General features: G+C 62.2%; 44 protein-coding genes (2 of these 44 cut by a window edge). 9 read left to right on the top strand and 35 right to left on the bottom strand.

From position 1 onward, the window contains the following. Nucleotides 1-1563: the 3' portion of a mechanosensitive ion channel domain-containing protein gene (locus tag ACJO3T_RS19095; RefSeq protein ID WP_406979507.1), read on the top strand. The gene continues 1266 nt to the left of window position 1, outside the view; 1563 of the gene's 2829 nt are visible here — the last part of the coding sequence; the start codon falls outside the window, past its left edge; it ends in the stop codon at nt 1561-1563. A 15-nt stretch (nt 1564-1578) separates the two neighbouring features. Here ACJO3T_RS19095 and ACJO3T_RS19090 read toward each other — a convergent pair whose 3' ends face one another. The 4 genes from ACJO3T_RS19090 to ACJO3T_RS19075 are packed head-to-tail and all read right to left on the bottom strand — an operon-like array spanning nt 1579 to nt 4269. Next, the gene (locus ACJO3T_RS19090) at nt 1579-2226 is read right to left on the bottom strand and encodes a lysophospholipid acyltransferase family protein (RefSeq protein WP_406965417.1); all 648 of its coding nucleotides are present in this window, start codon (nt 2224-2226) and stop codon (nt 1579-1581) included. Nucleotides 2227-2236: 10 nt separating this feature from the next. Then, on the bottom strand, nt 2237-3193 hold the full coding sequence (locus ACJO3T_RS19085; protein WP_406965415.1) for a phosphatidate cytidylyltransferase: 957 nt from the start codon (nt 3191-3193) through the stop codon (nt 2237-2239). A gap of 3 nt (nt 3194-3196) precedes the next feature. Beyond that, complete coding sequence (locus ACJO3T_RS19080) at nt 3197-3859, bottom strand: CDP-alcohol phosphatidyltransferase family protein (RefSeq protein WP_406965414.1); 663 nt, start codon at nt 3857-3859, stop codon at nt 3197-3199. Between the two features lie 29 nt (nt 3860-3888). Continuing rightward, nucleotides 3889-4269 carry a hypothetical protein gene (locus tag ACJO3T_RS19075; RefSeq protein ID WP_406965412.1) on the bottom strand — a complete coding sequence of 127 codons (381 nt, stop codon included), beginning with the start codon at nt 4267-4269 and terminating at the stop codon, nt 3889-3891. Between the two features lie 270 nt (nt 4270-4539). On the opposite strand from ACJO3T_RS19075, the gene ACJO3T_RS19070 reads away from it, so the two are divergent. From ACJO3T_RS19070 to ACJO3T_RS19060, 3 genes are all read left to right on the top strand, one after another. Then, on the top strand, nt 4540-5028 hold the full coding sequence (locus ACJO3T_RS19070) for a DUF4124 domain-containing protein (RefSeq protein ID WP_406979506.1): 489 nt from the start codon (nt 4540-4542) through the stop codon (nt 5026-5028). A 148-nt stretch (nt 5029-5176) separates the two neighbouring features. Beyond that, nucleotides 5177-7912 (top strand): site-2 protease family protein, encoded by a 2736-nt coding sequence (locus tag ACJO3T_RS19065; protein ID WP_406979505.1) that lies wholly within the window; start codon nt 5177-5179, stop codon nt 7910-7912. A gap of 213 nt (nt 7913-8125) precedes the next feature. Next, nucleotides 8126-9415, top strand: coding sequence for a M48 family metallopeptidase (locus ACJO3T_RS19060; RefSeq protein WP_406979503.1), 1290 nt, complete (start codon nt 8126-8128; stop codon nt 9413-9415). Between the two features lie 171 nt (nt 9416-9586). Here ACJO3T_RS19060 and ACJO3T_RS19055 read toward each other — a convergent pair whose 3' ends face one another. From ACJO3T_RS19055 to tagH, 23 genes are all read right to left on the bottom strand, one after another. Beyond that, nucleotides 9587-10978, bottom strand: coding sequence for a C13 family peptidase (locus ACJO3T_RS19055; protein ID WP_406979502.1), 1392 nt, complete (start codon nt 10976-10978; stop codon nt 9587-9589). Nucleotides 10979-11147: 169 nt separating this feature from the next. Next, nucleotides 11148-11423 (bottom strand): hypothetical protein, encoded by a 276-nt coding sequence (locus ACJO3T_RS19050; protein WP_328189685.1) that lies wholly within the window; start codon nt 11421-11423, stop codon nt 11148-11150. Nucleotides 11424-11916: 493 nt separating this feature from the next. Then, nucleotides 11917-15903 carry an RHS repeat-associated core domain-containing protein gene (locus ACJO3T_RS19045; RefSeq protein WP_406979500.1) on the bottom strand — a complete coding sequence of 1329 codons (3987 nt, stop codon included), beginning with the start codon at nt 15901-15903 and terminating at the stop codon, nt 11917-11919. 15 nt (nt 15904-15918) lie between these two features. Next, entirely contained in the window at nt 15919-16698 is a 780-nt protein-coding gene (locus ACJO3T_RS19040; RefSeq protein WP_406979499.1) for a hypothetical protein, read from the bottom strand. Further along, complete coding sequence (locus ACJO3T_RS19035; RefSeq protein ID WP_406979498.1) at nt 16683-17663, bottom strand: hypothetical protein; 981 nt, start codon at nt 17661-17663, stop codon at nt 16683-16685. Before ACJO3T_RS19035 ends, ACJO3T_RS19040 begins: the two co-directional genes overlap by 16 nt. A gap of 10 nt (nt 17664-17673) precedes the next feature. After that, a complete protein-coding gene (locus ACJO3T_RS19030; protein WP_406979497.1) occupies nt 17674-19476 on the bottom strand; it encodes a type VI secretion system Vgr family protein in 1803 nt (600 codons plus the stop codon). A gap of 77 nt (nt 19477-19553) precedes the next feature. Then, nucleotides 19554-20033 carry an Hcp family type VI secretion system effector gene (locus ACJO3T_RS19025; RefSeq protein WP_328189679.1) on the bottom strand — a complete coding sequence of 160 codons (480 nt, stop codon included), beginning with the start codon at nt 20031-20033 and terminating at the stop codon, nt 19554-19556. A gap of 61 nt (nt 20034-20094) precedes the next feature. Beyond that, entirely contained in the window at nt 20095-22719 is a 2625-nt protein-coding gene (gene tssH, locus ACJO3T_RS19020) for a type VI secretion system ATPase TssH (RefSeq protein WP_406979542.1), read from the bottom strand. A gap of 14 nt (nt 22720-22733) precedes the next feature. After that, nucleotides 22734-23702, bottom strand: a complete 969-nt coding sequence (gene tssG, locus ACJO3T_RS19015) for a type VI secretion system baseplate subunit TssG (RefSeq protein ID WP_406979496.1) — start codon at nt 23700-23702, stop codon at nt 22734-22736. Continuing rightward, a complete protein-coding gene (gene tssF / locus ACJO3T_RS19010; protein ID WP_406979495.1) occupies nt 23699-25513 on the bottom strand; it encodes a type VI secretion system baseplate subunit TssF in 1815 nt (604 codons plus the stop codon). Before tssF ends, tssG begins: the two co-directional genes overlap by 4 nt. Next, a complete protein-coding gene (tssE, locus tag ACJO3T_RS19005; RefSeq protein WP_406965394.1) occupies nt 25513-25962 on the bottom strand; it encodes a type VI secretion system baseplate subunit TssE in 450 nt (149 codons plus the stop codon). The genes tssF and tssE overlap by 1 nt, the downstream gene beginning before the upstream one ends. After that, entirely contained in the window at nt 25959-26783 is an 825-nt protein-coding gene (locus tag ACJO3T_RS19000) for a type VI secretion system accessory protein TagJ (protein ID WP_406979494.1), read from the bottom strand. The genes tssE and ACJO3T_RS19000 overlap by 4 nt, the downstream gene beginning before the upstream one ends. A 95-nt stretch (nt 26784-26878) precedes the next feature. Beyond that, entirely contained in the window at nt 26879-28417 is a 1539-nt protein-coding gene (gene tssC, locus ACJO3T_RS18995; RefSeq protein ID WP_406979492.1) for a type VI secretion system contractile sheath large subunit, read from the bottom strand. 34 nt (nt 28418-28451) lie between these two features. Further along, entirely contained in the window at nt 28452-29951 is a 1500-nt protein-coding gene (gene tssC / locus ACJO3T_RS18990) for a type VI secretion system contractile sheath large subunit (RefSeq protein WP_406965389.1), read from the bottom strand. Next, nucleotides 29948-30457: a type VI secretion system contractile sheath small subunit gene (tssB, locus tag ACJO3T_RS18985; protein WP_406965387.1), complete on the bottom strand. Its 510-nt coding sequence runs from the start codon at nt 30455-30457 to the stop codon at nt 29948-29950. The genes tssC (ACJO3T_RS18990) and tssB overlap by 4 nt, the downstream gene beginning before the upstream one ends. A 65-nt stretch (nt 30458-30522) precedes the next feature. Further along, nucleotides 30523-31668 carry a type VI secretion system protein TssA gene (gene tssA, locus ACJO3T_RS18980; RefSeq protein WP_406965385.1) on the bottom strand — a complete coding sequence of 382 codons (1146 nt, stop codon included), beginning with the start codon at nt 31666-31668 and terminating at the stop codon, nt 30523-30525. 51 nt (nt 31669-31719) lie between these two features. Next, a complete protein-coding gene (locus ACJO3T_RS18975) occupies nt 31720-32505 on the bottom strand; it encodes a PP2C family protein-serine/threonine phosphatase (protein WP_406979491.1) in 786 nt (261 codons plus the stop codon). A 4-nt stretch (nt 32506-32509) separates the two neighbouring features. Continuing rightward, nucleotides 32510-33184: a type VI secretion system-associated protein TagF gene (gene tagF / locus ACJO3T_RS18970; RefSeq protein WP_328189669.1), complete on the bottom strand. Its 675-nt coding sequence runs from the start codon at nt 33182-33184 to the stop codon at nt 32510-32512. A gap of 21 nt (nt 33185-33205) precedes the next feature. After that, nucleotides 33206-36733, bottom strand: coding sequence for a type VI secretion system membrane subunit TssM (gene tssM / locus ACJO3T_RS18965; RefSeq protein WP_406979490.1), 3528 nt, complete (start codon nt 36731-36733; stop codon nt 33206-33208). Nucleotides 36734-36749: 16 nt separating this feature from the next. Continuing rightward, nucleotides 36750-38060 (bottom strand): type VI secretion system protein TssL, long form, encoded by a 1311-nt coding sequence (tssL, locus tag ACJO3T_RS18960; RefSeq protein ID WP_406979488.1) that lies wholly within the window; start codon nt 38058-38060, stop codon nt 36750-36752. A gap of 40 nt (nt 38061-38100) precedes the next feature. After that, nucleotides 38101-39423, bottom strand: coding sequence for a type VI secretion system baseplate subunit TssK (tssK, locus tag ACJO3T_RS18955; protein ID WP_406979486.1), 1323 nt, complete (start codon nt 39421-39423; stop codon nt 38101-38103). 49 nt (nt 39424-39472) lie between these two features. Then, on the bottom strand, nt 39473-39934 hold the full coding sequence (gene tssJ / locus ACJO3T_RS18950) for a type VI secretion system lipoprotein TssJ (protein WP_406965375.1): 462 nt from the start codon (nt 39932-39934) through the stop codon (nt 39473-39475). Between the two features lie 7 nt (nt 39935-39941). Then, a complete protein-coding gene (gene tagH / locus ACJO3T_RS18945) occupies nt 39942-41096 on the bottom strand; it encodes a type VI secretion system-associated FHA domain protein TagH (protein ID WP_406979485.1) in 1155 nt (384 codons plus the stop codon). A gap of 561 nt (nt 41097-41657) precedes the next feature. Here tagH and ACJO3T_RS18940 point away from each other — a divergent pair. Further along, nucleotides 41658-43640: a serine/threonine-protein kinase gene (locus ACJO3T_RS18940; protein WP_406979484.1), complete on the top strand. Its 1983-nt coding sequence runs from the start codon at nt 41658-41660 to the stop codon at nt 43638-43640. A gap of 47 nt (nt 43641-43687) precedes the next feature. Here the strand turns inward: ACJO3T_RS18940 and ACJO3T_RS18935 are convergent, their stop codons facing one another. Together ACJO3T_RS18935 and ACJO3T_RS18930 are read right to left on the bottom strand one after the other, a co-directional pair. Beyond that, entirely contained in the window at nt 43688-45823 is a 2136-nt protein-coding gene (locus ACJO3T_RS18935; RefSeq protein WP_406979482.1) for a tRNA(Met) cytidine acetyltransferase TmcA, read from the bottom strand. Continuing rightward, nucleotides 45823-46206, bottom strand: coding sequence for a DUF2237 family protein (locus ACJO3T_RS18930; protein ID WP_406965370.1), 384 nt, complete (start codon nt 46204-46206; stop codon nt 45823-45825). Before ACJO3T_RS18930 ends, ACJO3T_RS18935 begins: the two co-directional genes overlap by 1 nt. Nucleotides 46207-46328: 122 nt before the next feature. Between ACJO3T_RS18930 and ACJO3T_RS18925 the strand changes: the two genes are divergently transcribed. The 3 genes from ACJO3T_RS18925 (at nt 46329) to ACJO3T_RS18915 (ending at nt 50456) form a co-directional block, all read left to right on the top strand. Then, the gene (locus tag ACJO3T_RS18925) at nt 46329-48623 is read left to right on the top strand and encodes an ATP-dependent helicase (protein ID WP_406979540.1); all 2295 of its coding nucleotides are present in this window, start codon (nt 46329-46331) and stop codon (nt 48621-48623) included. Continuing rightward, nucleotides 48620-49141: an outer membrane protein assembly factor BamE domain-containing protein gene (gene bamE / locus ACJO3T_RS18920; RefSeq protein ID WP_406979481.1), complete on the top strand. Its 522-nt coding sequence runs from the start codon at nt 48620-48622 to the stop codon at nt 49139-49141. Before ACJO3T_RS18925 ends, bamE begins: the two co-directional genes overlap by 4 nt. Before the next feature lie 193 nt (nt 49142-49334). Continuing rightward, on the top strand, nt 49335-50456 hold the full coding sequence (locus tag ACJO3T_RS18915) for an OmpA family protein (protein ID WP_406965367.1): 1122 nt from the start codon (nt 49335-49337) through the stop codon (nt 50454-50456). A 49-nt stretch (nt 50457-50505) separates the two neighbouring features. On the opposite strand, the gene ACJO3T_RS18910 is transcribed toward ACJO3T_RS18915, so the two are convergent. From ACJO3T_RS18910 to ACJO3T_RS18895, 4 genes are read right to left on the bottom strand one after another with little or no spacing between them, the layout of a single operon-like run. Next, nucleotides 50506-51753 (bottom strand): methyltransferase, encoded by a 1248-nt coding sequence (locus ACJO3T_RS18910; protein WP_406979480.1) that lies wholly within the window; start codon nt 51751-51753, stop codon nt 50506-50508. Nucleotides 51754-51797: 44 nt separating this feature from the next. Next, on the bottom strand, nt 51798-53693 hold the full coding sequence (locus tag ACJO3T_RS18905; RefSeq protein WP_406965364.1) for a putative bifunctional diguanylate cyclase/phosphodiesterase: 1896 nt from the start codon (nt 53691-53693) through the stop codon (nt 51798-51800). After that, nucleotides 53686-54249, bottom strand: a complete 564-nt coding sequence (locus ACJO3T_RS18900) for a heme NO-binding domain-containing protein (RefSeq protein WP_406965363.1) — start codon at nt 54247-54249, stop codon at nt 53686-53688. Before ACJO3T_RS18900 ends, ACJO3T_RS18905 begins: the two co-directional genes overlap by 8 nt. Before the next feature lie 53 nt (nt 54250-54302). Continuing rightward, nucleotides 54303-55121 carry a polyphosphate kinase 2 family protein gene (locus tag ACJO3T_RS18895; protein WP_406965362.1) on the bottom strand — a complete coding sequence of 273 codons (819 nt, stop codon included), beginning with the start codon at nt 55119-55121 and terminating at the stop codon, nt 54303-54305. Nucleotides 55122-55235: 114 nt separating this feature from the next. On the opposite strand from ACJO3T_RS18895, the gene ACJO3T_RS18890 reads away from it, so the two are divergent. Further along, entirely contained in the window at nt 55236-56045 is an 810-nt protein-coding gene (locus tag ACJO3T_RS18890) for a TatD family hydrolase (protein ID WP_406965360.1), read from the top strand. A gap of 45 nt (nt 56046-56090) precedes the next feature. Here ACJO3T_RS18890 and ACJO3T_RS18885 read toward each other — a convergent pair whose 3' ends face one another. Together ACJO3T_RS18885 and ACJO3T_RS18880 are read right to left on the bottom strand one after the other, a co-directional pair. Next, a complete protein-coding gene (locus ACJO3T_RS18885) occupies nt 56091-57299 on the bottom strand; it encodes an EAL and HDOD domain-containing protein (protein ID WP_406965359.1) in 1209 nt (402 codons plus the stop codon). Nucleotides 57300-57433: 134 nt separating this feature from the next. Continuing rightward, nucleotides 57434-57671 carry the final stretch of a LysO family transporter gene (locus ACJO3T_RS18880; protein WP_406965357.1) on the bottom strand. The gene runs 671 nt beyond the window's last position, so 238 of the gene's 909 nt are visible here — the last part of the coding sequence; the start codon falls outside the window, past its right edge; the stop codon is at nt 57434-57436.

Genomic DNA, 57671 nt, shown 5'->3' with positions numbered 1-57671 from the left:
GCCCGCCGGGACGGCCTGGCTGAGCGACATTTCCGCTGGAATGCCGACACCCAGCGGGCCATCCGCCGCAACATTCCGGTACTGTTGGCGGTCCTTGCTCCCGTCATCATCATCATGGCAACACTGGATACGCCCCAGGGGACCAGTTTCAACGACAGCCTTGGCCGCCTGTTGTTCGCCATTGCCTCGGTCACGCTTTCCCTGTTCGCCCACCGTGTGATGTCGTCGGTGCGCCTCCACCATCCCGAACGCCGCCTGCTGAAAGGGGCACATATCCTTGCCGTCAGCCTGCCGATACTGCTGGCACTGGCGTCATTCTGGGGCTATCACTACACCGCGCTGGAACTGGAAGGCCTGATGTTTATCAGCATCTCCTGGCTGGCCTTCGTCATGCTGTTTTACTATATGGCCCTGCGGGGGCTGGCGGTCAGGGAACGCCGGCTGACCCTGGATCGCCTGCGGGAACAGCGGGCTACCGAACGCCGGCTGGCGGAAACCCGGGAGGCGGCGGGATCCTCCGGCGAGGGGATACCGGTGACCCTGGACATGCCAGAGATGGACCTCAAGGACATCAGCCAGCAAAGCAAGGCGCTGCTCAAGATTCTTGCCGTTGTCCTGGCGGTAGCCGTGCTGTGGGTATTCTGGGCCGATGTCATACCAGCCCTTGCGGTATTCGACAACATTACCCTGTGGACCATCACGACCGGTGTTGAAGGGGCCGACCCGCTGCCCATCACCCTCGGTGACCTGATGATGGGCTTTCTGTTTGGTGCCGGCACAGTGCTCGCCGCCCGCAACCTTCCCGGCACCCTGGAGGTCATGCTTCTCAGCCGGCTCAAGCTGGAGCCCGGGGCGGGCTACGCCATCACCACCATGGCTACCTACGTCATCGTGTTCATCGGCATTGCCGCGTCGCTGGCGGTGATCGGTCTGCAGTGGTCCAAGCTGCAATGGCTGGTGGCGGCCCTCGGCGTTGGCCTGGGCTTTGGCCTGCAGGAAATCGTGGCCAACTTCGTTTCCGGCATCATCCTGCTGTTCGAGCGCCCCATCCGGGTGGGGGATACCGTGTCCATTGGCGGCACCACCGGCACCGTCTCCCGCATACGAATCCGCGCCACCACCCTGGTGGACTGGGACCGCAAGGAGCAGATCATCCCCAACAAGACGTTCGTGACCCAGGACCTGACCAACTGGACACTCACCGACCCCATTACCCGGGTCATTATTCGCGTGGGAGTGGCCTACGGTTCGGATGTGGACACGGTACGGGACCTGCTCTACGACGCAGCCATGAAGAACGACCGGGTGGTGGACAATCCGGCGCCGGCGGTTTTCTGCGTGGGCTTTGGCGACAGCAGTGTGAACTTCGAGGTGCGGGCGTTCGTCCGGGACCTGCTGGACATCATGCCATTGTCCCACGAACTGCATTCCGCCATTACCCGGTCACTACGGGAGGCGGGCATCGAGATTCCCTTCCCGCAGCGGGATATTCACATCCGCACCGCGTCGGGGCCCTGGAATCCCGGCCAGCCCGATGGCGGTCAACAGAAAGAGGATGACTGAATCGCCAGCAACGGGCTACTCCTCCACCCGCCGGGTAAGGCACTGGGCCAACTGTTCATCAAACGCCCGGGAGAGCTGGTCCATGAACGCATCAGCGCTGTCACCGGGCACATGGGCCTCGCCCACGACGACATCGCAGTTGAACGGCACGATCATGGAGCCCCCCTTGGGCATGGCACGGCCAAGTCCGTGCATCACTACCGTGGTCACATTGACGCCGGTCACACTGCGGGCCAGGTGATAGATCCCCTTGCGCAATGGCTGCATCTGCTCCGGATCACCACGACTGCCCTCCGGAAACAGCAGCAGGATCTCCCCGTTGTCCAGCGCGGCCTGGCACTCGGCAAACAGCTCCTCCTTTGACGCACCACCCTGCCGATCCAGGGGAATAATGCCGATAACCCGGAGGGCAAACCAGGCCAGCAGCCGGTTACGCAGGAAATAGTCGGCCGCCGCCACCGGTCGCACCTTTGGCAACTGGCGGATGGGAAACAGCGCCATCAGCACCATGGTATCCAGGTGGCTGTTGTGATTGGCCGCGATGATGGCCGGGCCGGAGCGGGGAAGCCGCTCACGGTTATACAGGTTGAGCCCCAGCCCGATGAACACCACCGGCTTGACGATCAGCAGGAAGAACAGCTTTTTCAGGCTATTGCCAAACATGACGCCCCCTTCAGTACTTGAGGTAGTAGATGAAGTGGAAGAACAGCGGCGCCGTGTACATCAGGCTGTCGATGCGATCGAGGATGCCGCCATGGCCCGGAATCAACTGGCCGGTATCCTTGATGCCCAGGTCCCGCTTGGTGGCCGACACCGTCAGGTCGCCCACGAACCCCGCCACGCCAATCAGCAGGCCGGCCCCCAGTCCCTCGAACCAGGACAGCGGCGTCAGCCAGGTGGACAGCAGCATCGCCAGTACCATGGTGGTGCCCACGCCCCCCAGGAATCCGGCCCAGGTCTTGTTGGGGCTGATCTTCGGCACGATCTTGCGCTTGCCCAGGGTCTTGCCCCAAAGGTACTGGGCCACGTCGTTGAACTGGGTCAGGAACAGCAGGTAGAGCACCAGCCCGATGGGCCCGCCCGCCGGGTTGCGCTCCCCGGGCAGGATCAGCAGGTAGGCAATGTGGCTGATGGCGAACACCGTGGTCATCACCGCCCACTGGTAGGAGGTGGCGGACCGGATAAAGCCCCGGGTTTCCCCCAGCATCAGCAGGGCAAAGGGAATGAACAGGAACAGGTAAACCGGGATAAAAATGATAAACACCCCGTACCAATCCAGGGCGACCCAGTAGTACTGAACCGGGATCATCAGGTACAGGGCCAGGATCACACGGCGGTCCGTATGCCGTACCGGCAGGATGGAGAAGAACTCCCGCAACGCCAGGAAGCTCAGTACGGCGAAGAACGCCAGCGACGCCCCGCGGCCGATGATCAGCACCACGAACACCACGCCGACCATGATCCACCAGGAGTTGATACGCTGGCGCAACTCCCGGTGAGCTTCCTCCGCCATACGGCTCGCCAGCAGGCGTTCCGCCACCGAGCCAATGACCAGCAGCAGGAATACCGCCAGCATGGCGTACTGGATGCTGGCGGGTAGCGAGAGAATCAACAGGAAAGACAGATCCATGGTTTATGCCTCCCCCCGGCTGAGCGCGTGATGGATACCCATCAGACGTCTACCACAGGTCACAGCGCTCCCCACCGCGACCACCCATAACGTCAGCCAGAGCGCCATACCGGGCGCTGCCCAGGTGCTGTCAAAAACGGATACCACACAGGCAATGGTCATCAGAGCCATTCGATGCTGCTTGGCCATGGGCCCCCGGAAATCCGCCGGCACCCCGAGGGAGCTGCCCAGCACCCGGACGTAGGCAGTGAGCACCGCCAGCAATGCCCCCAGCCAGCCCAGCCAGGGCGCGGAATCGAACCCCGGCAGTGAGTACCCCAGGGCCACCAGTAACAGGGCGTCACTGACCCGGTCCGGTACATCGTTGAACAGTTCGCCGGCGGGCGTACTCTTGCCCCCTTCGACCGCCACCATGCCATCGAACAGGTTGCACAGCAGGCGGCCCTGGATCATCGCCGCCGCCAGCAGCAGGCACAGCCAGCGCCATCCGCCATCCAGCACGCCACTGGCCAGGAAGGCGCCGGCCCCCAGCAGCGCAAACAGGATACTCCCCAGGGAAATCTGGTTGGGGGAGATCTCACGCTGCGCCAGCCAATGGGCGAACTGGCCAGACCACTGTTTCTGTCGAACCTTGAGCGGCCTTCTCTGGCCTTGTACATCATCCATTACTTACAACTCCGGGATATGAGTGACTTTCAGGGTAAGGACGCCTGGCGCTGAAGCTGGAGACTCAGAAACAGGCAATAGCAGAACGCCACCGTCGACGGTGGGACGATGGTCCGCCAGACATCGGGGGTCTGGCCAAGGGTATGCGCAAGGTAGAGAAAGGCCCCGGTCACCGACACGGTCAGGAAAGGAGGCACCAGCACCCGGCCAACCGGGGTCCGAAACCGCCGGACCTGCCAGGTCACCGCAGCTGCCATGATCAGGGTGACGACAAAACTGATGGCGCCCTGCACCAGGCAGGCAATCAGTGCCGGCTGCCAGCCGGCTTCCCGGTTGACCACCAGTGCCCAGCCTCCCCAGAGGGCAAAGGCCAGGCTGGCGGCCAGCAATTTTCCGGATGTCCTTTCCATGGTCTCCCGTCCCTGGAACAACGGCCTTTGGATTACCTGAATGTAACAGCGAATGCTACACCATGCATCCGACCGGTACTATCAGGGCCCGGCTCCCGCCCCGGCGAGCCGCAACGAAAAAGGTGAACCCGGTTCACAACCCGACCGCTTTTACATCAATTGACAATTCAGGGCTCCGCCCCCGGCACCGCCTCCGATAAACTTTATTCCACCCTAACCATCACCTTCGTCGCCCCGGTGGTTTGACCCGACCCTGTAAGGATACTGTTCATGATACAACGGATTCTGATCCTGCTGGCCCTCCCGGTCCTGCTGATGGCGTCGTCCATCACCCACGCCGGGGTGTACAAGTGCGAGATGAGTGACGGTCGCATCGCCTATTCCGACAAGCCCTGTACCAATGGCAGGTCCAGCGAGGTGCGGGTACGCAGCCACTCCGGTTCCAGCACCACCAGCCGGGCCAGCAGCGCCTCGCCCGTATCCGCTTCCGGTGACGGCCTGGACTGTTCAACCTCGGTGGCCAATGGGCAGGAATGGATCGAAAGCATGCGCAGCGTCGGCCAGCGCAACCTGGATACCGGCCACATGTCGCGGGAGCAATATAACAACGGCATGAAACAGATTGACGACATGGCAGGCAACATCACGGTCGGTAACTGTCAGAGCTCAACCGGCAATACCCGCAAGTTCTTCGAGTGCCTGGGCGACATCTCCAACCACCTGGCCCGTTGCGGGCAGCGTCATAACCCGGTGTTCTGACGGAATAAACACCTTCACTCAACCGGGCTGATACAATCGGGCCGGATCCGGAATCCATTCCCGCTGATGTGTCATGGCTGGCAGAATTGATCATGAATATCCGTTAATGTCAGTCTGATTCCAAGCAGAGCAGGGAAAGCCTGGGCCCATGACGCAGATTGTTGTTATCGCCGTACTCCTGGTGGCCATCGCCTTCGCAGCGATGTTCGTGGCCGCCTATCGCCAGATCCGAAGCATGCGCTGGAAGCAGGCCCCTGTTTTCACGCCCATCGATGCACATCGTGTCCCCGGGAACGAAAAATCCCTTGTGGAGGAGAAAGCGCGCGAACTGGAAGCACTGGGGTTCGAGCCCCGCTTCTGGCTGGTGATCAACCCGCCGATGAGTCATCCGGATAGCACCCTTCACGGTCTCGTGCTTTTCCATCCCGACACCGGTAGCTACGGCGAAGTCACCATCCACCCGCAGCCCGAACCCGGCCATGAGTTCAACGTGGAATTCCTCCACTTCCCCGTCAACGGTGACATCCTCTACACCACCAACCGCATTCGCCATGTCCTGGGCGTAACCCCCCAGGGCTACCAGTGGGAAGATCCTTACCTGGATACCCTGGACGAACTCTGGGACTACCACCGGAACCGTGTTTCCGGTCAGGCAGCCAACGCAAGGGAAGTGTCTGCCAGCGAATTCTGCCGGCATGGCCATGCGTTCTTCGACGGCCTGGCGACCGAACTCTGCCACCGTGGAGACCTCACCATGGGCAATCGGGAAGCCGGCTACCGATTCAGCCACCTGGGAGCCTGGCGTCTCATCCGACGCATGCAGAAGGCGGGAAGCAAACTCGCAAAGGCCACGACACACAACGACCCTCAGACGCCCATGTTTCCCGATCCCCGGGTTTCCGTCATCGCCCACGCGAACAACGAGGCGGATATGGCCCGCAAACCCGCACCCGCTTCCCACAAGCTGGGCCTGCTGCTGGTTTCCCTGGTGCTGTTCATGATCAGCTTCGGTATGCGGCTGGACCTGACCGCCCTGATCGTCCTTGTGGCGGTCCTGTTCTTCCACGAAATGGGCCATATAGCGGCCATGCGGCTGTGTGGATTCCAGCGTTTGCAGGTGCTGTTCATCCCCTTCCTTGGCGCCATTGCCCGGGGCGAGAAAGAGGGCGCCTCCCCCCTGCAGGGCACCTTCATTGCCCTGGCGGGACCGGTGCCCGGCATCCTGCTTGGGGCTGCACTCTGGCTCACCTACCCCGAGTGGAGCCCGGAGTGGATGAGCACACTGATTTTCATGTTGTTGTTCATCAACTTCTTCAACCTGCTGCCCATCTACCCCCTTGACGGCGGCCAGGTGGCCAACCTCCTGATATTCCAGCGCTGGCCCGGACTCCAGGCCGCCTTTGGCGGGACCAGTATGCTGGCCTTCTTCGGGCTGGCCTGGTGGCTGTCCGAGCCATTACTGGCCGGTATCGGCATACTGCTGGCGTTCGGCCTGGTTCACCAGTACCGGGAAGCACAGGTACTCGCCCATATCCGGCGTGGTGCCCGGGATGGGCAGAAGACCGGAGAGGCACCTTCCCTGCATGACATCTACCAGGGCTTCGAGGCCACGCGGACCATCCTGCCCTTCCATGGCCGCTTCCAGCTTGCCAGAGGGTTGAGCAAGCGACTCAAGGAGCCCACACCAACACTGCGGGACAGCGTTATCGGGCTTGCCCTGTACCTGCTCTTCCTGCTGGGAACACCGGTAGCCGCCGCCTATCACGGCATTGTGGACTGGCCGTTCAATGACTACGAGACCGTAGACTGGGAAGCTCGCCTCGCCGAGACAGAGGACGATGCAACGCGGGCCCAGGTACTGTACTCCGCTGCCCGGGACGCCTATTACATGGATCGCTTCCAGAAAGCGCGGGAGTATCTGGACGAGTCCCGGGAATTGCTGGCCAGACTGGGTCTGTCGGAGTCGCTGTCAATGGCCCGGAACCTGCACCTGTCGGCGGAGATCGCCCACTACTACGACGAGGAACTGGCAGGCGACGATACGGAAGCCCTTGAGCAGCTACGGAAAGACGCCATCAACGATCTGCAGCAGGCCGTGGAGCTCTATCAGCTCAACGAGTCAACGGTTGAGGCCATTGACGGCCACGCCGAAGCGCTGGACCAGCTGGCCAGCATCGCAGAAACAGACGATGCGCCAGAACAGGCGTTGGCATATCTCAAGGAAGCCGAAGCACTCTGGAGGCAACTGGCCGCGGAGGACAACGGCTACAGCCTGGTTTACAACCTGAATCATCAGGCCAGGGTGTACTCCGAACTGGAGAATCACACTGCGGCCATCGGTCGCCTTCGGGAGAGCATGTCAGTAGCCAGGAGCATGGACGAATTCTCCCGCCCTTACCTCCTGCGGACTTCCGCCAACCAGCTCATCGACCTGCACCTTGACCTTGGTGAGTACAACAGGGCCCTGGCACTGGCGGACGAACTCCGCGACCAACCGGACATGGAACCCGACCTGTCGGAACGACGCGCCTGGGCACACTTCAAGCTCAGCGACCATACCAGTGCCAGGGCCGACCTGGAGGCTGCCATTACCACCCTGGAGTCCAATGAAGGCGAAGACTACCGCTATTATTACGACAAGGAGAAAGCAGATTACCTGGCCCAGTTACTGATGGTGCACCGTGAGGAAAGCCATGGAGGCCTGACCCGCGAACCACCTACCCGGGATACCGAACGTTTGCTGGCGGAGCTTGACGCCATCGACCTGAGTCCCGAAGACTACAAGGCCCACCTGCAACGCCAGTGCGAATGTGGCGACAAGTCCGGCTACCGCTACCAGCGTAGCCTGCTGATGCGAGATGCGGTTCACGAATATTTGCCCTAGTTCGGTATCCGCCTCTCTGAAAAGCGATAGGTTAGCGGGCCAGCCCGCACCCGGAAAGCCACTCTGGAAACGACTGCCAATTTGAGAACTGCTGCACGTTTGCCCATACCTCTCTGGACAGATTAATTAATTTTGGGCAATCTTTTTGCCCAACCTGCAATGGCCATAGGTCATTTCGCTCTTTTTAATGCATTCTCAAGGAATCATTACCATATGGATCTGGTCTACAAGAACGAAAAACCGTTATTCGTGATTGCTGCCCTTATCTCCGGGCTCTTCTGGCTGGCTCTGGTGCTGGGCACCCTGGGCATCTTCCTTATCTATGTCCTGCTTGCCTACGTCATCTTCCTGTTCGCCCACTCTGCCTTTATTTCTCACCTGAAGGGGTCGGGGGTGAAAATAACCCCCGAACAATATCCGGACCTGCACGCCAAACTGGTCAAGAGCTGTGAGCGGGTAGGACTGAAAGAGGTGCCCGATGCCTACCTGCTCCGGACTGACTTCTTCAATGCGCTGGCCACGCGGTTCCTTGGGCGCAGCTTTGTGGTCCTGTTCACGGATGTGGTGGACGCCCTGGAAGATCATCCAGACGCTATCGACTTCTACATCGGTCACGAGCTGGGACACATCCACCGCAATCATCTGTTGTGGAAGCCTTTACTCATGCCCGCCTCCATCCTGCCACTGCTGGGGCCGGCACTGCGACGGGCGGAAGAGTATACCTGTGACCGTTACGGCACCGCCTGCTGCGAGTCTGAAGATGACGTGAAAGCGGCTCTTGCTGCCATTGCTGCGGGTGACTCACGCTGGAAAACCATCAATGTGAGTGCTTATCTCGAGCAGACCAGGATCACCAGCGGGTTCTGGATGTCGTTCCATGAACTGACTGGCGACTACCCCTGGCTCACCAAACGCATGGCCACGGCACTCGCCCTGCACCGTGGCGAGAAAGTATCCCATCCGTCCCGTCACGGGCTGGCGTGGCTACTGGCCCTGTTTATTCCCAGAACTGGAGTCGGTGGCGGTATCGCCTCGATCTTCGTCGTTATTGCCATCATCGGTATCCTGGCGGCGATCGCCATTCCGGCATACAAGGATTACCAGCAGCGCGCCGCCATGACATCGGGTTATGGGGCATATTCCGACATGGATATGGCCGGGGCGGAGGCGGATACCACCGACTCATCGATCCGGCTTCGCGCAGCCTATTTTGAAGCTTACCCGCTTCAGCAGGAGGTGACGGATTACGCCATTGAAAACCAGGAATGGCCGGCGTCCCTGGAAAACCTGGGCTACCCGGACGTCACCATCGCCAACCACGAGCTCAGTTACGACATTGATCTTTACGATGGCGGCATGATTGGCGTCTGGATGGGCAACGATGTGTACGGCGAAGGAGAGTACCTGGTGATGGAGCCACAGGTGGACGAACAGGGGCAGATTAGCTGGCTTTGCTATGGGCAGAATGTGGACACAGGAGCGTTGCCCGCGGAGTGTCGCTGAGGGGGAAGGCCCCCTCTTTCGCGACCTGGACTGTCGAATGAAACGGACCGGTAACGGGGCACCCCGGTTTCTGTAGACCACCACCGACCGATCTAACGCCTTTCCGAAACCGGGGCCAGCCCCATGCGTCGTGACTGCCCCGGCAGAGATAGTCCGGGCTACCGTGGGCCGTCACTCACCAGCCACGGGGGCAACACTACCCAACCATTGCCGCAGGTCGTCACCCAGATGGTACTGGGGATAGGACCAGTCATCCTCCTCCATACCGATCTCTTTCTCCCACACCCGGATCTGCTTGCTGATCTGGTCGAACATGGCGTCCGGGTCGGTGAGTGACAGTCCCACGCTTCGGTACACCGCCTTGGTGAACCAGGTCATCTTCGAGTCATCGCCGCACCCGAACGATGTGCGGTCTTTCCGGGCGGAGGTCATGATCAACGTGTTGCTGTCCTTGAGCTGATCCACCCAGTGGCCGGAATAGCAGGCCGACACCACCAGCAGCTTTCGGCGGGCTTCCAGGGGTTCCAGCATCGCCGCAAAATCCTCGGGGGTCAGGTCAGGAAGATCGATACCGGGTTGCCGCAGCACCAGTTGCCCGTCGCTTCCGCCATGGCTGACCAGGTGGATGACCAGCAGGTCTTCCTCCGGGTTCATGTGCTGATCCAGGGCTTCCAATGCCGTTGCAATGGAGGGCCTGGTTGCCAGGGGAAGGGACTCGTAATCCCGGTGGTTGAGCAGCATGATGGCGCGATTCTCAGTATCGAACAGCGTCTGCACGCCTTTCCTGGCCACCTTGATGTCGCGCATGAAAACGGACTCGGTGCCGTCACCGCCCACGGCAAGGAAGTAGGCGTCCGTCACCCCCGGACGCTCCGGTGCCAGGTTGTCGATCTGTTGGTCCAGGCGCTGGCGGTCCTCGGCAAGAATGGTTTCGGTGAGCGCTTCTGCGGGTTCCTCCGGAACCGGCGCTTCGGGGATGTATTCATCCCCTCCGACAAACTCACCCTCTTCCCAGATACCCGAGAGGCTGCCCAGTTCCGCCGATTCCCCGGAATAGTAGTAAGTTCCCTCGCCGTGGTAATACCAGTCGCGGAATTCCCCCTGGTAGGTCCCGTACTCGTCGATATGCATGCCCTTTACGGGGCTGCCATTGGCAAACTCCGCCACGTAAACGCTGTTGCCGACTTCATAACGACCATGACCGTGGAAGTCATCCTTCCGGAAGCCGCCCTCATAGCGGCTGTGCGCATCCTCAAGCACACCCTGGCCCGACATCAGGCCTTCCCTGAAGCGACCCTCGTAACGCCAACCCGCCGGGGATTCCAGCACACCCTGACCATGCCAGTACCCGTTCCTGAACTCCCCGCGGTACACCATGCCGCTGTTGAATTCCTGGACGCCCTCACCGTGGAAACGGCCCTCTTCAATATCGCCAGTGTAGGTGCTGCCGTCGGGGAGCTGGGCATCGGGGGGGAGCAGTTGTGCCGTGTCGCAGGCTGCTAGTAGAAGAATTGCGATCAGTGGTAGGGGCAGTCGCAGGGAGCGTGATAATACAGTCTTCATCTTGTCTTCTTTGCTTGTAGGATATGCGCCAGTTTGCCAGTGTATCGGTTGACCGTCATCCGAACAGAGCACCTCAACGCCTGTTCGTTCACATCAGGCCATGTCTGTATTTAAAACCATGCGCTAATCCAGAGCCAACTCCCTGACCCCAGCTCCATAGAATCAAGGATTACCACATAATGAAAAAGTTACGCACAAAGTAAGCTGACAAGAAGATGAAAATCAGAGCAGATAAACCATCCAATACCGCCTTACCCGAGAAAAGCCTCAGAAGCTCAAATCCTAAATAGGCGATCGAACCCCATCTCACCAGAGATGAAGCCAACTCCAGATCGAAAATGGCCTCAAGCCTTCCATTTTCTGGGATTAGCATCATACCCGGCCGAATCACTTCAGAGCCCAACAATAAAAATATCGTCAATGAGAAGATCTTCAATATGTGCATGACAACCACAAAATTCCTGTTCGTAAAAAATAGGCTCAAATAGATATCCTTATCAAACCACAATCATTAGTCATGATTTCTCTTGGAGTCCCAAGGATGTTCGATCAGATGCTCATTAATCCGGGCGCTTCACTTGAAGCTGGAGACCGCCGCGCATCAATACTCCCATTTTCGTTATCAAGAGGACCAGACTAAGAGACCGGCCATTACCCGACCTAGAAATAGCCATTACAAACCAATCAACCCCACCCGCCCAAAACAATAGTCGTCACAGAAAATACAAAGACCAAGAAAATAGATAGCAATATAGAAACAATAAACAAAAAAAGGCCCACCTTAGAACCAGAAACTTTGACCTTACCCCGCCAATATAGGAAGCCAAAAACGTATAGAGGAAGTAGCGCTATCAAAAGCACTGACAACCAATACCCCATAAACTTAATGGCATACCCTGAAAAAGTGAAGATTGCCTCCATAATATTACCAGACACCCTTAAAACCCATTTATGACTTCCTCATCAACTGGCCCCCAGACCATATCATCCAACCAAACGTTAGGGCCTCCCATATACCCATAACCACCACCCTCAGTACGAATTTTATATGAACCATCCTCCATAATTATGGTCCTCTCAACAATGCCAGGATGTAAAGCATGATCTTCCATGGTCTCATTCCGAATTCCGGTTTGCGTTCCTTCATCATTGTATAATGCGGTAGTTCTTACATGATCCTCTCCAAAAGGACCCGGAATATCAACATCAGCAATATATTCCTCACCGGGCACAAACGCTTCAGCCTGATTAGGATGAACCCCTCTGGCATTCAAGGCCTGAACAGCAGATTGATAACTACATTCATCTACCACAACGTCACAGATAGCCGGCGAGGTCCTACTATAAATGTGATTTCCCTTACTAAACCAGTTCTCAGTCCAGTCTCCTTCATGTACAGCCAACTCCTTAGACCGTCTTCCCGAATCAACTTCAGTCATCGCCGGAGTTTCATCAGTAATCGCAGCCAACTCTCCCCGTTCTGCGTTGGCTTCAGATACAGCAACCTCCTGCGTTAACCCAAGAGGGTCAACGTAATCAATGGGGTTCAAAGTGTACCTATATCCGTTCAGCCCCCCCATGATTCCGATAGGGTCAACTGTGATGTATCTCAGTAATAATGGATCGTACTCCCGAAACCTATTCTGAACGATCCCGGTCAATTCATCTTCAAACTGCCCCGGCAATCGAATCGGCTGATGAGCATAGCCTTTCGGCATCTCCGGCTGACAATACCCCCATGCATCAGAATTCGCCTGCCAGACGAGTTCACCATCCTTGTCCCACAAGCGAACCGGCATCATCCGCCAGTCCAGTTCATAGTAGTGGGGCTGGCCGTCGATCAGGGTGAGCAGGGGCTCGTCAGTTTTCGGATCCCGAATGTACCACTGCCACTGCCCTTCCGGGTTCTGCTCCCCCATCAAAACATCGTTGTGCCACAGGTAGGTAGTGGTGCCCGCTTCGCTCTTGCGCCAGGCCCGTCTGCCCAGGGCGTCGTAGCCGTAGGTGACGTGAATGCCCGGCTTTCTGACTTCAATGAGCTGGCCTTCGGCGTCGAACTTCCTGCTTTCGGTGGTTTTGCCGATGACACGGATTTCCGCGCCCAGGGTGTCGTATTCGCGCTTGTCATCGGCGGTTTCAATCAGCCGGTCATTCTCGATCTTGCCGCCGTCGGGGATTCGGTTGCCGCCCAGGTCGTAGTGGTAGGTGGTGTCATTCTCCCGGATGAGCTGGCCCTGTGGATCGCGCTCGTAATAGGTGTCGCCGGTGAGGCTGTCGATGGCCGCTTCCAGTCGGGATTCGGCGTCCCAGCGGTAACGTCGGGTCGCCGGGGTCTTGCCCTGCCAGCGCCGCTTGATCAGGCAGCCGTAGCGGTCGTGGATCTGGGTTTGTTTGTTGTTACCGGCCTGGCGTTCGGTTTCCCGGCCCTGGTTATCGAGGGTACGGCGGATGGCGGGCTGGCCGTTGAGGTCCAGGTGGGTCCAATGGCCGTGCTTATCGTAGCGATAGCGGACTTCGGTGCCGTCCGGCAGGGTCATGGTTTCCAGCAGACCGTTGTTGGTGTAGGAATAGCCGACGGTGTGCCGGTCCTGGTGGTGTTCGGTGACCTGGCCACGGTTGTTCCAGGTCCAGCGGACCTTGCGGTCGGCGCAACTGGCGTGGCTGCGGCGACCGAATTTGTCGTACTGGTAGTGGCGGGTGACCGGGGCCCGGTCCCTGCCCTGGCTGGTCTGGGTGATGACGCGGCCGCCTTCATCCCGTCCCACGGTCTGTACCCAGACGCCCGGATGCTCCCGGCGGATGATTTCGCCGGCGGCGTTGTAGTGGAAGTGGATATCTCGCCCGTCCGGTGCCTGGCAGCGGTCCACCTTGCCCCGGGCGTTCCAGCCCAGTTGCCACTGGTTGCCATCGGCCCGGGTGACGCGGGTCAGGCGTTCTTCCAGGTCATAGTCGTAATGGACGCTATGGCCGTCCGGGCGGCGATAGGCGATGGGCCGGGCCAGTTGGCCGTAGTCGTAGTGGTGGGTGTCGCCCACCGCGTTGGTGTAGGTGGTCAGCAGGCCGGAGTCGTTATAGCCAAACTGTCGGCTGCGTCTCTGGTCCGGGGCCTGTTCCGGATACTGGTGGACGGCAAGGAGCTTGGCTCCCTCGTAGTCGTATTCGGTGACCAGATCCTGTTGCAGATAACCCGCTACGCGGCCCTGGGGATCGAACGCGAAACGATGGAGGTTGCCCTGTCGCTCGTCGGCCAGCACGTCACCGTTGGGGCTGTACCCGATTCGGCGGACTTCGCCGGTGTCGCTGGTGGCCTGCGTCATCCAGCCATTGGCATCGTACTGGTAGCGCCACTGGCTGCCATCCGCACGTTCCTCGCTGAGCAGGCGTCCGACACTGTCGAACTGGCGGCGGGTGGTCAGGCCATCCGGAGTCTGCTCGGCGGTACAGAAGCCCATGGCGTTGTAGTGCCAGCGGTGCTGGCGACCATCCGGCTGTTGTTCGATGACCTTGCGGCCCCAGGCATCATAGCCGTACTGTGTCGTGCGACCATCCGGCAAACGGTAGACCACCAACAGGCCACTTTCGTCGTCATAGGCCCATTGGTAGGTGGCGCCATCCGGCTCCTGGCGAGCGGTGATACGACCCTGGTCGTCGTAGTGGAAGACCTGGGTGTTGCCAAAGGCGTCGGTGACCTTCGTCTGGTAGTGGTCCGGCTGGTAGTCGAAGTGGAATTCGTGGTGGCCATCGTCACCCCAGCTGTGGAGACATCTGGCGGCAGGCCCATGGCCCTGCCATTGAAAGTTGATGCCATAGCCCGTTGGCAACTCACGGCGCGTGAGCAAATGGCCCTGATACTGATAGGTCTCCCGGCCATGATGACTGGCGCTGGCGACCAGGTCGCCCTCTTCGCTGTAGTCATATCGGGCAAGTTCAGAGCGCTGATCATCCTGACAGAGCAACACCTGAACCAGCCGCTCCCGGGACTGGGGCGTCGTCCGTTTCCAGACCAGTTGAAGGTATCGTTCCGGTGCCACTTCAATGCGGAACAGGCGGTGCTCCCGATCGTACTGGAAGCGCCACTGCTGGCCGCTCAGGTCCTGGACGGAGACGGGGTGCCAGAGATGGTTGTCGGTGGTGGCGAATCGCCAGGCGGTACCATCCTTCTCGGTGAGCACCATGCGGCTATCCCGCTTGCACTCCAGGCGCATGCCGGCGCTGACCTGGACGCTGATTTCCCCTGGTGATAGTGCATCGAACAAGACAACGCGGCCCTGATGGTCAAGGACGCGAATGCCGTCTTCCTCCATCCAGATATAACGCAGGCAGTCGACACTCCAGCCTGCGCCGAAGCCCAGATCACGATCGCAGTTGCCGGAGCGGTAGCGGCGTTGCCAGGAGAGGGGCATCGGGGCGGGGACTGTGAAGTCTTCCAGGATCAGCACCTCCTCGCCTGTGGCGGGTGCTACCGGATCACCGACTCGCTCATCATACTCATCGTCATTTCCAACGGCGGTATCGCTGATGCCAGCAGATTCAGACGCGCCGCCACTGTCGGGGGCGGAAGCCACCTTGGGCTCCTGAGTTCGGGTTTCGGACGGGCCCTGTGCACCCTCGCTGGACGGCATGGTTACCGGGGCTTCCGATGGCAATTGGTAGGCAAGCAGTTCGCCCGACTCAAGTCGCTGCCCCAGGCGAATGTAATAATGGCTGGCCGAGGCGTTGCGCGCCATCTGCCCGGTAGGTCTGCCACCCAATCTGGCCCAACGCTGCCGATAGTCGTCGAAGTACCGATTGAATGCACGGTTCAGCCACGCGGCATAGTCCTGGGCGGAAGTCTTTTCGATACGGGTACCGGTACCTGCACCAGTATCGGCGTCGGCGGCACCAATGGCGTACATCGTTCCATCGATCGCGGTGAACTTCTCCATGCTTTCCCTGTTTCCCTATGCGTTGTAAACAACCACCGATAACCCCACCAGCGGGCTCGTATCCATATCCAGAATCACGGTGGGTGCCTGCCAGTCCCCCAGCCGGTACCCCTCGTGCATCCAGTACCAGTTAAACAGGCTGCCAACCGTGCCCAGCGGCCCGATACGGGCCTCGGCGAACTCCCAGCGCACGTCCCGGCCCACCCAGTTGCCCATGGCGGACAGGCTGGGCAACAGCCGGTCGAGGCTGCCGTCGCTGCCGGTGCCCGGCAGGAAGATCACTTCCGGGTCCGATACCACCGCCCGGGCCTGGTCCAGCAGGGAGGTGAGGTCAGTGTCGCCATCCAGCCGGCCGTCCACCAGGTTGAGCATCAGGCCCAGGCCCGCCTGCGACGGTTCCAGGTCCACCTGCAACCGGCTCTCCACCACGGTCTGCGGTTGCGGGCCGGGCATCCGGTCCAGCGCCACCAGGGTGGCCGGTGCCTGCAGGCGGTTGATCTGGCTCAGGGCCAGGGTGACACCGGAACGCCCGAAACCCACTTCCACCTGGCCAGCGGCCAGGTCCTGCCAGAGATGCCGCTCGCTTCTTTCCCGGTCCGGAAGGACAACCCAGGTGGGGCGATCGCCGCCCAGGTAATCGCGGAACGACTGTTCCAGGCAGGCCTGCTCCCCGGCCTGGTCATCCTTTTGCGGTACGGCCTCCGGAACGCCTGCCAGTACACCGCCGTTGTCCAGGATATCATCCAGGGAGGCCCCCGCGAGGACGCCTTCAGCCCGGGTCAGTCGCCAACGCACCACTGGCCTCCGAACAACGACCAGGGGGACCCGTTAATCTGCTGGCCACTCCAGTACCAGCAGCGCTCTCGAAAGCCCATGGGCAGGGCCGTGAACCGTTTCTGCCAACTGGCGGGTTTCAGGCCGTGGCCATCCCTGAGGATCTCGCCCCAGCACTGGTAGCCGAAGGGGGATGGCTCCTGCTGACGACCGCGACGGTCTCCCATAAGCCAGCGCAGTTCCCGTTCGGCGGCATCGGCCACGTCCTCGTTACCATCCAGGCCGGTACCGGCACCAATGGCCTCCAGCCAGGACAGGAAGCGCCGGGCACAACTGACACCCATGGCCTCGACAGTGGTTGTGGTGTCCACCTCCGCCAGCAGCCAGTTCACCATCCACAGCTGCCAGTCGTTGTGGGCGCCGACCATCAGCGGGTAGAACCAGTCCTTCCAACTGGCGAAACCTTCGCCCCGGGCATCGGCGGGCAATATGTCCCACAGGGTTGCCACCAGTGACCTGGACAGCTCCTTGTGGCCATCCACCACCGCTGCCCATTCCCTCCAGGGCTGGGGCAGCTTGTCGTTCTGCCCCCTGCGCCAGTAGGCCCGCGCCGCCAGCACCTGTAACTCGGGTGCCTCCGGGAATTCACGGGTGACTGACAGGCCCGGATAGTTGGCCGCCAGCCACCAACTCAATGATTCACCGCCGGGTTCTTTCGCCAGGGCGTCCAGTGCCGGCCGAACCCGGACGCCGCCGATCGACACCGCCACCTCCAGCCAGAGCGTGGCTTCGTCCACCGGCAGGGAGGCCAGGGGCAGCAGGCTTCCCTCCGTCAGGTTTTCCGGCAACGGCGATGCGGCGTCACCCCGCTCGGCCCGGGTCAACAGGCGACGGTCCACCTGGCGGAGCTGTTCCAGGGAGGCATCGTCGCTGGCCAGCAGGGCGCGACGGGTGGCGATCAGTTCGTCGAGTGTCTGTTGCATCATGCGACAGCCATCAGTTCAGGTTGATTTTCGGCGCTTTGAGGTTGATGGCCGAGGAGCCTTTAACATTAATGGCGCTGCCTTCGATGTTGATCAAACCGGAGCTGTACATGGTGATGGACGCTGCACCGGTCTTTATCGTGATGCTGTCGCCCGCTTCCAGTACGTGGTTCTTGCCGACGTTGACAGTCTGGTTGTTGCCGACGGTCTCGGTATCATCGTTGCCAATGGTCGTGGTCCGGTCCACGCCCACATCGTCGGTCTGGTTGTTCTCTACCGTCAGTTCGTGATCCTTCTCGGCATGGACCCGCAGCCACTCGCTGCCCAGGGTGTCGTCAAAGCTGATCTCGTTGTAGTTGGCCCCGCTGCCCTTGGTGGTGGAACGGGACTTGATGCCGGAGATGTTCTTCTGCGACTCCGGGTCATAGGGCATCTGGTTCTTGCCGTTGTAGACGGAGCCGGTAATCAGGGGCTGGTCCGGGTCGCCGTTGACGAACTCCACCAGCACTTCCTGGCCCACCCGGGGGATAAACTGGGCACCCCAGCGCTCGCCCGCCCAGCTCTGGGCCACGCGGATCCAGCAGGAGCTCTTCTGGTCGAGTTGGCCTTCCCGGTCCCAGTGGAACTGCACCTTGACCCGGCCGTACTGGTCCACGTGGATTTCCTCACCGGCCGCACAGGTGACGGTGGCGGTCTGCAGGCCCGGCATGACGGGTTTGGGGATGCGGGCCGGCACGTAGGGCTGGTTCGCGGGCCGGCACAGGAATTCGTTGTGGTAGGCGATGGTGCCCATGGACGGCTGGTTGTCCGCGTTCAGGGGCACTTCCGCCTGGATGAGGATATCGGTGATCAGGAACTCGTTGGGGTCCTGGGGGCCGTCCTCGTGGGACTGGAAGCTAAAGGTCAGGCCAGCGCCAAAAGACCGATAGGTGGAGATGGCCTCCAGGGTTTCCGCTTCCATGGCCAGGGCCTGAAGGTGCTTCTTGGTCAGGTTGGCCTTGTCTTTCAGGGGGCGGTCTTCGCCATGGTAGGCAAACAGTTCCCGCTGGCCGAACAGGTCACCCGGCACCTTTTCGCCGGATTCCACATGGACGGGGTCCGTGGGGCGGGTAAAGTCGAAACCGCGTTCGATCATGTGGTCGGACATGGCACGGTAGCCCTTCTCCCAGTGGGAAATACGGGCCGACCCGATGTTGCGGGAGGTAAACACCACCTGGTTTTCCAGCGCCGGCTGGAAAGCCGTGTCGCTGTCGGTAATCACCATGGTGTGGGCGCTGTCGGTGTGCTCGAAGAAAAAGGTCAGGCCCTCGTTGGCCAACACCCGGCAGATAAACTCCCAGTCGCTCTCGTTGTACTGCACATAGTAACGGTGCGTATAGAGCGCGCCGTTGAGCACCTTGCGGTGGTCCACACCGTGCTCACCCAGCAGGGTTTCCACGATGTCCAGGGCGGTCTTGTCCTGGAAAATACGGCAATTGGTGCGGCTGGAGGCGGACCAGGCACGGGGGACGATGACCGCGGAATAACGCTGCCCGTCCTTGTTGTGCATGGGCTTGCCCAGCTCGCTGATATGGAGGAAGTGGCCGTGGAAATAACGTTCCCTGGATCCCAGTTTGTCGGTCATGGCGAGACTGATGACAACTTCCTCACCAATATGCTGTTTCATATCCCTGATCCGCTGATTGGCGGTGAAGCCAACCTCGATCTGGAACAGCCGTGACATACCCTCGCTGACCGTGAGTCTTTCGAGGATCAGCTCATCCTCGCCCAGCGAGCTGTGAATCTTGAGAAAATGATGCTGAGTTTCCTTGCTCATGAACGTCCACGCCATCCTGAATGAATCGGGGGAAGAGGGCACCCGCAGGTGCCCTCCCGGAGACAGAGAACCCTGTTTTAGAGCTTCTGACCCTTGACACCGCTGTAGCCGTAAACCTTCGGCTGAGTGATGTCGTTCTTGTCGTTGCTCGGGCTGGCCGTCATGGTCAGCTCGGTGTAGGAAATGGTGATGCACTCGGTCGGGCGATCACCCTGTACAGACAGGCTGTAGTTGGAAATCATGGCGTCGGTCAGTTCGATCTTCATGATTTCTTCGATTTCATCGCCCTGCTTGGTGATGAAGAAAGTGGCCTTACGGCCCTTGCCGATGGTGGCTTCACGGAACAGGTCAGGAGACGCGTTGTCCTGCAGCTTGGTGATAGTGATATCGCCCAGGCGGGTTGCAGAGGCTTCGCGGTCCATCGCGGTACCGGTGTAGGCAGTGATTTCCCGATGAACGTTAAAGTCCATGGAAAGCACGGTGATCATGTCTTTGTACTGGTTAGCAGTCGCTTCACCAGAAATGCCTTCATAGTCCAGATAGGTATTAGCTTGCATGTGTATCTCCTTAGGTTTTTTGTACGTCCTGTAACAAGGACATGGTCATCCTGGCCGCCGCTCAAGCGCCGTCCATGGATTCGGTCTGGCGTTCGGGCACCGCCTGTGTACTGACGACCACATCCAGATCGCCGTCGTTCACAGTGATGTCCACCGCCGAAATCGGGGTTTCATCCGCCAGGCATTCCAGGATTTTCCTGGAGGCCGCAGGCAGCACATCCCGGTGCAGGATCTGCTGGATATTACGGGCGCCGGAACTGGCCTCGGTGCAACGTTCCACCACAGCGTCCACCACGCCATCGTCGTAGCCAAGCGCAACGTCGTGATGACGCAGCAGGCGCTGGTTGATGCGTTCCAGTTGCAGACGGGTGATCTCCGCCAGCTGTTCGCGTCCCAGGGGCCGGTAGGGCAGCACGCTGGTGCGCCCCAGGAAGGCCGGCTTGAAGATCTCCAGCAACTGGTCCCAGATGGCCACTTTCAGGGTCTTCGGGTCTTCCGGCGCGGTCATTTCATCCGCGTACAGGTCGGCGATCTGCTCGGACCCGGCGTTGGAGGTCATCAGGATCACGGTGTTGCGGAAGTCCACGTCCTGGCCCTCACCGTCCCGCAGGGAGCCCTTATCGAACACCTGGTAGAAGATGTCCTGCACGCCCGGATGGGCCTTTTCCATCTCGTCCAGCAGGATCACGCTGTAGGGCTTGCGGCGCACGGCTTCGGTGAGCACACCGCCCTCACCGTAGCCGACATAACCGGGAGGGGAGCCCACCAGTTGCGAGACCTTGTGCTCCTCCTTGAACTCGGACATGTTGATCACGGTGAGGTTGGACTCGCTGCCATAGACCTGCTCGGCCAGGGCCAGCGCGGTTTCGGTCTTGCCCACGCCGCTGGGGCCCACCAGCAGAAATACGCCCAGGGGCTTCTTCTCATCCGCCAGGTCGGCACGGGCCACGCGAATGGTCTCGGCAATGTCGTCCAGGGCATGGTCCTGGCCTTTCACCCGGGTTTTCAGGTTCTGGTCCAGAGTCAGGATGCCGGCCACTTCGTCGGCCTGCATGCGGCCCATGGGGATACCCGTCCAGTCGGACAGCACTTCCGACACCAGTTGGCTGTCCACCTGCCAGTGCACCATGGGCTGCTCCCGCTCGGCGAGTTGGTCCCGCAGTTCGTTCAGCTCGGAACGCAGTTCTTCGTCGGCTTCCTCGCTGAGCTTCTCGCCCAGTTCAGAGGCCGACGCCACCAGGGTCTGTTCGGTCTGCCAGATCTTCTCCAGGCGTTCGACCTGTTCCTCCGCCTGCTGACGGCTTGAGGCCAGTTCTTCCAGGCGGCGACTGTGGTCGGCACCAGTGCGGCTTTCCCGGGCGAGGATTTCGTCCTCCAGCTCCAGGGCCGCCAGTTCGGCACGGGCCTTCTCCAGCAGGGTAGGCATGCTGGCCTGGCTCATGGCCACCCGGGCACAACAGGTATCCAGCAGGGCCACAGCCTTGTCAGGCAGTTGCCGACCGGCCAGGAAGCGCATGGACAGGCGCACCGCCGTGCCCACGGCCTCGTCGGTGATGATGACACCGTGGTGCTTCTCCAGGGTGGGCGCCAGCCCTCGCAGGATCTGGATGGCGATGTCCTCGGAGGGCTCGTCCACCTTCACCACCTGGAAGCGGCGGGTCAGGGCGGCGTCCTTCTCGAAGAACTTCTTGTACTCGGCCCAGGTGGTGGCGGCGATGGTGCGCAGCTCGCCCCGGGCCAGGGCCGGCTTGAGCAGGTTGGCAGCGTCGTTTTGGCCTGCCTGGCCGCCGGCGCCCACCATGTTGTGGGCTTCGTCGATAAACAGGATCACCGGGTCGACGGAATTCTTCACTTCCTCAATCACGCCCTTGAGACGATTCTCGAACTCCCCTTTCACGCCAGCGCCTGCCTGCAGCAGCGCCAGATCCAGGGTCAGCAGCCGGGCCTTTTTCAGGGCCTCGGGTACGGAGCCGTCAGCAATGCGTTGCGCCAGGCCTTCCACCACGGCGGTCTTGCCAACGCCGGCCTCACCGGTGAGGATCGGGTTGTTCTGGCGACGGCGGGTGAGGATGTCGATCATCTGACGGATTTCGTCGTCACGCCCCAGCACCGGGTCCAACTTGCCTTCCCGGGCCTGGCCGGTCAGGTCGATGGTGAACTGGGACAGGTGTTCTTCCTTGCCCTTGCAGGCCGGACGGCGGGGCTCGCTCGCTTCGCTGCCACCCAGCTTTTCCCGCAACTGGGCCCAACTGGACAGCAGTTGCTGTGGGTCCAGGCGCTCCAGCTCCCGGGCATGGCGAGTGGCCAGCGCGGCCATGGCGGTATCGTTGAGCAATGTGTACAGCAGGGTGGCTCCGCGCATGGCGGGCTCACCGAACTCGATGGACGTGTCCAGCCAGCACTGGCGCAGCAGGTCCACCAGCCGTGGGGACAGGCTCGGGGTGGCGCCACTGCCGGTGCGGAAGCTCTCCAGGCCTTCATTCAGCTGGTCTTCCAGCCGTTCCAGGCTGAGGCCGAAATGGTCCAGCACCAGCACCAGGTCTTCATCCCGGGACTGCAACAGGGCCTTCAGCAGGTGTTCGGTCTCCACGGTGTGGTGGGTCCGCTGGAAACATTGCCCGACAGCGCCTTCCAGGGCCTGACGGGTGCTGTCGTTCATTTTCTCTACCAGTGACTTCAGCGTCATTGAGGACATCGCTCTTATTCCTTTCCTTGGCTTGGCTTGAAGCTGACTTCCACCTGCCGGTCAGAGGTCGGCCCAGCGGCTATAAAACTGTCGGCGCCGAGTCGGCCCTGCTGGCCGAGGCGCGCACCGGTCAGGTCCCGGGCCTTGGCCGCCAGCAGGTAGCGGACCCGGGTCTGCCCCCCCACCAGGCGGTGGGCCATTCGGGCGATGGCGGCGCTACAGCGCCCCTTGGGCAGAACATCCTTTACCTGCTGGCGATTACGGGGGTAGAACACCACGTCGGCGCCCCGGTCCGCCATCCAGGCCCGGCTGCCCAGCATGGCGTCTCCCAGCCGGGCGTACTGACCTTCCGGATCCCGACGGGTCGGCAGCCTGCTCTGGTCTTCCGGGGCTACCCGTACCCAGCCACCCTGCAGGGTACGAACCGCCACCGGCATGCCGGTAACATCCGACAGCACCGCTTTCAGGGTGGCAGCAGAACGGGCGCCCCGGGACATGGCACCGCCGTACCAGATCTCCCACTGCTGTTCGCTGCCGGTCAGCGACTTGAGGATTCGGGTGAAATCGTCCTCGCCCTTGCGTTCCTGATGGACCGCCGGCTGGGTCTTTTCCCAGCTTCGGTAGTACAGCGACAGTAGCCGGTGATTGAACAGGTCGAAGAAGTCCCGCATCGCCGGTGATTTCTGTTTCAGCTGTGCCAGCACCATTTCCGAGTAGTGGGCCGGCAGGGCACCGCGGGCGCCCGTGAGCCCCATGGTGTCCACCGTCAGTTCCGCCTGCTGCAGGCCGTTGTCGAGCCGGTTCACCTTGCGCTCCACCACGTCCTGGCCCGAGAATCCCATATGCTGGCTCGACCGGAAATGCACCAGCTCCCGCTCCGGCCAGCCGTCGTGGCCAATGCGGTGGTAGCCGGCCTTCTCGCCCGGCAACTGGCGTTCCGTACGCCAGACTTCGCGGAAGAAGGTGCCCAGTGGCTGCTTCATACCAGCTCCCGCTCCCCCGCCCGGGCCGGCCAGGCGTGATAGTCACGGCTGTGGCCACTGAGGCGGATCCGCAGCCGGGTGAAACTGTTTAGCTGGGCAAACTGGGCCAGGAAACGGTCCAGTACCGCCGAAAACAGGTAGATGCTGGTGCCGGCATACCGGGGCCGGGAAAAGGTGATCCGAAACTCGGTGCCCTGGGTCAGGCCACTACGAACGCCCTTGCCTACCCGGGCAGCGACCCGGCGTACCTCGACCTTTTCGATACCTTCCACCATGGCCCGGGATTCCGGTGTCTGGCGGAAGTCGTACAGCTGCAGCACCGCCTTGAGGCGCTCACGGGCGTCATCGCCGGTGAAATATTCCAGGTTCAGGTGGCGGATAAACTGCCACCGGCTCGCGCCGGACAGTTCCGGGCGCACCGTAGAGGTGGGCGCCAGCAGTGCCACTGCCCTGTCGATCAACGGTTCGGAGACCGTCTTGAAGGTGGGATCACCACCGCCGAACGGCAGTCGGTCCGGCACGTTGCGGTTGCAGCACTGGGCCTTGATGACCAGTGCCTCGTCGTCGGGGATGGCATCCAGGTCGCGATTTTCGTAGCGGTTGTCCACCAGGCTCAGGACGGTTTCCGTGCCCGGTTCCATCTGACCGCCCACCCAGTCCGCCGGCCGCCGCTGAAGGTGCCAGAACAGGTCCAGGTCGGTCTGCCAGCGGGGGTGTCCCAATCCGTAATAGGGAGCCATCTCCCGGATCTTGCCGCTGTTCACCAGGGACACGGAGTCCACATTGACCACCTCAAAGGCGTCCGCCTTGCGGTAACGGGACACCAGGCGATGCTCGTGGCGGGTATCATCCAGCGGCGAGGGTTCCAGGGTTTCCTCGAACAGGTTGACCACCGGCACGCACCACAGCCGCATATGATCCGACTGGAAACTCTTTTCCAGCTCGGAGGAGGTTTCCGACAGGTAGAAGGTGATGTCAATTTCCTTCGCCTCCGGCCAGCAGCCGATCATGTCATCAAGCTGGGTGAACAGGAACTTCTCCGGGAACAGGAAGAACTCCGTCAGCAGACGGTAACCCGCCATACTGCGCTTGCTGTAGGGGACCAGCGCCTCGTTCTCATCGAAGCCCACCGGACGAATGCGGTTGGCCGGCAGGAACGTCGACTGGCGTCGGTCACTCACCGGCGCGATGGCCACACCCAGGCCGGTACGGTGGATCAGATCGTAAAGTTCATTGCTCAGGTGGGCCTGACCGTGGAGGAAGAACCTCAGCCATGGCAGGTCAATCTCGCTGAACGGAGTCGGCGCCGACAGTCGCAGGGTGATCACGCTCTGGGCGCCCTCGGTGCCCGGCGGGCGTGGCGCATCGAACGGCGCGTTCTGGAAATCGGCGCTCTCCACGGTCACCGGTGCGATGTAGTGGTCACCGGGGGCGCGGAACTCGCAGTCCGGCATCTTTTCCACCCGAGTCTCGAAGGCCTGGCCTTCAGTCAATGGCGAGCAGTGGGTCTGGGCCCGGGAGGCCGTCAACTGCAATACCGTCATGGACGGGATCGGCGCCTGGTAATCGGGATACAGGCTGCCCATCAGGATATCGGTCAATTCCGGAAAGTGGCCATCCAGGCGCTGACGGATCTGCGCCGTCAGGAACGCCACCCCTTCCAGCAACCGGGATACATGGGGGTCTTCCACGGCTTCATCACTCACCCGCAGCCGGCCTGCCACCTTCGGGTAGGCACGGGCAAACTCGGCACCCTGACGTCGCAGGTAGGCCAGCTCGCGGTTGTAATACTGAAGAAGCTCTTCGCTCATCAGGCACACTCCTGAAGGGTCACCGCCAGGGTGACCGGTTCGACTTCCGAATCAAACGCCACCGGTTCGGGCACCGGATCCACCAGCAGTACCGCATCAATACGCAGCCTCAGCTGACGGTCCAGGGGGGCCTCCGCATCCCGCATGGTGACCTGGACTCGGGTCAGGCGGGGCTCAAACCGGTTGATGGTGTTGCGGACCTCATCGCAGAGCCACTGGCGACCGTCCTCCGTACTCAGGTCCATGACCGTGAAGTCCGGCAGGCCGTAGCCCAGCACCGAGGTCTGTAGTTCCCTGCCTCCCTGATCCAGCGGTAACCAGGACCGGCGGGCGTTCAGCAGACACTCCAGATCGCGACGGACAGCCTGGCGGATACGAGCGAGGGTCGGACGGCTGTCGTCCCCCTCCGCCAGTCTGTCGAGCACGCTCATCTGGAGTTTGGTGTTCATCCGTTGGCCCCTGCGTCCGCGGTTTCACTGGTGGCCGGTTCGTCACAACACGCCAGGAGACGGACGCTCTCCAGGGTGACGGCGTCGTCACCCAGCAGGAAGGTCTTCAGGCCAAGACCGGTGACCAGCCCGCCATCGTGCTCCTGCCAGTCGGTTTCACGCCCCAGTTTCTGGTTCGCGGTCTGGCTGCGCAGGTAGGTCAGCGGCACGAACACCTCGCCCTGGCGGCCATCCTTCAGGGTGACGCTGGCACGTCGCCAGATCAGTTCCACCGGTGAGGTGGCGGCATGGAACTCCACTTCCTGGATATCGCTCCACAACCACAGGTAATAATGACCGTCGGTGCCCAGGCCTTCGAAAAAGCCGGCAAGACTGTCGTCGCAATCGCGGAAATCGCCTTCCTGGTCACCAACCCGGTAACGGGTGTCGGTGCGGCCGGCTTCCAGGTTGCGGGCCGCCTCGGACGCGGCTTCCGGCTTGCCTTCGGTCAGGTTCAGGTTGACCGCCAGCAGCGCTTCAAGCTGCTCACCCGGGGTGGCTACCACGTCGTCGGCGAGTTTGCCGTCAGCCAGGGCCAGGCGGGCATGCTGCGCCCGCATCAACTGGCGCAGATTGGCAGCGCCAGCCAGCCAGTCCGGCTGGTGCTTGGCGAGGGACATCAGCATGTCGTCCGCCCGCTCCAGCTGGCCGTCCAGGCACAGCAGTTCGATCAGGCAGGCACGCACATCGGTGGCTGAGGGATCCTTGCGGAGTATGTCCTGGGCTTGGGTAATGGCCTCGTCCAGTTGGCCTGAAGACAGCAGTTCCCTGATCGCTTCCATTCTCGGTTTCCTTCTTCCGTGGCCGATTGCCGGCCAGTAGGTTGTCCTTTCATCCAGCGTCCTGGCTGCATGGCTTGCCGGAGCAAGCCAACGCATTATATTCGATTAACAGGCGTTAACTCGGTGATCAGCTTCATACCTGTGACCAGTTGATCAATCTGGAAATGGGGTTGCAGGCGAATGACCGAGTAGAACTTGCCAGGGTCGCCCGCCCGGGCCTTCACCGACACATGGGCATCCCGTAGCGGGAAGCGGGCGCGCATCTCGTCCGAAGCACCTTCGGTGGCCATGGTGTAGCCCCGCAACCATTTGCGCAGTTGCTCCTCACAGTCCTCCGGCGTGCGGTAGCCGCCCACCCGGTCACGCCCCATCACCTTCAGGTAGTGGGCAAAGCGGGAGACGCAGAGGGTGTAGTGAAGCATGGCGGACAGACGCGCGCTCATTTCGGCCGATGGCTTTTCGTAGGTCGCCGGTTGCTGCACCGAAGGCACCGAATGAAACGCCAGCATCTCGGTGTTGGCCAACGGCGACAAAGGCAGGAAGCCTTCATCCGCCAGAGCCCGCTCCATCCTGTCGGTGATCTGCCAGTCCACGGCGTGGCGACTGGGAAAGAGCACCCCGGTTCTGGTGTTTGTCTGGATGGAGGGCAGGTTATCCACCACCCCATGGGCCACCTGACCCGCCCGGAACCCGCGGATCTGGGCAAACCAGCCGGATTCGCAGAAGGCGCGGATCGCCACCGTGCCAAATCCGAAACACGCCGGCCCCCACAGGTAATCCGTGGCGGTCTGGCTGCCGGACTCCCGGAACCGGAAACCCTCGACACCCTGCCCCGGTCCCAGGTGGGGTGCCCGCAACATGATCCGTGGCATGGCCAGCCCCAGGAAGCGGGAATCCTCTTCCTGTCGCAGCGACTGCCACTTCACCAGTTCCGGCTGACTGAAATGGCTCTCCAGCTCACTGACGGCGGTGAGGTCGGCAAACTGGTCGACGCCAAAGAAACTGGGGTCCGCATTCACGATCACCGGCGCAAACGCCGCCGCACCCACCCGCGCCAGCTCCTTGAGGGTATCCATATTGGACTGGCCACCCTCGGTGCGATGGCTGACCGTATAGGCCCCCAGCAACAGGCCAAAGGGCTCACCGCCCGGGTTACCGAACTCCTCGGAGTAGATCTTGGCAAACAGGCGGGAGTGGTCGAACTCGATGGACCGGGTCAGGTCCTTGCGCAACTGGTTCCAGCTCAGGTCCAGGAAACGGACCTTCACCAGGCCCTCGCTGTCGCTTTCCACCACCTGGTCCGACAGCAGTTGCAGACCACGCCAGTTGGCTTCCAGGGCCTGGAAGTCCGGATGGTGGAGGATCGCATTGATCTGGTCGTTGAGCAGCCGGTCCAGCTTGACCAGCATGCCGGCCAGCAGTGCCGTGATATCCGGGCGTGTCCACTGCTTTTCCGGATCCGTCCGGCCCAGCAGCAGCAACAGCGCCTGCATATCGTCGGCCTCGGCCACCAGCCGCTCGGCGAAGCCCCGGTCCGGTACGACCGGGGCCTTTGCCGTTGGCTGGCGGTCAAGGTAATCCTTGTCAACGAAGCTCAGCGCTGCGCCCATAAAGCATCCCTGCTTATCGTTCATTCCTGATTCCCGTTGGGGATGTCACCCGCCAGGATCAGTTACCCATTTCCGGAATCTTGGCGACCATACGGAGGGAGGTGGTCAGTTCCTCCATCTGCAGCCAGGGCCGGAGCCAGGCGATGGCATTGTAGGAGCCGGGACGACCCGGAATCTCACGCACCTGCACCCGGGCATCCGCCAGCGGGAACTTGGCGCGGATTTCCTGACCACCGCCCTCTGAGGCGTTCACGTAGTTCAGGATCCAGCGGTTCAGCCAGTGTTCCACGTCCTCGGCTTCCATGAAGGAACCGATCTTGTCCCGCGCCATCACCTTCAGGTAGTGGGCAAACCGGGAGGTGGCCATCATGTACGGCAGGCGGGCGGAAATGGCCGCGTTGGCAGTAGCATCCGGGTTGTCGTAGATCTTCGGACGCTGACAGGTCTGGGCCCCGAAGAACACCGCGTAATCCGTGTTCTTGTAGTGACACAGGGGCAGGAAGCCCAGCTTGCTCAGTTCCGCTTCACGACGGTCGGTAATGCCGATCTCGGTGGGACACTTCAGGTCCGGGTCGCCATCGTCGCTCTGGAAGATGTGAGCCGGCAGGCCTTCCACCTTGCCTCCGCCCTCGGCGCCACGGATCGCGGTGCAGAAGCCGTACTTGGCGAAGGCGTTGGTCATGCGGCTGCCCATGACATAAGCCGCGTTCATCCAGCAGTAGTCCTCGTGGTCGGGCTCGACCGCCATACCGGTATCCGAATCCACCTCGAATTCCTCGAAGCCGAACTCCTCCACCGGACGGGTGGCCTGACCGTAGGGCAGTCGTGCCAGCACCCGGGGCATGGTGAGCGTCACGAAGCGGGAATCCTCGCTCTCACGGAACGAACGCCACTTGGTGTATTCCAGGGACTCGAACACCTTCTCCAGGTCCCGGGGCTTGGACAGCTCGGTCCAGTCATCAAAGCCAAACAGGCCGGAACCACCGGCGGAGATGAACGGACAGAAGCCGGCAGCCGCCACGTTGGACATCAGGCTCAGGGTCTCGATGTCGTTCGGGTGGTTGGTGAACTGGTAGTCACCGATCATGGCGCCGTAGGGTTCGCCACCGGCGGTACCGAACTCGGATTCGTAGATCTTCTTGAAGACCTGGCTCTGATCGAATTCCACCGCCTTGGACAGATCCTTGTGCAGCTCCTTCTTGCTCATGTTGAGCATGCGGATCTTCAGGGTGGCGCTGGTTTCAGAGTTCATCACCAAGTGATGCAGACCACGCCAGGTGCCTTCCAGTTGCTGGAACTCCTCCTGGTGCATGATTTCCGATAACTGGGTGGAAATCAGCTTGTCGATCTGGGCAATGGCCTGACGGAAGGTAATGGTCAGGTTCTTGTTCCAGGTTACCGTGCCCTTCATGGCTTCGTCCGCCAGCGTGCGGATCAGCTCCCGGGCGCGGTCGCTCTCGGTCTGCTTGGTGGCGCCAATGGCCTGGTCCAGCAGACTCAGTGATGCTTCTTCGGCTAGTGCGGCTTCGTTTTCCGCCGCCTGGGTTTCGGCACTCATTCCTTGTCCCCCTCTGTCTCACCAAGATCGGCGTTCAGCTTCTGCAGATCGTCGGAATTGTTCAGGACCCGCTCCAGCAGCTCTTCCAGTTCCTCGGAACGGTCCACCTTGGTCATCAGGTCCCGCAGTTTGTTACGGGTTTCCATCAGTTCCCGCAGCGGTTCCACCTGGTTAACCACGGCAGCCGGCTGGAAGTCGTCCATGGAGTTGAATGCCAGATCAACGGCGATCTGGGAGTCATCATCGGAAAGCTTGTTGTCGACCTTCAGCCTGAGCTTGGGAGCCATACGGCGCAGGACGTCGTCGAAGTTGTCCCGGTCGATCTGGATAAACCGGCGGTCTTTCAGCGGCTTGGGACTGTCACTGTTATTGCCAGAGAAATCCCCCATGACACCGACCACAAAGGGGAGTTCTTTCTTGACCATTGCCCCTTCGGTTTCAACATCATAGGTAATGTGTACCCGGGGTTTCCGGACCCTGGATAGTTTGTCGTGAATGCTGTCCATGTCTCTGTCTCCTGTAGCGCTTCACTGGTTAGCGAGCCTGTGATCAGGCCCTCTGGTGCCGCTATTTACTCCCGCGGCTCGGGGGCCGGCACTCCGGTCAGACGGTAGAACCCATCGCGGGCGCCACCGTCGTCAATCAGTTCCTGCATCAATTCCGGCAATGACATGTCGCTCCAGCGCACGGCCTGGCGAATGGCATAGGACACCGGGGAATGGGGTTCGGTCTTGAGGAAGAAATCCGACAGCCGGCGCAACTCCGCCAACGCCTCGGCCCGGCTTTCAATAGCCACCTGCACCGGATCCACCTTGCGGGCCGGCGCGGCGCCATCGGACGCTTCCTCAGCGGAGTCGGTATCGCTGTCCACGCCACTTTCGGCGACGGGCTCGGGGGCATGCTGCCGGGTCCATTCATCGATACGTGCACCGGCGTGATGGGACAACACAGCCAGGCAACGATCCAGGGCCTGCCGGACATTGGTGGTGGGCTGCGGCTCGCCCATCACCTCGTCCATCACATCGGACAATTCACTGAAGGCCTGCTGGGCGCGATGGATAGCCTCGCGGGTAGAGGCCAGTTCCTCGACCGGTGTACTGGCAACCGCTGTCGTAAGCTCATCCGGGGAGGCAGCACCCGCCTTGATGCGGTTGAGGGCCCGCTCTTCGTCCAGGCGGCCAACCTCGGCGGCCTGCTCGGCGTGCCAGGTGGCAAAGGAACCGCCATCGTCGGACTGGAACAGGGGCACCGAGAGGATCGGCTGGATCAGGGTACCTTCGGCATCCAGGCCGTTCAGGCCCACCAGCGGCGCAATGCGGGTGGCAAACCCTTCCTCATCGGGGGCGGGATAGAGGTTATCCCAGTGGTTCAGCAGCAGTTCCCGGGCCAGCATGAAGCCATCCGCCAGACCGACGAAACCGTGCTCGCGACACAGGGCTTCAATCAGCCAGGCCACGTATTCCAGGTCCTTGGTACGCTCGGTAAGCAGTACGGGGATCTCCCGGGCCATTTCACGCCATTGCGGAACCTGGACCACTTCATCGTCGGCGAGTACCTGACGTTCCAGGGCACGGGCCTGACTGCGCAGATCCTTCAGGGTGAAGTAAGGCGATGCGGGAGAGGCGTCCTCACGGGTATCGTCGCCACAGGGTTGATCCTGGGAGATATCAGCCAGTAGTGAGGGGATGTCCAGAAGATGGGGGGTTTGATCTGTCATGAGGCTTCCTGCCGTCGTACTCCATTGATCCTTCAATCGTGTTCCTTCACGTTACGATAACCGGACTTTCATCGGGATCGTCTCATCGTCCCCTCCGGTCACGTCGCCGGGACTATAGCAACGATCAGGTACTTTAACAATGATACAGGTGATGTTGTCATTGCATTTCTTAATCAGCAGTGAGTGCATCATCGCCTGACTGACGTCGTGGATCGGGCCGCCGTTCAGGAACGCCCTGATCTCGGCATTTTCCAGCTCCTTGCTGACACCGTCACTGCAGAGCATGAAGTAGTCACCGGGCTCCACCTGACCGGACCGGTAGTCCAGGGTCAGGCTGTCATCCACACCGAGGGCCCGGGTAATCACATGGGCCAGCGGGTGGCGTTCCGCTTCACGCTCGTCCAGCACTCCCTGTTCCACCATATCCGCCACCTGGCTGTGGTCACGGGAAAGCTGGGTCATCTCGTTGTCCCTGAGCCGGTAACAGCGACTGTCGCCGGCCCAGAACAGGTGGTACGCGTCCCCTTCGATCAACAGTGCCACCACCGTGGACCCCAGGGTCTGGCCACCCAGTTCTTCACGACCGAATCGCCGGATACGCTGGTTGGCCTGCTGGATTGCCTGCTCCAGCTCAACTTTGCCCAGCATACCGTCATGTCGCCGCCGGGCACTGGTAACCGTGTCACAGATCAGCTGACTGGCCACATCCCCGGCGCGATAACCCCCCATGCCGTCCGCCACCACCCAGAGCCCACAGTCGGTGAACTCAACGAAGGCATCTTCGTTGTGGTCACGGACCGCTCCCCGATGGGTAAACGCCACGGACTCCGCCTGCATGGTGTTACTGCTCCTCAAGTTCTGCCTGCTGCCAACCATGATTCTGCCACTTTCCCACCATCATCGCTGCAAATTGCCCAACCTTGGGCAGGCCATCGGTCAGCAGGGTGGCCGGCTCCACGAATGCCGAGCCCTGCGTCCACCAGACAGCCAACCCGTTCTGGCGCCGCAACAGGGCATCCAGCCATTCGGACTCCCTGGCCGCGCCCGGAATCATCAGGTTGCCTTCGGTAACCGGCCACGCCAGACGGCTGCTGTCGGACGCGGGCAGTGCCACATCCACCAGTTTCTGGCGCCAGGGTTCTTCCTCCCAGCCGTCGTCCAGCACCGCCAGGATACAGTCCTCCATGGCCGCCGCCCAGTCCGGGTGACGCCAGGCATCCATGGCCACACCGTCATAATCCGCCACGGCCAGGAACGGGAAATGGCGACCCACCCGGTCCACGGAGGGGATCATGGTGCCCACCACGCCGGTTTCCGCCATGCCCCCGGGCCCGGCACAGAAGTGCCAGATGGGCGCTGTCAGGTAGGCGTCCATCCAGTTATCCCCCAACTGGTCACGACTGACCGCCAGGCTGGCCTGACACCACTCGAAGAACAGGTCGCGGATTTCCGGGTGCACATTGTGGGTGAGGAAGTCTCCCCGACCCGGCACCTTTCCCATATATCCCCAACTCATGATGGCTTGTCCTCGTTATTATCAGAGTCTCGACGGCAATCGGAAGTTGTTCAGCACCGACAGATCGAACGGGTGTTTCACTGAATCCGGCGTCATCTCCAGGGTGGCCAGGTAACCGTCGGACAGGATATCCACGTTGCGGCTGCGGCCGGAGCCCGACAGGCCACCGTAGGCACCCAGGAATCGGAACAGTGCCCAGTCACCACCGAAGTTTGCCTGGATGGCGGTATCGGTTCCCGTACCACGGGTCATGGTCACCCGCACGCCCGACCCGGACTGCAGCGGCCAGTCAAAGGCCACAGTCCGCGGGGGACCATGGCGATAGCCCAGGGTCCGGTCGCCGATCCTCAGCTGCAGTTTGGCCACCCGGCCATCCAGGTAGGCCGGCTTGAGCGTGAAGGACGCCTTGAGTGTCTGGGTGCCATTGATAAAAAAGGCCTCACGGATGCGCCTTGCCTGCAGGAACACCTGCAGGCTCGACTGGCGGATACCCGCCGCCGGCGACAACGACCAGGGCGATGTGCCGGTGTCCACATGCTCGGCCACGTGATCCTGGAAGAAGGTGTCCAGCACGCCGCCATAGCCGAAGAAGGCGGCGAAATCCGCAAGGGCGACTTCCGCGTCCGCCTGGGGGGCAAGCGGATACTGTCCGGCGATGGCGTCCTGATACTCCCGGTACACATTGGACCGCCAGATGTCATTCACCCGCCGGGTGGAGGACACCTTGACCAGCCGCCGGGCATCCCCGGGCACTTCCCCCAGCCAGGTCTGCAACTGGGGCGACTGGCTGTTGCCAATGGCCGCGTGGAGGGTTTTCACCGCATTGTCGAAGTCAGACCGGGACACCGTGGCATAGGCCTCGGACATACCCTGGTCCTGCTCCGCCAGGTAGCGGGCCATGGTCCGGGCCCGGTCCTTGATGGTGCCCAGGGTTTCCTCGCTCACGTCATGGAGGGGGCGGAAGGCCCGGTCCACCGGCGTCAGCTCATGCTCGGCAATCATGTTTTCCGGCATGATCCGGCTCATTCGGTCAAAGGCGCGGCTCTTGCGACGCAGTTCTTCCTGCGCCATGTCGCCGGCATTACCCATCGCTTCACCCGCTGCTGCGCTGCCTTCTTCCTCCACGGAAAGGCGGGTATTGAAACGGATGGCCTCCACCAGCCGGTCAATGGGCGCCTCCGGGCCGGACAGCAGGCTCATCAGGTAACGACCCTCACGGGTATTGTCGAAGCGGCGCACCTGCAGGTCGGCCAGCAACTGCTCCCAGGCGTGGATGTAGTCCCGGAAGTAGCGATCCTCCACCAGTTGCTTGATGCGCCCCTCATCCAGGTTGCGGAAGTCCTCCGTCTCCTCTCCGTAGACCCAGGAATCCTCCAGCAGATGGCCAACCACCTGGTCCCGTTCCGCTTCAAACAGGCCACGGTAGCCGTTGGCGGTATACAGCCCGGGAATGCCCTCCCGCATGGGCGTGCCGGACCGCCGTTCAAAGACCTCCTCGGCCACGGTACCCAGCACCTTGTTCACGGTGAACTCAGGCAGCCCCGCCCCCAGGGCATCGGCACGGATGCGCTGGTAAGCCCGCTCGTCCAGGGGCATGGCGGTCAGTTCGCCGCGGGCCCGGGAGACCAGTTCCCGATCCGCCGGGATATTGTGGTTCAGGGCGAGGTACTGCCCCAGGTGCTGACCAAGCTCCTCCCTTGACGGCCGGTTGACCTCACCGGGAATCTGACGGGCCAGCATGAACTCGAACCAGGCTTCCACCTGTACCTGCTCGAAATGCTCGCGATTGCTGACCATCAGGTAGGTCTTCAGGCTCTCGTAGAGGTAATCCAGGTTACCCAGGTTGGCGGCAATCTCGCCTTCCATGGACTGGCGGAAGCCGTCCGCGAAGCGATACTGCAACAGCCGCCCATAAGCCCCTTCCGCCGCCTGGGCCAGCGCGCCGTTATGGAAGAAGCCCAGCGGATAGTTGCCGCCTTCAGGTAACGGGGTACCCATCACACCGGGCATGTGGGCGGCGGTGTTCAGGGTGTCGTTGAGCACCAGCCAGTTGCCATCACTGGTTTCCAGACGATTCATGTCGTCCTGGAGCTGATCCATATCGCCACGGTAGGTGGCAATCAGGTCCCGGTTCCACTGGTACTCAAGGTACCAGGAAGCACCGATACCGGCGGTCACCAGCACCATGGCGGCCACCGCCACCTGACGCAGGCGCCGGTACCGCCGGTCCTTGGCGCCATCGGCCATGGCCAGGCCGTATTCGGAGAAGATGATGCTGTCGAACAGGCGATGCAGGAAGAAACCGTCGCTGGGCAGGCCATTGCCGGGACGCCCGTGGCCCGGCACGTTCAACCGGAGCTGACGATCCACCAGCGAGGACACTTTGTCGCTGGTGCGACCGTCCTGCTCCGACGACACCAGATAGATGCCCCGCAGCAACGGCACGTCCTCGTAGGCGGAGGGGAAGAACACTTCCTTCATCAGATTCCACAGCGGCGCCTTCAGCAGGGCCACCTGCTTGGGGAACTGGTAAATACGCCGACGGGTTTCCGGGGTACGTTCCTGTTGCAGCCGGTGCAGCAGGAAGTGACTCAGGCGTTCCTGCAGGCCATCGAACTCCTGCTCGAAGCTGGCCGGAAGCTGCTCCGGATCACGGACCGAATGCAGGTCGAAGGTGATGCCGAAGACTTCCTCCCGCTCCTGCTCCGAGAGCATGGCGAAGGTATCGGAGAAGCCTTCCAGCAAGTCGAACTTGGTGAGCAGCACATAGACCGGGAACACCACCCCCAGGCGGTTGCGCAACTCCTGCACCCGCTGCTTCAGGGCCCGGGCATGGAGCTGGCGTTCCGTGGGTGTCTGTTCCAGCAGGTCGGCCACGCTCACCGACAGGATCACGCCATTGATAGGCTGACGGGAGCGGTACTTGCGCAGCAGCCCCAGGAACGACTTCCAGCCCTTGGCATCCCGTTTGTCGCCGGATTCCTGGGTGGTGTAGCGACCGGCGGTATCGATGATGACGGCGCGGTTGGTGAACCACCAGTCACAGTATCGGGTACCGCCGACGCCCTTGACCGAGTCCAGCCCCATTTCGCTCTTGAGGGGAAACTCCAGGCCGGAGTTGAGCAGTGCGGTGGACTTGCCGGAGCCGGGAGCGCCGATAATCATATACCAGGGCAACTCGTAGACGGAGCGGAACCGCCCCGGCTTCCACTGTTTCATCAGCGCCAGGGCCTTGCGCAGGTTGTTGCGCTGGGTTTCCATCTCCTCCTTGAGCAACTCGTCCTGCTCGTTACCCGCCATCATCTCGGTGACGACCTTTTCGTTGTCCTTGCGCTGGCGGCGGGCCCGCCACAGGCTGACCGCCAGGAACACGATGACCAGGCACAGCAGGAACACCAGCCGTGCCGTGACCGAAGCCAGGGGCTTGTAGTCGGCGATGGCCAGCAACGGGCCACCGAACCAGATCAGCAGCACCAGGGCCAGCAGGCCCAGGAACAGGAATACCCTGCGCCAGGTGATAAAACCGGTTATCCGGCGAATCCATGCCATAACTCAGACCTCTTCCTTAAGTTTCCGGGACCAGGAGGATTTCCACGCGACGGTTGCGGGCGCGATTCTCGGCGGTATCGTTCTTGAACAGCGGTTCGGCTTCACCCCGGCCTTCCGGCCAGAGCCGGCCCTTAAGGTTGCCGTTGCGCCCCAGCATGTCCGACACCGAGGTGGCCCGCGCCAGCGACAGGTGCCAGTTGGACGGATACTGGCTGGTGGCGATGGGCCGGTTGTCGGTATGGCCGGTCACCAGGATGGAGCCACTGGTGGATTCCAGGGCCCGGGCAATCTTGCTGATCACCGGCACCATGTCCTCACTGACATCGACACCGCCGGAGTCGAACAGTGCCTCGTTACCAATGCGCAGGCGGGTGCCGGAACCTTCGCCGTCCAGTTCCACCAGTCCGCGATCGATCTCGGTCTGCAACATCTGCCGCAGGTAACGCAGGTCGTCCGGGTTGCCTGGCCCCTCCTGGGCGGGACGCTCGGGAATGCCGACCTGATTCAGGTCTGCCAGCACCGGCTCGGCATAGGTATTGAGCTGATGGGTCAGCCACAGGTAACCCAGCAGCAGGGCCACCGCGCAGATGGCCGCCCCCACCCACAGGGGCACGCCGTGGGTCAGGCCCGTTCCGGGGGTTACCCGGTCTTCCCAACCACGGTCGAACGGAGTGGTGAAGCGGCCCTGATCGGCGCAGATCTCGTGGTAGAGACAGTCCCGCAGGATATCCAGTTGCTCCTCGCCACGCTCTTCCACCCGGTAACGCCCCTTGAACCCGAGGGACAGGCACAGGTACTGCAGCATCATCAGAGGGATGTTGGAGGTGCGGCGGGCCTTGTCCACCAGCTCGAAGAAGTGGGTGCCGGACCAGGTCTGGGAGTGGAACTCCGACAACAGCGATGCCGCCGCCCATTGGCCGCTTTGCCCCCAGGTGCTGTTCAGCACGATCTCGTCCAGCAGGGCGCAGACGCAGTAGGACGCCACATCGACGGTTTCCGGGCTCTGGTCCGCCGCCTTCAGGGCCGCCCGGTATTCACGCACCAGGTCCATGCACTGGCGCCGCAGGTGGGTCATGTCCTCCACGCTTTCCGCACGGGACAGGCGGTTGGCCACCGACAGCAGGCGCGATGCCTCATCGCAGATCGGCCCCAGTTGGGTGGATGGCAGCCGGAAGCGACTGGCCGATTCGGTGGGATAACCGCCATCGGTGGCGCCCCCGGACGGTGATGACAGCAAGGTGCGGTCATCGTCGGCGGACGGCCGGTCGGGCCTCGGTTCTACCTGCCGGGCCCCCGGCCTGGGCTTGATTACGGTACTGTCGTTCATGTCATCGTCCCTGTCTGATGCTCAACGTCCCTGAAACGGGCTACTGCCTGATGGCCCAGAGTTCCAGCTTGAGTCCGGGATAGTTGCCGGACACGTGCAGCGCAAGGCCGCCACTCTGCTTGAGTTGTTCCCAGCGGTCGCTCTTGTTGTCCAGCAGGAAGTAGTGATAGCCGGCATGGAACGGGATCTGTCGCGGCGCCACCGGCAGTGCGCTGATACCGATACCCGGCAGGTGGTTGTTGACCAGGTCACGGATGTGCTCCACCGGCCCCAGCTTGATCTGGGCCGGCAGGCGACGTCGGATATCCTCGGTGGTGAGGTCAGCCTGCACCGCCAGCACAAACTGGGCGGATTCCAGCATGGATTTGTCGGTAAGTGGTGCCACCTTGATGCCAAACTGCGCCTCTTCCAGCTTGAGGGCCACGGCGGTCTGCTCCAGCACCGTGCTCAGGGACTGGCTCAGCGCCGCCGCCAGGTCGCCGAAGGTTTCGGTGAGCCGGTCGTGGCGGTATTCCGGCAGCTTGGGAGGCACCTTCTCGGCACGGGTAAAGGTGGCCAGCTCGCCGATCAGGGTGACCACCAGCTCGTAGAACCGCTCGGGATGGACCAGCGGGCTGTCCTTGAGGTGTTCCAGGGTGGGCTGCCAGCGGTTGAGGGTCTGCAGCATCAGCACATCGAACAGCGTGGTGGACTGCTCGGCGCCCTTTTGCATGCGCCCGGCCAGGGCCTTGGCCCGCTGTTTGACCATGGCCAGGGACTCCCGCACCAGGGAGGACAGCGGCGCAATACGTTCGATATCCAGGCACGGTGGCATGAAATTTCGGTCCAGCCGCACTTCCTTGTCGGCGATGACCTCCACCACCCTGGCCACCGGGATGGCGGCGTAGCCGGACAGGTCCTCACGGCCCATGCGCAGGGTGGGGTTCAGGCGTGCCAGGCCCAGGGTTTCCTCTTCGCCGCTCTCGTCGGAGTCGTCCTGTACGCTGCTTTCCTGGAACATATACCGGGCGACCTGCCCCTGGTCCTGCACGGCGATATTGACGCCGGCCTGACGCTCGGTGGGCACCGCCAGCCAGACCAGTTCGTCCCGGGCGTCACCGGGCACTTCCAGTTCCAGGCCGTCGCTCTGGTCAAACGCGAAGGGCATACCATCGGGAAAGATGCCGGTAACCTTCACCAGGCTGATCTGGCCCAGGGCCGGGGCCTGCTGGTCCATGACCAGTTCCCGCACCCCGTAGCCGTGGGGATTCATCAGATTGTGCCGCTGGCAGGCAGCGTGATACAGGAACCGGTCCTGCTGCTGGAAATGCTGGGGCCTGAGCAACATGCCCTCAGACCAGGCGACCTTGGCCAATCGTTCCATGATGTGCTGTCCTTTCGTGTGTAAAACTTCGCGGTTCTGGTGGCGCGACTCAGTCGCGGACCCGGGTCATCTCCAGACCATCAACGGCAATTTTTATGTCCTTGTACCCCTGGGGGTTCGCATCCAGGATCATCTTCCACTCGGCGTCGTCGATGTTCTGGAAGGCCGCCACGATGCCGATATAGCGGGTGTTCTCATCCAGCCTTTTTTCCGGCAGTTTTTCCACCAGTTCCGGCCGCAGTACCACCTCGCTCATGGAAAGCAGATCCCGGTCGAGGACTCCTTCGGGCTCGTCGTACAGATCGAAGAAGCCGGCACTGCGGAAGGTGTCCACGCTGCGCAGCTCGTAGATCCGGATAACCAGTGGTGACGCCCGCCCGGAACCATCCGGGTTGATGTCGTCGCTGGCCTGGAAGCTCATTCGGGTATACGGGTCGACCACATAATTGGCCACCGTACAGCCGCTCAAAAGCACCACACCGACAAGGAACAAACACTGAAACCATCGCATTGTCTGACTACTCCCTTTCACTACGACTCACCGCCACTTCATAGGCGTCCACAAAAGTATCGCTGCGCAGCATACGGTCGGCATCACCGTATTCCTGCAGGTGCTGCTGGCGCCGCTGATGCACCGCCGCCAGTGCCTTGCGTTTCTGGAACAACCCGCTCTCCTCACTGCCAGAGGGGGGCTGCAGGATGTCCCGGATCACTTCTTCCACGCCCACGAGCAGGGCGCGTTCATGATTGACCACATCACTGAATGCCTGGGACACCGCTTCCTCGGGACCGAGGAAGGACGGGTGCCGGCGGAAAAGCAGGCTTTCCAGGGCATCACTGGAGGTGGCTGAAAATTTCAGGGGATTGTTCTCGCTGCGCTGGAACAGCGTCTGTTTGACCCGAAGCTGCTGTTTCTGACGGGCCCGCATATGCAGCAGGTCCAGCAGTCGATCCAGCAGGGTCCGGGTCAGATTCCCCAGGGCACGGCACTGGTCCGTTGTCAGCGAGGCGGATTCCATGCCCCCCAGCCCCAGACCGTCCAGCAGGGCCTGCAACTGATCAACCTGCGTTTTGGTGGTGCGTTCCCGTTCCTCGTCGGGTCCGGACACGGCTCCCCAGTCCCACTGGTCCGGAATTTCCGCCTTGGGCATATCCACATGGCTGTCACCCAGGAATCGTTCGTTGAGGCCGGACGCCAGAACCGCATTCATGTCACTGCTGTCCTGCTCAGGCTTGGCCGGCTCGGCAATCGGGTCCGACAGCCCACTGGCCAAAGGGGATGGCGAGGACTCAGGCTGCCGAGGGGCAGCGGATGGCGCCTGGACGGCACTGTCTGACGGGGTGTCCGCGCCGGCAATGCTCACGGCGATCTCATAATCGCCAAAACGCAGGCGATCGCCGTGCCGGATCGGTGATTCGGCGTCGCGCCCCAGGGGCTCCTGGCCGTCGTTGATAAAGACGCCATTGGTGGAGGTGTCGCGAATCAGGAAACGCCCGCCTTCGGAACGGATTTCGGCGTGACGGGAGGAAATCACCTTGCCCGGGTCCGGCAGGTGCCAGTCGCAGGAGTCCGAACGACCGACCACCCAGGTCTGCCCCGGCGCGAACCGTCTGATGGAGGTAACGGCGGGTGAAAGCCGCTGATAACTGGTGATGGCGAGCTCGAGTTCCATGAGCCTATCCTTCCTTTGACATCTGTCCTGGCCCGACAGCCTGGCGGCTGGCGCGCATTCCCGACCTGCGACGCAGGTACATCCTGGGTGAACCGGTGACGCCCGAAGGGCTCCGGGTGACCGACCGCACAGAGATTATTCAGTGTCCCCGCCAATGTCAATCACGGTTGTCCCGGGCTGGGATCGCCTGATCATACATAACTGGAGATGCGTCACATTACCGACCTTTAAGGAAAGCAGGCCGCTTGACTTGATGCACTCAACCTGAATAGCATTCGACTTTCAGGAAGTTTAATCCTCAGGGAGCATGAGGAATCGTCACCAGGCCATTCAAGAACCCGTCTGCGTGACCATGCCGACTCAGTACGCTGGCCCGGCCCCTCCTTGCAGCCTCCCTGATTGACGTCACCAGCAACAACCGGTGCGAGTTGCCCGGCCGGCATGAATAATACGCCGGACCAAGGCAGCGCCCGGGCAGTTACAGGCGCCGTGGAGTCTGCCACCCTAATTCCGCAGGTCTCCGGCGCTAATCCATGGATGAAGAGCGGTAAGGATCTCCGGATGGACGCCAACGACACCATTCTTGACGACAGCACCCAAACCCATAACCCGGGCTTCCAGCCCCAGGGGGAACGGGACCAGGACGCGCCGGAAAGTCCTCGCCACAAGCGCCTGGGGCTTGTCCTGAATGGCCGCTACCGGATCGTGTCGCTGATTGCCTCCGGGGGCATGAGCGATGTCTACAAGGCCGTGGACCAGAACCTGGAGAAGTCCGGCTCCCGGGACAGCCTGGTGGCCCTGAAGATCCTGCGCACCAGCCTGACCCGCGACCCCGGCGCCCGCAGCCTGCTGGCCCGGGAGGCCGCCAAGTCCAAGCGCCTGTCGCACCCCAACATCATCCGCATCCACGACCTAAACCACGATGGGGATACCTGGTTCCTGGTCATGGAAATGCTGGAGGGCGAGCCCCTGTCCCGCATCATCCAGCGGGCCAAGCCCAACGGGCTGAAATGGAAAGGCTGTGTGGCGGTACTGCGCCAGGTGGCGGAGGCGCTGGAGTACTCCCACAGTCAGGGCATCGTGCACGCCGACCTGAAGCCGTCCAATATCTTCTTTACCCGCGAGGGGCGCATCAAGCTGTTGGACTTCGGCGTCTCCCGGGCCCTCCAGGCCCAGCAGCCGGAGGACTACCTGAACCCCCGTACCGAGGACGAGACCTCCATCTACGGCTATACACCGGCCTACGCCTCGCCGGAGCTGATCGACGGCAAGGACCCGTCGCCCCAGGATGACCTCTACGCCCTGGCCTGTATCAGCTATGAACTGCTGTCGTCCCGGCACCCCTTCGACCGGCAGAAACTGAGCCTGGAGGAACTGGGCAGCTACAAGCTCAAGAAACCCAAGAGTATGCCTCACCGCTTCTGGCGCGTGGTCAAGCGCAACCTGCGCTACGACCCGCGCTACAGCTCCCTGGAACTGCTGCAACGGCGCATGGAGCCGCTTCGCTGGCAACCCTGGGCGGCCTCGGTACTGGTGATTGCCGCGGCGGTGGGAGCCAGTTTCCTCTGGCACCAGCAATACACCCGGGCCATGGCTGCGGAGCAGGCTCTGGCGGAAAAGGACGAGCACCAGGCCAACATCAGCCGGATCCTCGGATTGCCGCCGGAACAACTGCTACAGGAGGTGGATACCCTGCCCTCCCTGGAGCGCAACGGCATCCTGCGCCAACAGTCCGGTAGCCTGCTGGAATGGTACCTGTCGCAGATCAACGGCATCCTCGTCGGCGGCCGCAGCGGGCAGGAACTGCCCGACATCCCCGCCGCCCTGGATCTGCTGACAGAAGCCCAGCGAGTCTACCCCCGGGACCACCAACTGGCGGAACTGGAAACACGGATTGTCCGCCGCCGCCAGTCCCTGGAAGCCGCGCTGGGTGACGAACTGACCACCCGTCTGGACGAAGGGGATTATCGCAGCCAGCAGGCCTGGGAGGATGTCACCGAACTGACCCGGGACCTGCAACTGATCGGAGCAGCCCCTGCCGCACCCTCGGAGCAGGCCACGGAACAGTTCGACCAGCAACTCACGGAAGCCCTGGACTCCGACAACGACGCCGCCCTGGCCCGCCTGCTGATCCTGGGCGAGCAGCTGTTCGCCGACCAGCCCGGGGTTGCCGAGAAGCTGACCCGAGCCGCATCCATGGAGTCGTCCATCAAGGAGTTGGGCACCTATTACGCGGCGATCGCCAACGGCAACGACCAGGCGGTGTTCCCGGCCAAGGCGGCGGAGGACTTCTACGCCGACCGTTTTGAACGCTGGCGCGACGAGATCGCCAATGCCGGCAGCCGTGACCAGCTGGACAAGGTCTACGAGGAAATGATCGCGGTACTGAACCGACTGCCCCCCTCCTTCGAGCCCCTGGCGGATATCCGCCAGCAACTGTCCGACGCCTACCTGGCCATGGCCGACAGCATGCTGGCCCGCAACCGGACGCGGCAGGCGCAGCCGTTGCTGTCGCGGGCCAGGGAGTTGATGCGTGCGCCGTGATGATTGGCGCCCGAAACGTCCCAGTCCCGTCTGGCTTACCTGCTGGTCTACTCTTTGCCATTGTTGGCGCTGGACAAGGCGCCTCTGAATAACAGATCGGCAGCCAACTGTCTCAGTTGCGACTCGCCGTCCCTTTTTCCTGAGCACAGCCCCTGTTCACGGGCTCCGTGCCAGGACTGGTTCTGCAGGATACCGTGAATCCACAAGGGGGCACCGATTGACTCCGAGAGTTGCCGGCTAACATCAGTCTGGACCGTCAGCCGCTTCAACGCCGGCAAGGTCAACTCAAATCCCCGGTGACCATGGGCAAAGGCTTCCAGTTCTGTGATTTCCTGATCCGCGAGTGGTGGTGCCGGCGGCAGGTCGGCGCTGATGGCCAGTACCAGCTCGGCTGATAGCGATGCCCAGATCACCGGCAACAGGACTGGCCACTGCTCTGCGAATCTTGAGGACAGGCGCTGTTGGGCAGCCTTGCCGGCTTCTGACAGCCCCCGCAACATCTGCACCGCATACTCGCCGGAACTCGCCTCCCGACTGATCCCCAGCCGGACCGTGGCGAAGCCCGCAGATTGCCAGAACGGCAGCAGCTCAACGGCGGCGCCGAAACTGGTGCCGATGGCATCGAGCCCGGCGGTCTCAGCCTTTTCAGTGACCGCTGCCAGCAGCCGCTGGCCGATCCCCTGGCGGCGGCGGCCATCATGGACCGCCACCCGCACCACCCTCAGCATACGCAGCGTCGCAGCCTGCGCATCACCGCCGTGGTTGGCCAGGGACTGGGGCAGCAGGTGACCTTTCAACCGACGTTCGCCCCGGAGCACCTGATCCGCCAGGGCCGGCTCCAGGCCGCCTTCCACCGTGGCCCACAACACGCCGACGATGGTGTCCTGCCGTCTGGCCACGAGAGTCACCGCTTCCGGATCATCCATCCACTGGCGCAGGTCCGATGGTGTGGTGCGGTAGTGAGCGTCCACCAGCAGGCCGAACGCCTGGGCCAGTGTCGCCTCGCTGGCTTCATCCGGTCGCCATGACTCAATGGTGATGTCTTCCCCGGCTTCGGCCCCGGGGTTTTCCGCATCCAGCAGGAACAGCCGGTTCACCAGCGGCTCCAGTGGATCACTGTCGGCCCAACGCACCGGCTGTCGGAGGGTCAACGACTGCCAGTGGGGCGTCTCCCGATCCAGTACCGCGCGGAAACGGAGGTTGAATCCGCGACCGGAGCCTTCGTAGCCATGCACGGTGGTGGAGAACACCACCCGGGGCCACCCCAACAGGACCTGCCTAAGCAGGGGCGCGGGGATAGCGGCGGCTTCGTCCACCATGATCAGCTCCGCCTCCGGTCGACGGGCCAGCAGGTCATCAATGGGGAGCCATTCCAGGGTTGCGTCGCACGCCAGTTGGAGGCGGGTCTGCTCCTGATGATCCAGCCCGGCCTCCCTGGCGGCATGACGGAACAGCGTTGCCACATTGTCCTTGCGGGGCGACACCACCAGGATTCGCTCACGCCCACCCTGTAACAAACGGGTGGCGGCCATGCCCAGGGCCGCGGACTTGCCACGCCCCCGGTCGGCGGTGATTACCAGCGGTCGCCGCCGACGGCCCTGGCCGGTTCGCATGATGGCCTCGATGGCGCGGTCCTGGTCCGGTGTTCCAGTCACCCGGAATGGGGCGTTTTCATGGTTCTGAATGGAAGGTGGCGACGGTACATCATCGCTATTTGCGGCACACCGGATAACGGACGGGGAGGCGTCAATGATTCTCGCCAGGCGGGCGAGGAACGGATGATGACCGTCCTCCGGCAAGCCCATGCGGGCATGGTCCGGGTCAGGATAACTGCCCCACTGGTCCAGCGGCGGCATCAGCCAGAACCAGAGACCACCGGCCACCAACGTACCGGTGATGGCGGCCAGGGCGTCCGGCGGATTGCCCTGCCAGCCGTCCCATACCACCACCGGCGTTTCGGTGCCGAGTCGCTGACGGATCTGGCCGGCGGCCAAGGTGTCAAGGGACGCATGCGGATTGTCTTCCTTGCTACCAACCCACAGGCCTGCGGACGGCCCAAGCTGGCCCAGAATGCGGCGCACGCAGGCCACCGCCTGATCACGCCCGCCCTCGATCAGCACCAGCCGCCGCTCGCCCCGGACGGCCAACTGCGACGCCAGGGTCTGCCAGGGATCATGGGACACTAGCTGAGGTCCACCGCAAACCGTTTCAGGTCGGCCAGATCGCAGGATTCCAGGGCACCCCGATGGGTGGCCCGCAGCCGGACTCTCGGCGCACTTCCCGCTTCGAACGCCTCCTGCCAGCGAGGCGCGCACAGACACCAGCCATCACCGGCCCGCAGCCCCGGGAAACCAAACTCCGGCCGGGGCGTACTGAGATCGTTGCCCCGTTCCCGGGAGAACGCCAGGAACTCGTCCGTCATCACGACGCAGACGGTATGACTGCCCAGGTCGTCAGGACCGGTGTTGCAACAGCCATCCCGGTAGAATCCGGTGACCGGGTCGTTGCCGCAGGCCTCCAGGGTCTCACCCAATACGTTGACCGACTCTTCCAGTACCGTTGCCATGCTGTCGCTCCTTGTCTGAAATGAGACGCCATTATGGGGCAAGGATGCCCGGGTGTCAGGGGGCACCAAAGACCTGAAGAGACCGTTCGGGATTTATCCGCCGGTTCTATACAATGGCGGCCATGACCAGCCAACTCCCCGATTTTCTCACCCAGGAACAGCGCGACATTATCACCGCGGGCCACGAGCATGCGCTGATCACCGCGGTGGCCGGCAGTGGCAAGACCACCACCCTGGCCTGGCGCCTGCGCTGGCTGCTGCAGAAGGGCCATGATCCCCGACGAATGCTGGTGCTGATGTTCAACCGTAGCGCCCGGGTCGACTTCGAACGCAAGCTGCGGGACATCACCCGGGATCTGGGCCTGGCCCTGCCGGAGGTGCGCACCTACCACGCCATGGGGCTGCGGCTTTATAAACGTTTCGTGCGGGAGGGTGTGCTGCCAGGGTTCTCTGAAAAAATCCTCAGCGAGCAGGAAGTCAGCTACCAGGCCTGGCTGCTGACCCGGCAACTGGCGCCTGAGGACCTGGCGGATGAAATCCGCCGCAACAAGAAGGACTATGTGGAAACCGCCACCGGGTTTATCGACCTGGTGAAGACCACCCTGTCTCCGGCGGAAGTCATGTTCGAGGAGCTGGGCTACAGCGACCGCCACCGCTACCTGATCGACCTGTTCCACGCCTTCGAACAGTGGCGCAAGGAACGCAGCCAGATCACCTACGCCGACATGCTCTACGAACCGGTGATGGCGATCCATCAGGACACGGCCCTGCAGCGGCTGGTAGGCAACAAGGTGGACCTGATGCTGGTGGACGAGTACCAGGACACCAACGAGATCCAGCACCTGCTGCTGCGCTACGTGGCCGGCGAGCGGGCGAAAGTCACCGTGGTAGGGGATCCGGACCAGACCATCTACGAGTTCCGGGGGGCCAAACCGGAGTTCATCCTGCGGCGCTTCCGGGAGGAATTCGACAATCCCCTGCAACAGACCCTGAGCTACAGCTTCCGCTACGGTCACCGGGTGGCCTTGCTGGCCAACCACCTGATCACCCACAACCAGGGCCGCAACGATGTGCTCTGCCACGCCCATCCGTCCACACCCGCCAGTCGACTCCAGCTCCATGAGAGTGAACAGGATGGTGGCGTGGTGGTGAAGCTGCTGGAGGGATTACCGGAAGGCGAGCAGCAACAGACCGCGATCCTGTTCCGGGTCTGGAGCCAGAGCGTGCCCATCGAGCTGCGCCTGCTGGCCCGGCAGATCCCCTACCGCATCGATGCCGGCAAGGGCGCGTTATTCAGCCGTGAGGTGGAAGCCATCACCAGCCTGCTGCAGGTGGTCACCGGCCAACTCCCGGGGATGACGGCCCAGGATCGCCTGGAGGCAGCCCGCAACCTGCTGCGCTTCCCCCACGTGGGGCTAAAGGAGCAGGAACTGGGACACATGGCGCAGATGCTGGCCGGGTTCGAGTCCGGCTGGGGCAACCGCCTGCTCAGCCTGGATGACTCCGCCATGGGGCCAATGCCGGCCCGCAAACTGCGACGCCTCGGCGAAGCCCTGGTGTCCCTGCATGGGTTTTCAGGCCCGGTGGCCACGTTGCTGGGGCGCTATGCCGAACAGACCGAGCTGTACGACGGCATCCGCAGCCTGGCCCTCACCCATGACACCGCCAACGAGCGCATTGACACCGTACAGGGCTTCCGGGCCTACCTGGCCAGCCTCGACATCCCCCCGGCGGAGGCCCTCGCCCATCTGCAGACGCTTCGCCACCAGGCGCTCCAGCGCCAGGACACGAACAACGACGACACCCGGGGTGTGCTTCTGTCCACCATCCACCGCACCAAGGGGCTGGAATGGCCCCGGGTGATCATTCCTGGCCTGCAGGAAAAGTACCTGCCCTACAGCCCCCGCCAGCAGGATGACCTCAAGGCTTTCATGGAAAGCGAACGGCGCCTGCTCTACGTGGCCATCACCCGCTCCCGCAACGAACTGCACCTGATCACCCGCCCCGGTGGCCCGCGCCCCGCGGTGGATGCAGACCTGGCCCCCAGCCGCTTTGTGGCGGAACTCTGCCACGACCTGAGTGACCAGTTCGGTCGTTGGCTGGACCAGGAAAACAGGGAGGATGGCGAAGGTTTCAGCACCGACCTGCCACTGACCCCGGTGAGCCAGCGCTACGCCAGCCGGGAAGGCGTGCAACTGTCCGGGGAACCGGCTCGGGCAGAGACCGGCAACCAGCCCCTGTGGGCCTGCCAGCGACTCGGCCATGCCATCTTTGGCGCGGGCTCGGTCACCGGCGAAGAGGAATCCTCCTTCGATGTGAGATTTGATGACGGCCGCACACTGACCTTCAGCAAGAAGAGCGCCCACCTGTATTTCCGTGCCATGATGGAGCAACAGCACTCGGGGGACGGACCATGACAGCACCGGATACGATCAGCGGTTTGCGCCACGCAGCCATCCTGTTGTTCGCGATCCCGGCCGTCTTTCCGGCGAGCAGCTCCGCCGACACCGCTACCTTCTACAAATGCGAGGGACCGGACGGTGTGCAGTTCTCCGACCGCCCCTGTAGCGCTAACCCGGACACCGTGACGGTCAGGGACACCCGGGTGGGTGGCAGCGTCGGCGATAACCTGCCCGAGTTCAGAGCAGCGCCGAAGGACGCGGCGGAACAGGAAGAGGCCCCGGCCGGCAAAGACGAGGATACCTGTCGCTTTATCAACTCCACCGACCTTCGCACCTACCTGGCCCGGGAACAGGTGGTGCCCGGCATGACCCGTGAACAGGTGGAGCAGGCGTTCGGCCGCACCTCGGAGGTCTACCCCATGCCCCAGGAAACCTGGGTTTACCAGACTAAATATTACGGCGCCATTTATGAACTAACTTACGTTTATTTTAGGAATGGCTGCGTGGAACGGGTCGAGTACCGCAAACCCTGAGCCAAATTCTCCAAAGGTTTCAAAGGATTGAGACTCACGTCACACCAAGGCCGTATCCAGCCTTCCGTAACAACTATCTGTACATCCCGAAATATCGTTAATTTACACTTGCATAGGCGCAGTAACAAAACTTAACTTACTGCAAAGCGTCGGGAGCATGACGCCTTCAATTGCCATGGAAAGAGGAAACCTCATGAACGCACTGCGCCCCCTGTCAGCGGCTATCATCGCTGCTGCCGTCAGCACGCCGGCACTGGCATACGACGACCTGCAGACCATCTACATCAATCCGTTTGCCGGGTACCAGTACTTCGACGACAAGCGCGACCTGGACGAGGAAGCCACCTACGGTTTCGGCCTGGAATACCGTTTCCTGCCGCAGTGGGCCATCGAGGCGGTCTACTCCACCGCCAATCCCGACATCAAGCACAGTAGCGGCGACGTGGATTTTGATGAGATCCGGGTGGATGGCCTGTACTACTTTGGCAGCCAGGCAGACCGCTGGAACCCCTACCTGGCCGCCGGTGCCGGCCACGCGGATTTCGATGGCGGCACCATGAAAACCCCGGGCACCGAGCATGACGAGACCCGCGTCAACCTCGGTGGTGGTGTGCGCTACAACGTGACCGATCTGCTGTCACTGCGCGGTGATCTGCGTGCCTTCCACGGCATCGACGAGAGCACCTTCGACGCCCAGGCCTCCCTGGGGGTCAGCCTGGCCTTCAGCCGGGGCAGCAGCGAACCCGAGCCGGCTCCGGCCCCCGCTCCCCAGCCGGAACCGGACGCCGATGGTGATGGTGTGCCAGACAACCGCGACCAGTGCCCGGGCACCGTGGCCGGCGCCATGGTTGACCAGAACGGTTGCGAGCTGGACACCGATGGTGATGGCGTAGTGGACCGCCTGGACGACTGCCCCGGAACCGAGCCGGGCGCGAAAGTGGATGAGCGGGGCTGCGTGCTGGTGACCCTGGAAACCATCACCCTGTACATCACCTTCCCGCTGAACAGTGCCGAGATCAGCAACCAGTACGATGACGACATCCGTGAGATCGCCGACGCCCTGAAGGCTGACCAGGACGTGACCACGGAAATCGCCGGCCACACCGACAGCAGCGGTCCCGCCGCCTACAACCAGAAACTGTCCCAGCGTCGTGCTGAGGCCGTGGCAGACCGTCTGGTTGAGCTGTACGGTATCGACAGCAGCCGCGTGTCCCCGGTGGGTTACGGCGAGTCCGACCCGGTCGCCAACAACGAGACCGCCGAAGGCCGCGCCCAGAACCGCCGGGTTGAAGCCCACATCCAGGTCCGTCGCTAGTAGAGAGGCGCGGCCCGGAAATCGAAAAGGCGCCTTCGGGCGCCTTTTTTCATGGTTGTGTGATAACTGCATCCACCAGCAGGTTGCGGGGGGTAAGGGCCCGGTCGCAGAAGGTACCCAGACGAACCTCGTAGCCCGATTCCTCCAGGAACAGCCCGTAGTCCAGCACCAGCCACAACTCCAGTGGCCTGCGGAACAGGTGACGCACCAGTTCGTACCGGCGCACCCGGGCAGCACGGTCAGCGCCATAATCCAGCCATTGCCCGTAGTCGATACCAACTGGCAGGGTCAGGCCCCTGTGGTCCGCCGCCCAGTGACAGAAGGCCTCGAAGCCCTCGCCCATCAGGCGCTTTGGGTGGGGTGGCAACGGCAGGTAGTCATCCACACCTCGAAGCCGGCGCTGGAGACCATCGAAACCCAGCCGCCACTGACTTACCCGGGCTGACTGCTTCCGGTCCCGGGTCGGCGCGGTGACGGTTTCCTGGACGGCCAGTCGCAGATCGTCACGGGTCAATGCCAGGGCATTGGTGTCAGCCCGGGTGCGTTCGGACAGCAATGCGAGATGGCGGCTACCGGTCAGGTGATAACAACAGGGCGAGAAGCTGATGCGGGGCTGTCGCCGGGTCACCACATCGCGGATCAGCTTGCGATGGAGGTCGCCACAGGCATGCAGGGCCACGCCGTGGGCCCCTTTCGGCCAGGGCAGGTCGGACGCCATGACATCCTGACACTGGAGCGTCACCGCATCGCCATAGCGCCGGACCAGGCGATTACCGTCTTCCACCAGCCCGGCATTCCATTCATAGCCGGTTACCGGAACCCTACCCTGTCTGGCCAGGGTCCGGGACAGATGCCCCTTGCCACAGCACCAGTCCAGTGATGGCCCGGACAGGGGCAGAAGGGCGGCAGCAAAGGCGCCCGACTGCAGGCGCTTGCGCCCGGGCATATCGACGGCGTCCTTTTCCTCCAGCGTGATCCCATTCACCGTGTCCGGCCCCGGACTGAGACCCGGCACCGTCACCAGGGCCGGATAGTCCGCCAGCCCCGGCAGCCAGTTACGGAGCCGGGCCGCCAACCGTTCCGGATACTGTTCGTAGAGGTCGCACTGCGACTCGTCGAGTGCTGTCAGCCAGTCCGCCAGTTCCCGCCATTGGCGGGTCCATGCCGGTTCCGGCTCCGTAAACGGCACCGGGCGCCACAGCAACTGGTGCTCATGCAGCCAGTCGTTGAGTCGCTGCCAATGCCGATAAAGGCCGTCGCCGGTGTCAGGCAGATTCTGCTCCGGTGATGATGTCATGGCACTGGCCTTTGTGCTGCTCGAACCCATGATAACGACTTCCCTCAAGGCGAATCGGATGCCGGGCGCAGCAGCCCCTGGCGTGGCACCCGGGCAACCAGTTCGTCCCGGGCCAGCGGTCGGCTGAACAGGAACCCCTGGCCGATATGGGCACCCATGCCCAGCACGCAACTCAGTTCCAGTTCGTTCTCGATGCCCTCCACCACCACGGACAGATCAAGACGTTCACACAGGGTCAGGATCATTTCCAGGATCGCCCGTTTCTCGTTATCGCGGTCCACCCCGGATATCAGCGACCGGTCGATCTTGAGCTGGTCCAGGGGCAGTTGCCGCAGATAACCCAGGGACGAGTAGCCGGCGCCGAAGTCATCCAGGGCCACGGCAATCCCGTGACGCCGCAGCTCGTTCATCACCGACAGGGCGATGTCCGCGTCGGCCATGACCGCCGTCTCGGTAATTTCCACCTTCAGGCGGCGCGGATCCGCCCCCGCCTCGTCCAGACTCGCCAGCAGGTTCTCGGCGAGCCTGGGGTCATGGAGCTGGGCCGGCGACAGGTTGACGCTGATAGTGAACGCCGCCCCGTAGGCATCCACCAGTATCGGGTCGTTCAGCAGCGGCAGGGTCAGTCTGAGCATTTCGTCGGACAGGTTGCGGATCAGGCCGGTCTCTTCCGCCACCGGGATGAACAGTCCGGGCGAAATCAGCCCCGCCTCCGGATGGCGGATCCGGCACAGGGCCTCGAAGGCATCCACCTCCCCGGTCTGCAGGTTCACCAGTGGCTGCAGGAACGACTCCACCCAACGCAGGCGCAGGGCATTACGCAGAGTCTGCTCGGCGTCCAGGCGCTCCCGGTTCCGCTGCCGCATGTCGTCGTGGTAGACCAGGAAGCTACCGGTGCCCACCGTCCTGATCCGGCGCAACATGGTGCGGGTTGCCTGCAGCATGTCCGCCGAGCCTTCGAAGCGGGTCTCGTCGGATGGCACCGCCCCAATAACCAGCGACAGCCAGATTCTGCGATCGTCGATCAGCAGGGGCTCGTCGAACTGCTGCATCACGGCTTTGGCCCGGTCCCGCAGGCCGCGTTCAGTGTCGTCCCTGAGCAGCATGACCGGGGTGTTGTCCGCCAGCAGGGCCACCAGTTCACCGGGCTGTATGCAGCGGTCCAGCCGGTATCGGACTTCCCGGGCCAGTTTTCTTTCCTCATGGGGCCGCAGGGAGTCCCGGACCAGGGACAGGTTGGAGATCACCACCATCAGCAGCCCCACACCGTCTTCCGCCCGGCTGTCCAGTCGCTGTGACAGCATCAGTTCCAGGTAGGCGGCATTGGGCAGCCCCGTGCGGGGGTCGATAAACTTGCGCCGGGTGATATCGGTCTGGGTACCCGCCATCATCCTGGGTTCGCCGGTATCCGGATGACGGTCGCAGATGCCCCGGGCCACCATGGCACGGTACCCGCCCCGGCCGTCCTCCAGCAGGTACTCGCAGTAAAAGCGCTCCTCCAGACCATTGGCGTGTTTCAATACCGCCTCGCTGAAGCGATCCTGGTCCTGGGGATGAATCCGCTGCATCCACTTCTCGGGCGCGATCCGTGTACCCAGGGGTTCGCACCCGGACATGGCCAGCCAGCGCCTGGAGACATGGAGTTCGTCGGTCTGGAAGTCCCATTCCCAGACCCCGTCGTTGGCGCCCCGGATAATCAGATCCAGGCGACGGGTGCGTTCCTCCACCCGCTCCTCCAGCAGGTCACGGGCCTTCTCCAGCTCCAGGATGTTCCGCCGCACGGACTCCAGCACGAAGTTGGACAGCACCGACAGCTTCTGGATATCCAGGTCATCGGAATCCGTATGCACATGGAAGTCATAGCGCCCGTCGATGGCCATGCACAACTGGTCGGCAATACGGTTGATGCTTGCCCGCAGGCGCTTTTCAGAGTCACTCATCGCCGGATCCCGGTTTCAGGCAGAACCGGCAGGCCTCCGCACCCCGTTTCTGGCAGGCCAGTATTTCCATACTGCCGGTTTCACCGAATTCCTCGAGAACCCGGTTGAACAGCGCCTCATAGAGCCCGCAGAGGCGATTCGGGGAGCGGTAGGTGACCATCAGGTCATCCCCGTTGCGCTCGATATCAAACTTGTCACGGACACGGTCCCGCGACGCCTCGCCACGCAGACCCGCTGCCAGCACCGTATGCACCCGGGGTTGACGCTCCAGGAAGTCCCGCGCCGAACCCGCCATCTGATAGAACATGGGGAACCGTTCCCGGGACTCCCGGATAAACCGGTCCGCATAGAGCCGGAACAGGCTCTCTTCGTCCAGCCCGAAATAGGCGCCGGTCTCCGCGATCATCCGCAGGCATTCGTCGTCGGGATAGTCCTGATCGATGCGAAATTCCGGAATGCCCTCGACGCCGGCTCGCTGACAAATGATCGCCAGTGCCTGTTCGCCCCCTTCCGCGCGGATCGTGTCCACCAGAACTTTCTGGATATATCCAATCATGGTGTGGTTCCTGTCTTTGTGCACGCCCTGTTAACGGCGTCTGGGCCTGGAACCTATCCATGTTCAAGCAGGGCCCGGTACTGTTCCAGTACCCCCTCGTCGTAACGGGGATACTCCGGAGCCAGGTGCACCAGTTGCTCGGCAAGCAATCTTGCCACCAGCGCCCTGGCGACCGGCTTACGGTCCCCCGGAATGATGAACCATGGTGCCTGCGGGGTATGTGTCGCCGCAATAGCTTCTTCTACGACGTTCAGGTAGTCGTCCCGGCGGTTCCAGGCCTCGATGTCCGAGCGGTCGAACTTCCAGCGTTTACGGGGTTTGTCCAGGCGCTTGAGCAGGCGACACCGATGCTCTTCCGGGGACAGACGAAGCCAGAACTTGATGATCGTGGTGCCCTCCTGAGTCAGGTGCTCTTCAAAGGACCGAATGGCGGCATACCGGGCCTGCCAGTCATAGTGGCCCGCATCGCGGACCGGCCACAATCGCTCCGCCATGACCGCCTCATGATGACTGCGGTTGAAGGCCACAAGTTCCCCCAACGCCGGCAATAAGGGCACAACCCGCCACAGGAAATCATGGGCCCGCTCGGTTTCGGTGGGTCGGCCAAAGGACCAGGCGTGAAAACCGGCCGGATCCATATAGGTAGCCAGGGTGCGGATCAGGCTGTCCTTGCCGCTGGCATCCAGGCCATGGAAGACCAGCAGGCAGGCCTTACGGCCGGTGGCCCACAACCGCCGCTGGTGCTCGCCAATCAACTCCAGTTCCGGTTCCAGGGGCGGCACCCGATCATCATCGATGTCCGCCGGATAGTCCCGCAATCGGGGCCGTCGGGGATCATAGAGCCAGGTTTCGTTGAACGCTGTCGTTATCATGACGGGGCTGCACTCCGGATTGGACGGCCTGATGGTCCCGGGCTATCGGGGCGATGGTTCGGAACCCAGGGCATTGATGATAAACTGAGCACCTTTTGGAACAGGTTAGCAACTATGAGCCGCAAGAGACGCGAGATTCCCGTTTTTGACCAGCCACTGATCGAGACTCACTGCCATCTTGACTACCTCAAGGACCGGCCGCTGGAGGAAACCCTCGAGCAGACCCGGGGTGTCAACATCGAGCGGGTCATCACCATCGCCGTGTCACCGGACAACCTGGCCACGGTGCGCGAACTCAGTGGCCGGCAGCCGTGGCTCTACGGCACCCAGGGTGTCCACCCCCATGAGGCGGAAACCTACACCGACACCTGCGAGGCCGAGATCCGCCAGCATGGCGGTGATGACAAGATCGTCGCCATCGGTGAAATCGGCCTTGATTACTTCTACGACAATGCCGACCGGGAAGTTCAGAAGCAGGTATTCCGGCGCCAGCTGCAGATTGCCGCAGACCTGGATCGGCCAGTGGTGATCCACAGCCGCGAGGCGGACGACGATACCATCGACATCCTGTCGGATTTCGAGGACACCCTGAAGCGCCGGGGCGTGATCCACAGTTTCACCTCCGGCCCCGGGCTTGCCCGCTACGCCCTGGACCAGGGCTGGTGCCTGGGTTTTAACGGCATTACCACCTTCAACAAGGCGGAGAACGTCCGGGACATCGTACGAATGGCCCCCATCGGGCAGATCCTGCTGGAAACCGATTCACCGTTCCTGACGCCGGTGCCCTATCGCGGTCGCGAGAACGCCCCCTTCTACCTGCCCTTCGTGGCGGAGAAGATTGCCGAGGTCAAGGAGCTGGACCTGGATGACGTGCTGGCCCGGACCTACCAGAACAGCCTGCGCACCTTCTTTCCGGCGGGCTGAGGGGCAACGATCAGCCGAAAGGGCGGACGATGCCACCAGCAGACATCAGGCCCTGTCCAACTGTCGGATAATCCGCTGCACGCGGTTGGCCGCCTGGCGGTAGAGTGTCAGCAGGCGCGGGTCCCAGACCTCCAGGTCCCGCTCCATGGCGACATCGTGTTCCATGGTCACCGCCAGGCGCAGCAGGCGGCCAAGCCGCCCCTTGCGCTGCAGGACGGCCTGGCGCACATCCTCTTCCAGGTCCAGGCGGTCAATAAACTCCCCCACCGGCACCCCCAACATGATGTCGGTGCCCGATATCAGCCCGGCCAGGAAGGCCTTGTCCGGAGCCGGTGCATCGGCCTTCATACGACCCGCCAGGGCCTCGCAGACATGGGCCCGCACCAGTACCACCCGTGCATGCTCGGTGTTCACCACCTGCAGTGAGCTGAGCAGGGCCGCCCAGTGCCTGAGGTTGGTAATACCCAGCCGGATCACCACCTCACGGATGGATGAGATCTTGCCCTGGCCCCGATAAAGCGGGCTGTTGACGATGCGTATCAGGTTCAGGGACAGTTCCGGGTCCTCGGACAGGATCGCCGTGAGCTCACCCACTTCCGGATCAGGCCGGTAAAGGGTGGCCAACAACTGGGTCAGTCTCAGCCCCGACGGTGACAGCTTCTGCCCGGAGATGATCCGGGGATGGGCCATATAGTAGCCCTGGAAAAGATCAAACCCCATCTCCAGGAATCGATCCCGGGTGGCTTCATCTTCGACCCGTTCCGCCAACCAGAGGACATCCAGGTGTGCCAGGTCAACCTTGTGGCGAGCCACTTCCTCCGGCGTGAACTGGGTGACATCCACCTTGATCACGGACGCCATGGGCAGTAAGGGTGCCCAACTTGGCTGGAAGGCAAAATCGTCCAGGGCAAAGCGGAACCCCTGGTCATACCAGTGCTGTACCGCAGCCACCAGATCCGGAGTGGGGTCGATGCGCTCCACCAGCTCGATCATCACCCGTTCCGGATCCACCGGCAGCACCATCCCGGATAGCAGCAGGTCGCCGGAAACGTTGATGTAGGCCCGGGCATTATAGTGGGCGGCGTGATCCGTGATACCCGTGCAGAAGTTGAACAGCACCTCGCTGGTGGCCCGGTGCTCGCCCACGGTAAGGGCGCTCTCCCCGGCATCGTTCCGGTAGAGCAGCTCGACAGCCTGCATCCGGCTGTCACGGTCATAGATCGGCTGGGCGGCCAGCAGGGTCTGCGAAGACATCAACTGTCGATTCCCTTCTCCTTGGGGGGATACGGGCCGGGTTCTCCTGCCCCGGACCCCCCTCATCGCAAGTTCAGCGGTTTCCCAATAATGCGGCACGAAACGATCAGAAAACAAGCGATCACGCTCGCTCCTTACACCAGCGACAGGAACAGCCCCATCAGTACCGGCGAGATAAACGACAGGATAAAGCCGGAGGCAATGGCCACCGGCACACAGTCCAGACCGCCACTACTGCGGATCACCGGCAGGGTGAAATCCATGGCCGTGGCCCCGCCATAGCCAATGGCCATGGCCGGACGCCGGAGGATCACCAGTGGTATCAGGGCCAGGGCGATGATCTCCCGGAGCACATCGTTGAGGAAGGCCACA

The sequence above is a fragment of the Marinobacter shunpengi genome, assembly GCF_045449715.1.
GTDB lineage: Bacteria > Pseudomonadota > Gammaproteobacteria > Pseudomonadales > Oleiphilaceae > Marinobacter.
This window is presented reverse-complemented; position numbering and strand designations above follow the sequence as displayed.

Bases quoted from the DNA above. Each gene is read 5' to 3' on its own strand.
- ACJO3T_RS19050 (WP_328189685.1), bottom strand. From the start codon at position 11,423: ATGCACATATTGAAGATCTTCTCATTGACGATATTTTTATTGTTGGGC.
- ACJO3T_RS19030 (WP_406979497.1), bottom strand. From the start codon at position 19,476: ATGAGCAAGGAAACTCAGCATCATTTTCTCAAGATTCACAGCTCGCTG.
- ACJO3T_RS19025 (WP_328189679.1), bottom strand. From the start codon at position 20,033: ATGCAAGCTAATACCTATCTGGACTATGAAGGCATTTCTGGTGAAGCG.
- bamE (WP_406979481.1), top strand. From the start codon at position 48,620: ATGACAGCACCGGATACGATCAGCGGTTTGCGCCACGCAGCCATCCTG.
- tssC (WP_406965389.1), bottom strand. From the start codon at position 29,951: ATGAGTGCCGAAACCCAGGCGGCGGAAAACGAAGCCGCACTAGCCGAA.
- ACJO3T_RS18915 (WP_406965367.1), top strand. From the start codon at position 49,335: ATGAACGCACTGCGCCCCCTGTCAGCGGCTATCATCGCTGCTGCCGTC.
- tagH (WP_406979485.1), bottom strand. From the start codon at position 41,096: ATGGAACTCGAGCTCGCCATCACCAGTTATCAGCGGCTTTCACCCGCC.
- ACJO3T_RS18895 (WP_406965362.1), bottom strand. From the start codon at position 55,121: ATGATAACGACAGCGTTCAACGAAACCTGGCTCTATGATCCCCGACGG.
- tssC (WP_406979492.1), bottom strand. From the start codon at position 28,417: ATGAACGATAAGCAGGGATGCTTTATGGGCGCAGCGCTGAGCTTCGTT.
- tssJ (WP_406965375.1), bottom strand. From the start codon at position 39,934: ATGCGATGGTTTCAGTGTTTGTTCCTTGTCGGTGTGGTGCTTTTGAGC.
- ACJO3T_RS18975 (WP_406979491.1), bottom strand. From the start codon at position 32,505: ATGCAGGCGGAGTCCGTGGCGTTTACCCATCGGGGAGCGGTCCGTGAC.
- ACJO3T_RS18925 (WP_406979540.1), top strand. From the start codon at position 46,329: ATGACCAGCCAACTCCCCGATTTTCTCACCCAGGAACAGCGCGACATT.
- ACJO3T_RS18905 (WP_406965364.1), bottom strand. From the start codon at position 53,693: ATGAGTGACTCTGAAAAGCGCCTGCGGGCAAGCATCAACCGTATTGCC.
- ACJO3T_RS19055 (WP_406979502.1), bottom strand. From the start codon at position 10,978: ATGAAGACTGTATTATCACGCTCCCTGCGACTGCCCCTACCACTGATC.
- ACJO3T_RS18930 (WP_406965370.1), bottom strand. From the start codon at position 46,206: ATGGCAACGGTACTGGAAGAGTCGGTCAACGTATTGGGTGAGACCCTG.
- tssF (WP_406979495.1), bottom strand. From the start codon at position 25,513: ATGAGCGAAGAGCTTCTTCAGTATTACAACCGCGAGCTGGCCTACCTG.
- tssL (WP_406979488.1), bottom strand. From the start codon at position 38,060: ATGAACGACAGTACCGTAATCAAGCCCAGGCCGGGGGCCCGGCAGGTA.
- tssA (WP_406965385.1), bottom strand. From the start codon at position 31,668: ATGACAGATCAAACCCCCCATCTTCTGGACATCCCCTCACTACTGGCT.
- tssG (WP_406979496.1), bottom strand. From the start codon at position 23,702: ATGAAGCAGCCACTGGGCACCTTCTTCCGCGAAGTCTGGCGTACGGAA.
- ACJO3T_RS19075 (WP_406965412.1), bottom strand. From the start codon at position 4,269: ATGGAAAGGACATCCGGAAAATTGCTGGCCGCCAGCCTGGCCTTTGCC.
- tssE (WP_406965394.1), bottom strand. From the start codon at position 25,962: ATGAACACCAAACTCCAGATGAGCGTGCTCGACAGACTGGCGGAGGGG.
- ACJO3T_RS18885 (WP_406965359.1), bottom strand. From the start codon at position 57,299: ATGTCTTCGCAGACCCTGCTGGCCGCCCAGCCGATCTATGACCGTGAC.
- ACJO3T_RS19070 (WP_406979506.1), top strand. From the start codon at position 4,540: ATGATACAACGGATTCTGATCCTGCTGGCCCTCCCGGTCCTGCTGATG.
- tssH (WP_406979542.1), bottom strand. From the start codon at position 22,719: ATGACGCTGAAGTCACTGGTAGAGAAAATGAACGACAGCACCCGTCAG.
- ACJO3T_RS19035 (WP_406979498.1), bottom strand. From the start codon at position 17,663: ATGATGCAACAGACACTCGACGAACTGATCGCCACCCGTCGCGCCCTG.
- tagF (WP_328189669.1), bottom strand. From the start codon at position 33,184: ATGAGTTGGGGATATATGGGAAAGGTGCCGGGTCGGGGAGACTTCCTC.
- tssB (WP_406965387.1), bottom strand. From the start codon at position 30,457: ATGGACAGCATTCACGACAAACTATCCAGGGTCCGGAAACCCCGGGTA.
- ACJO3T_RS19045 (WP_406979500.1), bottom strand. From the start codon at position 15,903: ATGGAGAAGTTCACCGCGATCGATGGAACGATGTACGCCATTGGTGCC.
- ACJO3T_RS18890 (WP_406965360.1), top strand. From the start codon at position 55,236: ATGAGCCGCAAGAGACGCGAGATTCCCGTTTTTGACCAGCCACTGATC.
- ACJO3T_RS18900 (WP_406965363.1), bottom strand. From the start codon at position 54,249: ATGATTGGATATATCCAGAAAGTTCTGGTGGACACGATCCGCGCGGAA.
- ACJO3T_RS18910 (WP_406979480.1), bottom strand. From the start codon at position 51,753: ATGACATCATCACCGGAGCAGAATCTGCCTGACACCGGCGACGGCCTT.
- ACJO3T_RS19080 (WP_406965414.1), bottom strand. From the start codon at position 3,859: ATGGATGATGTACAAGGCCAGAGAAGGCCGCTCAAGGTTCGACAGAAA.
- ACJO3T_RS19090 (WP_406965417.1), bottom strand. From the start codon at position 2,226: ATGTTTGGCAATAGCCTGAAAAAGCTGTTCTTCCTGCTGATCGTCAAG.
- tssM (WP_406979490.1), bottom strand. From the start codon at position 36,733: ATGGCATGGATTCGCCGGATAACCGGTTTTATCACCTGGCGCAGGGTA.
- ACJO3T_RS18940 (WP_406979484.1), top strand. From the start codon at position 41,658: ATGGACGCCAACGACACCATTCTTGACGACAGCACCCAAACCCATAAC.
- ACJO3T_RS19060 (WP_406979503.1), top strand. From the start codon at position 8,126: ATGGATCTGGTCTACAAGAACGAAAAACCGTTATTCGTGATTGCTGCC.
- ACJO3T_RS19000 (WP_406979494.1), bottom strand. From the start codon at position 26,783: ATGGAAGCGATCAGGGAACTGCTGTCTTCAGGCCAACTGGACGAGGCC.
- tssK (WP_406979486.1), bottom strand. From the start codon at position 39,423: ATGGAACGATTGGCCAAGGTCGCCTGGTCTGAGGGCATGTTGCTCAGG.
- ACJO3T_RS19085 (WP_406965415.1), bottom strand. From the start codon at position 3,193: ATGGATCTGTCTTTCCTGTTGATTCTCTCGCTACCCGCCAGCATCCAG.
- ACJO3T_RS19065 (WP_406979505.1), top strand. From the start codon at position 5,177: ATGACGCAGATTGTTGTTATCGCCGTACTCCTGGTGGCCATCGCCTTC.